The sequence below is a fragment of the Pseudomonas paracarnis genome, from assembly GCF_904063055.1.
GTDB lineage: Bacteria > Pseudomonadota > Gammaproteobacteria > Pseudomonadales > Pseudomonadaceae > Aquipseudomonas > Aquipseudomonas paracarnis.
Genome location: NZ_CAJFCN010000005.1, coordinates 402,706 through 443,918, shown reverse-complemented (window position 1 = coordinate 443,918; position 41,213 = coordinate 402,706). Strand labels below are relative to the sequence as shown.

At 61.3% G+C, this 41,213-nt stretch carries 41 protein-coding genes (1 of these 41 running past the window's edge); 27 read left to right on the top strand and 14 right to left on the bottom strand.

Annotation, left to right across the window (positions count from 1 at the left end; genetic code table 11):
* On the top strand, positions 1-271 hold a 271-nt coding region (locus JMV15_RS28375; protein WP_235991951.1), incomplete at its 5' end, for a hypothetical protein.
* Positions 272-383: 112 nt separating this feature from the next.
* Here JMV15_RS28375 and JMV15_RS14175 read toward each other — a convergent pair.
* Positions 384-1,877 (bottom strand): CoA-acylating methylmalonate-semialdehyde dehydrogenase, encoded by a 1,494-nt coding sequence (locus JMV15_RS14175; protein ID WP_014716778.1) that lies wholly within the window; start codon positions 1,875-1,877, stop codon positions 384-386.
* 39 nt (positions 1,878-1,916) lie between these two features.
* Positions 1,917-3,266, bottom strand: a complete 1,350-nt coding sequence (locus JMV15_RS14170; protein ID WP_201491640.1) for an aspartate aminotransferase family protein — start codon at positions 3,264-3,266, stop codon at positions 1,917-1,919.
* A gap of 126 nt (positions 3,267-3,392) precedes the next feature.
* Here JMV15_RS14170 and JMV15_RS14165 point away from each other — a divergent pair, with 126 nt between their 5' ends.
* From JMV15_RS14165 to JMV15_RS14140, 6 genes are all read left to right on the top strand, one after another.
* Entirely contained in the window at positions 3,393-4,313 is a 921-nt protein-coding gene (locus JMV15_RS14165) for a LysR family transcriptional regulator (protein ID WP_003188270.1), read from the top strand.
* An 88-nt stretch (positions 4,314-4,401) separates the two neighbouring features.
* Complete coding sequence (locus JMV15_RS14160) at positions 4,402-5,796, top strand: uracil-xanthine permease family protein (RefSeq protein WP_038448754.1); 1,395 nt, start codon at positions 4,402-4,404, stop codon at positions 5,794-5,796.
* 87 nt (positions 5,797-5,883) lie between these two features.
* Positions 5,884-6,543 (top strand): TetR/AcrR family transcriptional regulator, encoded by a 660-nt coding sequence (locus tag JMV15_RS14155; protein ID WP_005784489.1) that lies wholly within the window; start codon positions 5,884-5,886, stop codon positions 6,541-6,543.
* A 12-nt stretch (positions 6,544-6,555) separates the two neighbouring features.
* Positions 6,556-7,137, top strand: a complete 582-nt coding sequence (locus tag JMV15_RS14150) for an IMPACT family protein (protein WP_020301939.1) — start codon at positions 6,556-6,558, stop codon at positions 7,135-7,137.
* 56 nt (positions 7,138-7,193) lie between these two features.
* A complete protein-coding gene (locus tag JMV15_RS14145; RefSeq protein WP_003188266.1) occupies positions 7,194-7,880 on the top strand; it encodes an SDR family oxidoreductase in 687 nt (228 codons plus the stop codon).
* A gap of 146 nt (positions 7,881-8,026) precedes the next feature.
* Positions 8,027-9,385 (top strand): 8-oxoguanine deaminase, encoded by a 1,359-nt coding sequence (locus JMV15_RS14140; protein ID WP_020301940.1) that lies wholly within the window; start codon positions 8,027-8,029, stop codon positions 9,383-9,385.
* 135 nt (positions 9,386-9,520) lie between these two features.
* Here JMV15_RS14140 and JMV15_RS14135 read toward each other — a convergent pair whose 3' ends face one another.
* Positions 9,521-10,612 carry a calcium:proton antiporter gene (locus JMV15_RS14135; protein WP_003188263.1) on the bottom strand — a complete coding sequence of 364 codons (1,092 nt, stop codon included), beginning with the start codon at positions 10,610-10,612 and terminating at the stop codon, positions 9,521-9,523.
* Between the two features lie 193 nt (positions 10,613-10,805).
* Here JMV15_RS14135 and JMV15_RS14130 point away from each other — a divergent pair, with 193 nt between their 5' ends.
* The gene (locus JMV15_RS14130) at positions 10,806-11,759 is read left to right on the top strand and encodes an adenosine deaminase (protein WP_038448751.1); all 954 of its coding nucleotides are present in this window, start codon (positions 10,806-10,808) and stop codon (positions 11,757-11,759) included.
* Positions 11,760-11,885: 126 nt separating this feature from the next.
* Here JMV15_RS14130 and JMV15_RS14125 read toward each other — a convergent pair whose 3' ends face one another.
* From JMV15_RS14125 to JMV15_RS14115, 3 genes are all read right to left on the bottom strand, one after another.
* Positions 11,886-13,256, bottom strand: a complete 1,371-nt coding sequence (locus JMV15_RS14125) for an MFS transporter (RefSeq protein ID WP_038448748.1) — start codon at positions 13,254-13,256, stop codon at positions 11,886-11,888.
* Positions 13,257-13,457: 201 nt separating this feature from the next.
* Entirely contained in the window at positions 13,458-14,144 is a 687-nt protein-coding gene (locus JMV15_RS14120) for an ArsR/SmtB family transcription factor (RefSeq protein WP_038448745.1), read from the bottom strand.
* A 135-nt stretch (positions 14,145-14,279) separates the two neighbouring features.
* On the bottom strand, positions 14,280-15,209 hold the full coding sequence (locus JMV15_RS14115; RefSeq protein WP_038448742.1) for a LysR family transcriptional regulator: 930 nt from the start codon (positions 15,207-15,209) through the stop codon (positions 14,280-14,282).
* A 117-nt stretch (positions 15,210-15,326) separates the two neighbouring features.
* Between JMV15_RS14115 and JMV15_RS14110 the strand changes: the two genes are divergently transcribed.
* From JMV15_RS14110 to JMV15_RS14100, 3 genes are all read left to right on the top strand, one after another.
* On the top strand, positions 15,327-15,620 hold the full coding sequence (locus JMV15_RS14110) for a putative quinol monooxygenase (protein ID WP_003188253.1): 294 nt from the start codon (positions 15,327-15,329) through the stop codon (positions 15,618-15,620).
* Between the two features lie 136 nt (positions 15,621-15,756).
* The gene (locus JMV15_RS14105) at positions 15,757-16,770 is read left to right on the top strand and encodes a zinc-binding alcohol dehydrogenase family protein (RefSeq protein ID WP_201491638.1); all 1,014 of its coding nucleotides are present in this window, start codon (positions 15,757-15,759) and stop codon (positions 16,768-16,770) included.
* Positions 16,771-16,916: 146 nt separating this feature from the next.
* Positions 16,917-17,096, top strand: coding sequence for a hypothetical protein (locus JMV15_RS14100; RefSeq protein WP_014716767.1), 180 nt, complete (start codon positions 16,917-16,919; stop codon positions 17,094-17,096).
* 8 nt (positions 17,097-17,104) lie between these two features.
* Here the strand turns inward: JMV15_RS14100 and JMV15_RS14095 are convergent, their stop codons facing one another.
* Both JMV15_RS14095 and JMV15_RS14090 read right to left on the bottom strand, forming a co-directional pair.
* Positions 17,105-18,298: a multidrug effflux MFS transporter gene (locus JMV15_RS14095; protein WP_019817879.1), complete on the bottom strand. Its 1,194-nt coding sequence runs from the start codon at positions 18,296-18,298 to the stop codon at positions 17,105-17,107.
* An 87-nt stretch (positions 18,299-18,385) separates the two neighbouring features.
* Positions 18,386-18,583, bottom strand: a complete 198-nt coding sequence (locus JMV15_RS14090) for a heavy-metal-associated domain-containing protein (RefSeq protein ID WP_014716765.1) — start codon at positions 18,581-18,583, stop codon at positions 18,386-18,388.
* A gap of 147 nt (positions 18,584-18,730) precedes the next feature.
* Between JMV15_RS14090 and JMV15_RS14085 the strand changes: the two genes are divergently transcribed.
* From JMV15_RS14085 to cueR, 3 genes are all read left to right on the top strand, one after another.
* Positions 18,731-19,111, top strand: a complete 381-nt coding sequence (locus JMV15_RS14085) for a hypothetical protein (protein WP_201491630.1) — start codon at positions 18,731-18,733, stop codon at positions 19,109-19,111.
* A 66-nt stretch (positions 19,112-19,177) separates the two neighbouring features.
* Positions 19,178-21,379 carry a heavy metal translocating P-type ATPase gene (locus JMV15_RS14080; RefSeq protein WP_020301946.1) on the top strand — a complete coding sequence of 734 codons (2,202 nt, stop codon included), beginning with the start codon at positions 19,178-19,180 and terminating at the stop codon, positions 21,377-21,379.
* Positions 21,376-21,777: a Cu(I)-responsive transcriptional regulator gene (gene cueR / locus JMV15_RS14075; protein WP_014716762.1), complete on the top strand. Its 402-nt coding sequence runs from the start codon at positions 21,376-21,378 to the stop codon at positions 21,775-21,777. The genes JMV15_RS14080 and cueR overlap by 4 nt, the downstream gene beginning before the upstream one ends.
* Positions 21,778-21,919: 142 nt before the next feature.
* On the opposite strand, the gene JMV15_RS14070 is transcribed toward cueR, so the two are convergent.
* Both JMV15_RS14070 and JMV15_RS14065 read right to left on the bottom strand, forming a co-directional pair.
* Positions 21,920-22,819: a PA4780 family RIO1-like protein kinase gene (locus JMV15_RS14070; RefSeq protein WP_014716761.1), complete on the bottom strand. Its 900-nt coding sequence runs from the start codon at positions 22,817-22,819 to the stop codon at positions 21,920-21,922.
* A 134-nt stretch (positions 22,820-22,953) separates the two neighbouring features.
* Positions 22,954-24,231 carry an acetyl-CoA C-acetyltransferase gene (locus JMV15_RS14065; protein WP_201491628.1) on the bottom strand — a complete coding sequence of 426 codons (1,278 nt, stop codon included), beginning with the start codon at positions 24,229-24,231 and terminating at the stop codon, positions 22,954-22,956.
* A 113-nt stretch (positions 24,232-24,344) separates the two neighbouring features.
* On the opposite strand from JMV15_RS14065, the gene JMV15_RS14060 reads away from it, so the two are divergent.
* The 4 genes from JMV15_RS14060 (at position 24,345) to JMV15_RS14045 (ending at position 30,515) form a co-directional block, all read left to right on the top strand.
* Positions 24,345-25,697: a 3-oxoacyl-ACP reductase gene (locus JMV15_RS14060; RefSeq protein WP_014716759.1), complete on the top strand. Its 1,353-nt coding sequence runs from the start codon at positions 24,345-24,347 to the stop codon at positions 25,695-25,697.
* A 2-nt stretch (positions 25,698-25,699) separates the two neighbouring features.
* A complete protein-coding gene (locus JMV15_RS14055) occupies positions 25,700-26,548 on the top strand; it encodes a MaoC family dehydratase (RefSeq protein ID WP_201491626.1) in 849 nt (282 codons plus the stop codon).
* 301 nt (positions 26,549-26,849) lie between these two features.
* On the top strand, positions 26,850-28,646 hold the full coding sequence (locus JMV15_RS14050) for a collagen-like triple helix repeat-containing protein (RefSeq protein ID WP_201491615.1): 1,797 nt from the start codon (positions 26,850-26,852) through the stop codon (positions 28,644-28,646).
* A gap of 186 nt (positions 28,647-28,832) precedes the next feature.
* Complete coding sequence (locus JMV15_RS14045) at positions 28,833-30,515, top strand: ShlB/FhaC/HecB family hemolysin secretion/activation protein (protein ID WP_201491606.1); 1,683 nt, start codon at positions 28,833-28,835, stop codon at positions 30,513-30,515.
* A gap of 632 nt (positions 30,516-31,147) precedes the next feature.
* On the opposite strand, the gene JMV15_RS14040 is transcribed toward JMV15_RS14045, so the two are convergent.
* Together JMV15_RS14040 and JMV15_RS14035 are read right to left on the bottom strand one after the other, a co-directional pair.
* The gene (locus tag JMV15_RS14040; protein WP_014716755.1) at positions 31,148-31,552 is read right to left on the bottom strand and encodes a response regulator; all 405 of its coding nucleotides are present in this window, start codon (positions 31,550-31,552) and stop codon (positions 31,148-31,150) included.
* Between the two features lie 53 nt (positions 31,553-31,605).
* Positions 31,606-31,803 carry a Flp family type IVb pilin gene (locus JMV15_RS14035; protein WP_019818340.1) on the bottom strand — a complete coding sequence of 66 codons (198 nt, stop codon included), beginning with the start codon at positions 31,801-31,803 and terminating at the stop codon, positions 31,606-31,608.
* A gap of 336 nt (positions 31,804-32,139) precedes the next feature.
* On the opposite strand from JMV15_RS14035, the gene cpaB reads away from it, so the two are divergent.
* From cpaB to JMV15_RS13995, 8 genes are read left to right on the top strand one after another with little or no spacing between them, the layout of a single operon-like run.
* Positions 32,140-33,084 carry a Flp pilus assembly protein CpaB gene (gene cpaB / locus JMV15_RS14030; protein ID WP_019818341.1) on the top strand — a complete coding sequence of 315 codons (945 nt, stop codon included), beginning with the start codon at positions 32,140-32,142 and terminating at the stop codon, positions 33,082-33,084.
* Between the two features lie 19 nt (positions 33,085-33,103).
* Positions 33,104-34,309, top strand: a complete 1,206-nt coding sequence (locus tag JMV15_RS14025) for a type II and III secretion system protein family protein (RefSeq protein WP_014716753.1) — start codon at positions 33,104-33,106, stop codon at positions 34,307-34,309.
* Positions 34,306-35,499, top strand: a complete 1,194-nt coding sequence (locus tag JMV15_RS14020; RefSeq protein ID WP_019818342.1) for an AAA family ATPase — start codon at positions 34,306-34,308, stop codon at positions 35,497-35,499. The genes JMV15_RS14025 and JMV15_RS14020 overlap by 4 nt, the downstream gene beginning before the upstream one ends.
* The gene (locus tag JMV15_RS14015) at positions 35,496-36,767 is read left to right on the top strand and encodes a CpaF family protein (protein WP_014716751.1); all 1,272 of its coding nucleotides are present in this window, start codon (positions 35,496-35,498) and stop codon (positions 36,765-36,767) included. Before JMV15_RS14020 ends, JMV15_RS14015 begins: the two co-directional genes overlap by 4 nt.
* A 9-nt stretch (positions 36,768-36,776) precedes the next feature.
* Positions 36,777-37,658, top strand: coding sequence for a type II secretion system F family protein (locus JMV15_RS14010; RefSeq protein ID WP_014716750.1), 882 nt, complete (start codon positions 36,777-36,779; stop codon positions 37,656-37,658).
* Between the two features lies 1 nt (position 37,659).
* Positions 37,660-38,547 carry a type II secretion system F family protein gene (locus JMV15_RS14005; protein ID WP_019818343.1) on the top strand — a complete coding sequence of 296 codons (888 nt, stop codon included), beginning with the start codon at positions 37,660-37,662 and terminating at the stop codon, positions 38,545-38,547.
* A gap of 10 nt (positions 38,548-38,557) precedes the next feature.
* Entirely contained in the window at positions 38,558-39,283 is a 726-nt protein-coding gene (locus tag JMV15_RS14000) for a tetratricopeptide repeat protein (RefSeq protein WP_019818344.1), read from the top strand.
* Positions 39,284-39,293: 10 nt separating this feature from the next.
* Positions 39,294-39,563, top strand: coding sequence for a DUF3613 domain-containing protein (locus JMV15_RS13995; protein WP_003188221.1), 270 nt, complete (start codon positions 39,294-39,296; stop codon positions 39,561-39,563).
* A 48-nt stretch (positions 39,564-39,611) separates the two neighbouring features.
* Here the strand turns inward: JMV15_RS13995 and JMV15_RS13990 are convergent, their stop codons facing one another.
* Entirely contained in the window at positions 39,612-40,397 is a 786-nt protein-coding gene (locus JMV15_RS13990; protein ID WP_014716747.1) for a response regulator transcription factor, read from the bottom strand.
* Positions 40,398-40,468: 71 nt separating this feature from the next.
* Entirely contained in the window at positions 40,469-40,972 is a 504-nt protein-coding gene (locus JMV15_RS13985; protein WP_014716746.1) for a prepilin peptidase, read from the bottom strand.
* 71 nt (positions 40,973-41,043) lie between these two features.
* Here JMV15_RS13985 and JMV15_RS13980 point away from each other — a divergent pair, with 71 nt between their 5' ends.
* A protein-coding gene (locus tag JMV15_RS13980) for a TadE/TadG family type IV pilus assembly protein (RefSeq protein WP_003188217.1) crosses the window boundary here: on the top strand, positions 41,044-41,213 show its 5' end (the start). It continues 268 nt past the right edge of the window; 170 of the gene's 438 nt are visible here — the first part of the coding sequence; it begins with the start codon at positions 41,044-41,046; the stop codon falls past the right edge of the window.

Below are 41,213 nucleotides of genomic sequence, written 5' to 3'. Positions count from 1 at the left end.
AGGCGCGCATTCTACAGCAGCCTCATTTGCTGTCAAGTGGTTATTTTCAGAAGTTTTCGAAGATTTCTTCAACAACTTCAACCACTTGCGCTTGCGATCTCTCGTAAGCGGGAGGCGAATTCTACAGCGTTACACGCTGCTGTCAACACCTCTTTTTCAACTTCCTTTTGGCTTCGATGAACTGAAGCAACTTGCTGTCGAGAACTGCGCAACTCATTGTTTACCAAGGAGTTTTCCGTTTCGACTGCGCCGGAAGTGGGGCGAATTATAGGCTTCCAGAATCTGCCGTCAACCTTCTTTTTCACATTTCTGTCATATAAGTCAAAAAAGCTCCAACAACGCAAAGGCCGGCCCCAAGGGGCCGGCCTTTTACCTACCGAGCCTTACAGGCTGGGAAAGGCGAATTGCGACGCTTCATGGCTGGCCCGTTGCGGCCAACGCTGGGTGATCGCCTTGCGACGAGTATAGAAACGCACCCCGTCCGGCCCATAGGCATGCAAGTCGCCAAACAGCGAACGCTTCCAGCCACCAAAGCTGTGATACGCAACCGGCACCGGCAGCGGCACGTTAACACCCACCATGCCGACTTCAATCTCATCACAGAACAGACGCGCCGCTTCACCATCACGGGTGAAGATACAAGTACCGTTGCCGTATTCATGATCGTTGATGAGTTGCATCGCCGCTTCCAGGCTATCCACCCGCACTACGCACAACACCGGGCCAAAGATCTCTTCTTTATAGATACGCATCTCAGGGGTGACGCGGTCAAACAAGCTGCCACCGAGGAAAAAACCTTGCTCATGCCCGGCAACACTCAAGCCACGGCCATCAACGACCAGCTCAGCCCCCGCCGACACACCGTCTTCTATATAGCCACTGACTTTATCTCGCGCCTGCCCCGTCACCAACGGGCCCATATCCAGCCCGCAAGAAGTGCCCGCACCAATCTTCAACGCCTTGACCTGTGGCACCAGCTTGGCAATCAATGCATCCGCCACCTGATCGCCCACGCACACAGCCACCGAGATCGCCATGCAACGCTCACCGCAGGAACCATACGCCGCGCCCATCAGGGCACTCACAGCGTTATCCAGGTCTGCATCCGGCATCAGCACCGCGTGGTTTTTCGCCCCGCCCAGCGCCTGCACACGCTTGCCACGTTTGGTCGCTTCGGAATAGATGTACTCGGCAATCGGCGTCGAGCCTACAAAGCTCAAGGCTTTGACTTCAGGCGCTTCGATCAATGCGTCCACCGCGCCCTTGTCGCCATGCACCACGCTGAGCACGCCTTTGGGCAGCCCGGCTTCCTGCAACAGCTGCGCGATCAACAGCGTCGAACTCGGGTCGCGCTCTGAAGGTTTAAGGATGAAACAGTTACCGCAGACAATCGCCAGCGGGTACATCCACAACGGCACCATCGCCGGGAAGTTGAACGGGGTAATACCCGCTACCACGCCCAATGGCTGGAAGTCCGACCACGCATCAATGTTCGGCCCTACGTTGCGGCTGTATTCACCCTTGAGAATCTCCGGCGCCGAGCACGCGTACTCCACGTTCTCGATCCCACGCTTGAGTTCACCCGCGGCGTCTTCCAGGGTTTTGCCATGTTCTTCGCTGATCAACTGCGAAATCCGTGCTTCGTTCTGCTCCAGCAGTTGCTTGAAACGGAACATCACCTGGGCACGCTTGGCCGGCGGCGTATTGCGCCAGGCCGGAAACGCCGCCTTGGCTGAGTCAATCGCCTGTTGAATGGTTTCACGGCTGGCCAACGGCACCTGGTGAATCACCTGGCCGGTAGACGGGTTATAGACGTCGGCACTACGACCGCTGTCGTTGACCAGCTCACCGTTGATCAAATGCTGGATAAGGCTCATGCAGGGCTCCTGAAAAATTGTTCTATATAGAAGGAGAAATCAGTCGATCTTGTTCAGCACTTCGCCGACCGCGTCAAACAGACGGTCCAGGTCCTGCGGCTTGCTGTTGAAGGTTGGCCCGAACTGCAGGGTGTCGCCGCCAAAACGCACATAGAAACCGGCCTTCCACAATGCCATGCCGGCCTCGAATGGACGCACGATGGAATCTCCATCACGCGGGGCAATCTGAATCGCACCGGCCAGGCCGTAGTTGCGAATGTCGATCACGTTCTTGCTGCCCTTCAAACCGTGCAGCGCATTCTCAAAGTGCGGTGCGACTTCGGCTACGCTCTGCACCAGGTTTTCTTTCTGCAACAGGTCCAATGCCGCCAAGCCCGCCGCGCAGGCCACCGGGTGCGCCGAGTAGGTGTAGCCGTGGGGGAATTCCACGGCGTATTCCGGCGTCGCCTGATTCATGAAGGTCTGGTAGATCTCGCTACTGGCAATCACCGCGCCCATCGGGATCGCGCCGTTGGTGACTTGCTTGGCGATGCACATCAGGTCCGGTGTCACGCCAAAGCTGTCGGCACCGAACATCGAGCCGGTGCGGCCAAAGCCTGTGATCACTTCGTCGAACACCAACAGGATATTGTGCTGGTCGCAAATTTCGCGCAGGCGCTTGAGATAACCCTGCGGTGGCACCAATACGCCAGCGGAACCGGCCATCGGCTCGACAAACACGGCTGCGATGTTCGACGCATCATGCAGCTCGATCAGCTTGAGCAACTCATCGGCCAAGGCAATACCACCCTGCTCCGGCATGCCCCGGGAGAAGGCGTTGCTGGCCAGCAAGGTGTGAGGCAGATGGTCGACGTCCATCATCGCCTGGCCAAACAGCTTACGGTTACCGTTCACACCGCCCAGGCTGGTACCAGCAATGTTCACACCGTGGTAACCACGGGCTCGACCAATCATCTTGGTCTTGGTGGCCTGACCTTTGAGGCGCCAGTAGGCCCGCACCATCTTCACTGCCGTATCGGCACATTCAGAGCCCGAATCGGTGAAGAACACATGATTCAGGTTGCCTGGGGTCAGGTCGGTGATCTTTTCCGCCAACTGGAAGGACAACGGATGACCGTATTGGAAGCCTGGGGAGTAGTCCAAGGTGCCCAATTGCTTGGCGACCGCTTCCTGGATTTCCTTGCGCGTATGCCCGGCGCCACAGGTCCACAGGCCCGACAACGAATCATAGACCTTGCGCCCCTTGTCATCGGTCAACCAGCTACCCTCGGCGGCCACGATCAGGCGTGGATCGCGCTGGAAGTTGCGGTTGGCGGTGTAAGGCATCCAGTGCGCATCCAGCTTCAATTGGCTGGCCAGTGACGATGGGGCGTTTTCGGGCATGTTCATCAGCAAAACCTCGCAGGGCAAAAGGCAGCGTCGGGATTGAAAAAGCGTTGTTGCAGCTAAATTGCCACGGGGATAAAGTCGGTGAAATCCAACTCTTCTAACCTTCAGTCAGGCCTTCACTAAACTATGAGCAGCCGTCGTCCCGACCCTTTGGCCCAAGTCAGTGACTTCGATATTCGCTTGCTGCGCATCTTTCGCAGCGTGGTGGAGTGCGGCGGCTTCTCGGCAGCGGAAACCGTCCTTGGCATCGGGCGCTCGGCCATCAGCCAGCAGATGAGCGACCTTGAACAACGGCTCGGGCTGAGGCTCTGCCAACGCGGCCGCGCCGGGTTCTCTCTGACAGAAGAAGGCCGCGAGGTCTATCAGTCTGCCCTGCAACTGCTGAGTGCCCTGGAAAGTTTTCGCACCGAGGTCAACGGCCTGCACCAACATTTGCGCGGAGAGTTGATCATTGGCCTCACCGACAATCTGGTGACCCTGCCCCATATGCGCATCACCCACGCATTGGCGCAGTTGAAGGAACGCGGCCCGGACGTGCAGATCCAGATTCGCATGATCGCCCCCAATGAAGTGGAGCAAGGCGTACTCGACGGTCGCCTGCACGTCGGTGTGGTGCCCCAGGCCAGCGCACTGTCGGGCCTGGAATACCAGCCGCTGTACAGCGAACGCTCCTTGCTCTATTGCGCGGTCGGCCACCCGCTGTTTTACGCCGACAACAAGCAACTCGACGACGAACGCATCGACAGCCAGGATGCCATCGCCCCCACCTTCCGCTTACCCGCGGAAATCCAGGCCCATTACCAGGCGCTCAACTGCACCGCCAGTGCGTCAGACCGTGAAGGCATGGCGTTCCTGATTCTCACCGGGCGTTATATCGGCTATTTGCCCGATCACTACGCCAGCCTATGGGTGCAACAAGGCCGACTGCGTGCGCTGAAACCGGCGACACGTTTTTACGATTTGAGCCTGGCATCGGTCACGCGCAAGGGCCGTCGCCCTCATTTGGTGCTGGAAAGCTTCCTCGAAAGCTTGGCCGCCACCCGCTAACTCGGGCCTTGCACAAAAAGCTGAGCACATGGACAGCTTTTTGCAAGAGCTCAAGGACCTTGAACCGTCCGCCTTGAGTTGACCCGCCATGCCCCCAGAATCCTCCAGCCCCAGCGACCTGATCTACGGCCTCAACGACCGGCCGAAACCACTGCCCGCTTTCCTCGCGGCCCTGCAACATGTATTGGCGGCGTTCGTCGGCATCATCACGCCGCCTCTGATTATTGGCTCCACCCTCGGCCTCACCGCCCACTTGCCCTACCTGATCAGCATGGCGTTGATGGTTTCCGGCGTAGGCACCTTCATCCAGGCACGCAGGCCGTTTGGTATCGGTGCCGGCATGATCTGCCTGCAAGGCACCAGCTTTGCGTTTCTCGGCGCGGTGTTGTCTGCAGGCTTTCTGGTGAAACAACGCGGCGGCAGCCCGGAAGACATTCTGGCGATGATTTTCGGCGTGTGCTTCTTTGGCGCGGCGGTACAGATTGTATTGAGCCGCTTTATCGGCCAGTTGCGCCGCGTGATCACACCGCTGGTGACCGGCATTGTAATTACGCTGATCGGCATCAGCCTGATCAAAGTGGGCATCACCGACCTCGGCGGTGGTTTCAATGCACCGGACTTCGGCGCTCCCGCCAACTTGGCGCTGGGCCTGTTCGTTGTATTGACGATCATCCTGCTCAACCGCTCGAACACGCCCTGGGTACGCTTGTCGGCCATCATCATCGGCCTGGCCCTGGGCAGCCTCGCGGCGTGGTTCAGCGGCAAACTGACTCCCCAGGCGTTGCCTGACCTGCCATTGGTCAGCCTGCCTACACCATTCCGCTTTGGTTTCAACTTCGACTGGAGCGCCTTCCTGCCGATTGCGCTGATTTATCTGATCAGCAGCATCGAAACCGTCGGCGATCTCACCGCCAATTGCATGATTGCCCGCCAGCCCATCAGCGGCCCTTCTTATATAAGCCGGCTCAAGGGCGGCGTGCTCGGCGATGGGGTGAGCTGCATGATCGCCGCCACCTTCAGCGCCTTCCCCAACACCACGTTTGCGCAGAACAATGGCGTGATCCAACTCACCGGCGTGGCCAGCCGTTACGTCGGTTTGTACATCGGCGTGTTGCTGTTCTGTCTGGGCCTGTTTCCATTGATCGGCGCCGTGCTGCAGCAAATCCCCAAGCCGGTGCTGGGCGGCGCCACCCTGGTGATGTTCGGCAGCGTGGCGGCGGCCGGCGTGCGCATCCTTGCCCAGGCACCGCTGGACCGACGCAGCATGCTGATCATCGCCACCTCATTCGGCGTTGGCCTGGGTATCGCCGCGCAACCTAACCTGCTGCACCTGATGCCGACACTGGTGCAGAACCTGTTCGACTCCGCCATCACCAGCGGCGGTATCACCGCCATCCTGCTGTGCCTGTTACTGCCGGAGGCCAAGGCAAGTACCACCGCCGCAAACCACAGCCCGGAACGCGACAGCCTGGAGCCGCTTTGACGGTTTTATTGCATCAGGACTTGTCTGAGGCTTGAGGGTGGGTTATCTGTGCACACGTCGTCTCTATCGATCAGCACGGAAACCTCCATGAGCCTCGAAGTTCCTGCCCACAGCAACCACGCCGGTAAACCCGCCAGCCGCATTCGGCAAAAGAACGAACAAGCGATTCTCCAGGCTGCTGAAGATGAATTCGCGCGTCATGGCTACAAAGGCACCAGCATGAACACCATCGCTGCCAGCGCCGGGCTGCCCAAGGCCAACTTGCATTACTACTTCACCAACAAGCTGGGCCTGTACATCGCAGTGCTGAGCAACATCCTCGAACTCTGGGACAGCACCTTCAACGCGCTGACCGCCGAGGATGACCCTGCCGTGGCGCTCGCTCGTTACATCCGCACCAAGATGGAATTCTCGCGCCGCCAACCCCAAGCCTCGCGGATCTTCGCCATGGAGATCATCAGCGGTGGCGAATGCCTCACTGAATATTTCGGCCAGGACTATCGGGCCTGGTTCAGTGGCCGTGCCGCAGTGTTCCAGGCGTGGATCGACGCCGGCAAAATGGACCCCGTCGACCCTGTGCACCTGATCTTCCTGCTGTGGGGCAGCACCCAGCACTACGCTGACTTCGCCACCCAGATCTGCCGTGTTACCGGTCGCACCAAGCTGACCAAGCAGGACATGGAAGATGCTGGCACCAACCTGATCCATATCATTCTCAAAGGCTGCGGCATCAAGCCAGCCCTATAAACGAAGCGATTTATGTCTTTTACGCTCACCGGCTTTTGCGAGTTTCGTGAAGAAATACGCAAAAGTCGCTTTATCACCTTGGCGGCGCCGATTACCAGCCCGCAGGACGCCCAGGCGTTTTTCGAGCAACACAGCGACCTCAACGCCACGCACAACTGCTGGGCATGGAAGCTGGGCGATCAATACCGCAGCAGCGATGACGGCGAACCCGGAGGCACCGCCGGGCGCCCGATTCTTGCAGCCATCGAGGCCCAGGGCTTTGATCAGGTGGCCGTCTTGGTGATCCGCTGGTACGGCGGCACTCAACTGGGCACGGGTGGATTGGCCCGCGCCTATGGCGGCGGGGCCAATAAATGCCTGCAAAATGCCGAGCGCATCGAGCTGATCAGCCGCGTCCCCCTGCGTTGCGCCTGTGGCTTCTCCGAACTGAACCTGGTGAAGCTGCGTGTCGCTGAACTCGGCGGGCTTGTGGTGGAAGAAACCTTTACCGCCAACGGCGTAGAACTGCAACTCGCCCTGGGGGAGGCGCACATCGACACCCTGCAAACCCAGCTCGCCGACCTGAGCCGTGGGCGCATCCTGCTCGAACGCTGAAACTGCTACTGTTATGCGCTGAACTCCCTGAACCGCGATTTCAAAGGAAGCCTTTCATGTCTACGCCAAAAACCGCACTGATCATCGGCGCCTCGCGCGGGCTGGGCCTTGGCCTGGTCAAGCAACTGCTCCAGGACGGCTGGGACGTGACCGCCACCGTGCGCGATCCGAACAAGGCCGATGCGTTGAAAGCCGTGGGGCCGGTGCAGATCGAGAAGTTGGACATGGACGATCAGCAAGCCGTGATCGCCCTGGCCCAACGCCTGAAAGATCGCACCTTTGACCTGCTGTTCGTCAACGCCGGCGTCAAAGGCCCGGCCAATCAGGAGCCCGGCCACGCGACCCTGGCGGAAGTCGGCCAGTTGTTCTTTACCAACGCCGTGGCGCCGATCAACCTGGCCCAGCGTTTTGTCGGGCAGATCCGCAAAGACACCGGCGTGCTGGCCTTCATGAGTTCAGTACTGGGCAGCGTGACCATTCCCGACGGCTCGGACCTGGCGCTGTACAAAGCCAGCAAGGCCGCCCTCAATTCGATGACCAACAGCTTTATCACGCAACTGGGCGAGCCCAAACCGACGGTGCTGTCGCTGCATCCAGGCTGGGTGAAGACCGACATGGGCGGCGAAAACGCCCACATCGACGTCGAGACCAGCGTGCGCGGCCTGGTGGACCAGGTAAATGCCTACACCGGCAAAGGCGGCCATCACTTCGTCGACTACAAAGGCGACACCATCGCCTGGTAAGTGGCAAAGGGTCGTTATCGACCAATTGCCGTCGATAACGATCCACGCGTAAACTGCCCTCCTCGCCCTCCCCGGCGACCCTGGATCAGCAGACAGGGCAACACTGAGCTGGCAAACCTGAACCCATCATTCAGAGGAGCCGGCCAATGCCTGCGACCCGTATCTGGTTAAAAAACCCCCTCGCGATTTTCACCGCCAATGGCCTCGATGCCCGTGGCGGCCTGGTGCTGCAAGACGGTGTCATCACCGAAGTGCTGGCCCAAGGGCAAGCGCCTGCGCAGCCTTGCGCGCAGGTGTTCGATGCCCGCGAGCATGTGGTGCTGCCTGGGCTGATCAACACCCACCACCACTTCTATCAAACCCTGACCCGTGCCTGGGGCCCGGTGGTCAACCAGCCGCTGTTTCCCTGGCTGAAAACCCTGTACCCGGTATGGGCGCGACTCACCCCGGAAAAACTCGCCCTGGCCAGCAAAGTCGCCCTGGCCGAATTGCTGCTCTCGGGCTGCACCACGGCGGCCGACCACCACTACCTGTTCCCCGATGGTTTGGAAAACGCCATTGATGTGCAGGTAGACAGCGTGCGTGAACTGGGGATGCGCGCCATGCTCACCCGCGGTTCCATGAGCCTGGGCGAAGCCGATGGCGGCCTGCCGCCGCAGCAAACGGTGCAGCAAGGCCAAGTGATTCTCGAAGACAGCCAGCGCCTGATCCGCGAATATCACCAGCGCGGTGACGGTGCGCAGATCCAGATCGCCCTGGCGCCGTGCTCGCCGTTTTCCGTCACCCCCGAAATCATGCAAGCCAGCGCCGAGCTGGCCAACCAGTTGGACGTGCGCCTGCACACCCATTTGGCGGAAACCCTTGATGAGGAAGATTTCTGCCTGCAACGCTTCGGGCTGCGTACCGTGGATTACCTCGACAGCGTCGGCTGGCTTGGCCCGCGCACCTGGCTGGCCCACGGCATTCACTTCAACCCGGACGAAATCGAGCGCCTGGGCGCAGCCGGCACCGGCATCTGCCATTGCCCAAGCTCGAATATGCGCCTGGCCTCCGGCATTTGCCCGACCCTGGACCTGCTCGCCGCCGGCGCCCCCATCGGCCTGGGCGTGGACGGCTCCGCCTCCAACGACGCCTCGAACATGATCCTTGAAGCACGCCAGGCCCTGTACATCCAGCGCCTGCGCTACGGCGCGGAAAAGATCACCCCCGAAGGTGTATTGGGCTGGGCCACCAAGGGCTCGGCGCAGTTGCTGGGGCGCACGGATATTGGCGAGTTGGCAGTAGGCAAACAGGCGGACCTGGCACTGTTCAAGCTTGATGAGCTGCGCTTCTCCGGCAGCCATGACCCCATTTCCGCGCTGCTGTTGTGCGGTGCGGACCGGGCAGACCGGGTGATGATCGCAGGTCAATGGCGGGTGATCGACGGCCAAGTCGAAGGGCTGGATCTGAAAGGCTTGATCGCGGATCACAGCCAGGCAGCGCGCCAGTTGATCGCAGGCACCTAAGCCAGGCACCAATCAAAATGTGGGAGCGGGCTTGCTCGCGAATGCGCTGTGTCAGTCAGTACATCTGTGACTGAACCACCGCATTCGCGAGCAAGCCCGCTCCCACATTGGGTCTGCGGCGCCGTTCAAATCGGGTTATAGCCCCAACAGCGACAGCATGATAAAGGTCGCAAACAACACAAAATGCGTCATCCCTTCTATCGCATTGGTTTCCCCGTCGTTGAGGTTGATCGCGCTGACGATCAGGGTGATAAACACCATCACCGTTTGCACCGGCGTCATCGCCATCTGGAACGGCTGCCCGGTGTAGAGCGCCATGGCTTCCATCACCGGCACCGTCAGGATCACCGTAGACAACGAAGCCCCCAGCGCGATGTTGACCACCGATTGCATGCGGTTGGCCAACGCGGCGCGCAGTGCCGTGAGGATCTCCGGCGCGGCCGAGATAGCCGCCACCACAATCGCGGTAATCACCGGCGGTGCGCCGGTCCCTTCCAGGCCCAGGTCGAGGGTCTTTGACATCACCTCGGCCAGCGCGCCAATCACGATCACCCCAAACACCAGGGTCGCAATGGAAAACGTCAGGCTGACAGACGGCGCGTGCTCGTCTTCCGGCTGTTTCTTACGGCGTTTTTCCGGATAGCTGTAGCTGAAGAAATAACTGTGCGGCCCCACCTGCATGCGCAGGAACAAGGTGTAAAGCACCACCATCGCGCCAATGGTGAAGGCCGAGTAAATTTTCCAGTCCGCTTCGGGGATAAATTCCGGCACCACCATCGACACACCCATGGCAGTAAGAATCATCACACTGTAGGTGCGCGCCGAGTCATCGTTGTAGGACTGTTCGCCATGCTTGATGCCGCCCATCAGCGCGGCCAGGCCGAGGATGCCGTTGATATCGAGCATCACCGCTGAGTAAATGGTATCGCGCACCAGCGTCGGCGATGGCTCGTTGCTCATCATGATCGCCAGGATCACCACCTCCACCAATACCGCGGCGAGGGTCAGGATCATGGTGCCGTAGGGGTCACCGACTTTTTCCGCCAACTGCTCGGCGTGATGAGCCACGCGCATCGATGCCATCACGATAAACGCGATCAGCGCGAAGCCGGCCAGCAGCGCGACCAGTTGGCCGCTGTGGAGCATCCAGTGTTCCAGCGGGTAGGCGGCGATGGCGGCAATCAGCGCCAGCAGCATGAATTTTTCTTGCTTGAGGGATGTGAGCATTCCGGGCCTTTTCATACAGCGAATCAGTCATTGATGGGGTACAGACTGCGCCGAGCCACTAACGTTTCGTTACACCTTAGTTCAGGCCGCCCTTGCGTGAGTGACAGAAATACTCTCCTGCTGGTCAGGTTTTGCCGATTATTTCAGCCATGGCCTGTAGAATGCCGCCATTGCACCTGATGAGAATTTAAAAATGTACGATTGGCTCAACGCCCTGCCCAAGGCTGAATTGCACCTGCACCTGGAAGGCTCGCTGGAGCCTGAGCTGCTGTTCGCCCTGGCCGAGCGCAACAAGATTGCGCTGCCATGGAACGACGTCGAAACCCTGCGCAAGGCCTACGCCTTCAACAACCTGCAAGAGTTTCTCGACCTGTATTACAAGGGCGCCGATGTGCTGCGCACGTCCCAGGATTTCTACGACCTGACCTGGGCCTACCTGCTGCGCTGCAAGGCCCAGAACGTGATTCACACTGAACCGTTCTTCGACCCGCAAACCCACACCGACCGTGGCGTGCCGTTCGAAGTGGTGCTCAACGGCATCGCCGCCGCACTCAAAGACGGCGAGCAGCAACTGGGCATCACCAGCGGTTTGATCCTCAGCTTCCTGCGCCACCTGAGCGAAGACGAAGCGCAGAAAACCCTCGACCAGGCGCTGCCATTCCGTGACGCGTTCGTGGCCGTGGGCCTGGACAGCTCGGAAATGGGCCACCCACCGAGCAAGTTCCAGCGCGTGTTCGACCGTGCCCGTCACGAAGGCTTCCTGACCGTGGCCCACGCCGGTGAAGAAGGCCCGCCCGAGTACATCTGGGAAGCCCTCGACCTGTTGAAAATCCAACGCATCGACCACGGCGTGCGAGCCATTGAAGATGAACGCCTGATGCAGCGCATCATCGACGAGCAGATCCCGTTGACCGTGTGCCCGCTGTCCAACACCAAGCTCTGCGTGTTCGACGACATGGCCCAGCACAACATCCTCGACATGCTCGAACGTGGCGTAAAGGTCACCGTGAACTCGGATGACCCGGCGTACTTCGGCGGTTACGTCACTGAGAACTTCCATGCGCTGCACACCAGCCTGGGCATGACTCAGGACCAGGCCAAACGCCTGGCGCAGAACAGCCTGGATGCGCGGCTCGTGAAGCCATAACTGAATAGACCTGGACTCAACCTGTGGGAGCTGGCTTGCCTGCGATAGCGGTGTATCAGCCAGCCTCTTATTGCCTGACCTAACGCTATCGCGGGCAAGCCCGGCTCCCACATGGCCCCATCAGCTTTAAGCCTGGGTGAGCTCTTCCAGGGTCTTGCCCTTGGTCTCCATCCCAAACAACCACACCACCAGCGCCGCCACCGCAAAGCACAGCGCACCCAAGGCAAATACCCCGCCCTGCCCGGTTATCGGGAATACCAGTCCGGTTACCAACGGCCCCAGCAACGAGCCCACGCGCCCAACCGCCGACGCAAACCCCGAGCCGGTCGCACGTGCCGAGGTGGGATACAACTCCGGCGTGTAGGTGTACAGCACCGCCCACATGCCAAACAGGAAGAACTGCATCAACAACCCCGAGGTGATCAGCAGGCTTACGTTGCCGCCAAACACTGCGCTCTGCCCATACACAAACGCCATCACCCCGCCGCCCAGCAAGGTCACCACGCACACGGGCTTGCGCCCCCAGCGCTCGACCAACCACGCGGCCATCAAAAAGCCTGGGATTCCGCCCAGCGAAATGATCACCGTGTAATACACCGACTGAGTCACAGCAAAACCCGATTGCTGTAACAACGCACTCAACCACGACGTCAGCCCGTAGAACCCAAGCAGGGCGAAGAACCACACACTCCAGATCATCATCGTGCGTTGGCGGTACTGCGCCGACCACAGCTGCTGGAACGCGGAGAAAAACGTCCCCGGCGCACTCTCGATCCGTGGCAGGGCAATCGGCTCCGGCAAGTCGGCGCGGCCCAGGGAATCGCGCACCTTCTGCTCGATGCCAAGCAAGACCTTGTCCGCCGCCTCATGGCGCCCAGCCTGTTCCAGCCAACGCGGCGACTCCGGAATAAAGAAACGGATGGCCAGCACAAACACCGCCGGTATCGCCAACACCAGAAAGATGTCGCGCCAGCCAATCACCGGCAACAAGAAGTAAGACAACACGCCCGCGGCCACAAAACCCAACGGCCAGAAGCCATCCATCAAGGCGATGTAACGGCCGCGTCGCTTGGCGGGGATCAGCTCCGACAGCATCGACTGGGCAATGGGAAACTCCATGCCCATGCCAATGCCCAGCAGGATCCGGAACAACGTCAGCGTCTCCACCGTCTGCGCCATGGAACACAGGTAGCTCGCCAGGCCCCAGAGTACGATGCTCCACTGGAACACCGGCTTGCGCCCGAAGCGATCAGCAAGCATCCCGGACAGCGAAGCGCCCACCACCATGCCGAAAAAACTCGAACTGGCCAGCAACCCGGCCTGGGCCGTGCTCAGGCCAAACTCGGCTTTGATCGAGCCCAGCAGGAAGGTCATCATCGCCAGGTCCATGGAGTCGAAGAAAAACGCCAGGGCGATGATGATGAAAATGACTCGGTGGTAACCGCTGATGGGCAACCGTTCCAGGCGTTCCGCCGCGCTATAACCCTGCCTACCCATGCCGCACCCCTCGTATGAAAAAATCCCCTTGGCGAGTGTGCGGCATCGTTTACGCCGGCTATTGCTGAATGCGACCTGACGACAGCTGAGAGCGACGCCAGCACCTGTAGGAGCGAGCTTGCTCGCGAAGAACGTTAACGATAACGCGGGGCATCTGGATAAAACGCGGCGCCCTCAAGTTTTTCACGAGCACGCTCGCTCCTACAGCTTGGCAACGCGACCTATGTGCTCAAGCCCCCCGTCATTGACCGACAGGGCCCGTGACTCGTTGATCACGCTGATCCAGTTCGCCTGCAAAAACAGCTGCATCAAGCCCGCCCCCAACGCACCGCCCAGATGGGGTTGTTGCTGGCTCCAGTCGAAACAGTCGCAGGCCAGCGGCGATGCCAATGCCTGGGTAAAAATGCCCAGTTCCGCCAACGCTTGCACGCCCTTGGGCGTCACCTCGGTACGCTGCTCATGGCGCTCGATCCATCCGGCCTCAAGCATCCGTTGATACAGCTGCGCCGCCAGTTCACCGCCGAGGTGGCCGTGGCACCAGCGGGCGCGGCGCAGCAACGGCGGCGCTCGCAGCGCCGGTGGCAAAACATCCGGGGTGCTGCGGGCCGCGCTGGCCATGGTGGTGCTGGCCAATGCATCAATGGCGGTGCTGACATCAGCGGCCGCTAGCCTAAACAGGCGCTGGCCTCGCCGTGCCTCGATCCGCAACAGGCCGCTGCCGGTCAGCCGCGTCAAGTGTGCATTGGCTGACGCCGGCGACAAACCGGCCAGCGCTGCCAGCTCGTCTGAAGATTTCGCCGAACCGTCCATCAAGGCCCAGAGCATGGCCGTGCGTTTAGGCTCGGCGAGCAAGCTGGCGATCTGGCTGATGCAAGGTGCTGCTCCCATGTATTCACTCCCTGTTAAACCATTTTTTCTGCTGCGGTTGACGCCCAAGTATAGGTGCGCGGGCAGTAGGTTCCGCGGCGTCTGACAGTGCAGATCAGGACAGGATACGAGTGAAACTTCCGAGCGTGGCGCAGGCTATTGACGGGAAACCATGCGTCCCGGTCGCTGCGCCGTCAATGTCGCACAGCGGGACACGAGCATGTCCCGCAGCAGATTGATGGGTTTACTCAATTGCGCACGGTGGGCGCACAGCAGGTTGAGCGGGGTGCGCTCGCCCTGCAGTTCCGGCAGGATCAAACGCAAGCGCCCTGCCAGCACATCGGTGCTCACATCCAGCCAAGACTTGTAGGCGATGCCCATGCCCGCCACCGCCCAGCGGCGCACCACATCAGCGTCATCGCTGAAGCGATCGCCGCTGACTGTCAGGCTTACGTGGCGCTTGCCATCGTAAAAACCCCAGTGGTCGTGGACGCGGCTGCCGAGCATGTACAGCAGGCAATTGTGCTGGGCCAATTGTTCCAGATGCCGCGGCTCGCCATGCCGGGCGAGGTAACTGGGGGCGGCGCAGAGTACGCGAATATTGTCCGGAGCAATGGGCAGCGCAATCAGGCTGGAGTCTTCGGGTTCGCCGTAACGCAGGGCAATGTCCACGGGCTGACGGAACAAGTCAGCAATGCGATCACCGAGCAACAGGCGCACGTTCAGTTGCGGATGCTCCTGCTGGAACGCATCCAGCCACGGCAACAGTTGGTTGCGGCCAAAATCCGAGGGTGCCGACAATTGCAGCACACCACTGACGTGATCCTGGCCACTGGCCAATAGGCGCCGCCCTTCATCCAGCGCACTCAGTGACGCCCGTGCGTACTCCAGAAAGCCCTCACCTTCGGCCGTCAGCCGAAGGCTGCGGGTAGAGCGCGCCAGCAAGCGCGTGCCCAGCTGCTGTTCGATACGCTTGAGCGCAGCACTGGCCACCGCCGGTGACAGGTCCATGACCCGCGCTGCGGCCGACAGGCTGCCCAAGTCCGCTGCCCGCACAAACAACTGCAAATCATCAAAACGCAGCATGCATTCCCGCTCATTATCAATATTTGGTTGAAACAGCCTGCTGTTTTAGCCGCTTTTATCGGCGTGGGAAATAGCCAATCATCTGCCCATCCCGTTAGCCCGTGCCAGGAGTCGACTATGTCCACCGCTTTTAATGTCATCGCCACGCTGATCGCCAAACCCGGCCAGCACGCCACCCTGGAAACCCTGCTGCGCGGCCTGCTGGAACCGACCCGCCTGGAAGCCGGTTGCGAGCAGTACGACCTGCACCAGGACCTGCAACACCCCGAGACCTTCTACATGCTCGAGCGCTGGAGCGACGACGCTGCGCTGGCCGACCACGACCAGAGCGCGCATATCCAGAGCTTTCGCGCCAAGGCCGCCGATGTGATCGAACACTTCGAACTCAAGCGCCTGAAATTTCTCGCCTGATCCCGCCTTTTTTTAGGAGCGAGCTTGTTCGCGAAAACCCCAAGGACGGCGCGCGAAACCAGAAACACCGCGTCATCGTTAACGATCTTCGCGAGCAAGCTCGCTCCTACCTTGACCGTATTCACTTGGAGTCATCATGAAAGCCATTGCCTACTACGCCTCGCTGCCGATCAACGATCCAGAATCCCTGCAAGACATCGAATTACCAGCCCCCGTTGCCGGCCCCCGTGACCTGTTGGTGGAAGTCAAAGCCATCTCGGTCAACCCGGTGGACACCAAGGTGCGCCAGAACGTCGCCCCGGAAAATGGCGCCGCCAAGGTGCTGGGTTGGGACGTGGCGGGTGTGGTCAAGGCGGTCGGCAGTGACGTGACGTTATTCAAAGTCGGCGACAAGGTGTACTACGCCGGTTCCCTGGTACGCCCAGGCGGCAACAGCGAACTGCACACCGTGGATGAACGCATCGTCGGCCATATGCCCCTAAGCCTGGGGTTTGCCGAAGCGGCCGCATTGCCGCTGACCGCTATCACTGCGTGGGAGCTGTTGTTCGAACGCTTGCAGGTCGCTGAAGGCAAAGACGATCAAGGCCAGAGCCTGCTGATCGTCGGCGCTGCCGGTGGCGTGGGGTCGATCCTGACTCAACTGGCCAACCAGCTCACGGCGCTGAAGGTCATCGGCACTGCCTCTCGCCCCGAAACCCAGGCATGGGCCAAGGCTCTTGGAGCGCACATGGTGATCGACCACAGCCAGCCGCTGAGCGAAGTGTTGAAACAGGCCGGGCACGGGCAAGTCACCCACGTTGCCAGCCTGACCCAGACCGAGCATCACTTGGACCAACTGGTCGAAGCGCTGCAACCCCAAGGCAAGCTGGCGTTGATCGACGATCCCAAGGCCCTGGATGTGAGCAAGCTCAAGCGCAAGAGCCTGTCGCTGCACTGGGAGTTCATGTACACCCGTTCGATGTTCGAGACGCCAGACATGATCGAGCAGCACAACCTGCTCAACCGCGTGGCCGAACTGATCGACGCCGGCACCCTGAAAACCACGGTGGGCGAGCACTTCGGCGTGATCAATGCGGCGAACCTGCGCCGCGCCCACGCCCTGCTGGAAAGCGGCAAGGCCAAGGGCAAGATCGTGCTGGAGGGGTTCTGAAAAAACGGCTGTCAGTGTCGTCCGTTATCCACGTAGGTAATGGACGACACCATTAGTCCGAGAGTTGATCCTTGTCATATTCATGAGCCCGTTCAGGTTTATATTGGCCGCCTTTGCCACGATTCTTTTACGTGAGGAAGTCAGCAATGAAAATCCTGATAAAAGCGTTAGCAAAATCCCCCGGCAGCCAATGGCAAGTTCGTCTCGACGGCGAGGCCATCACCTTTCGCAGTGAAGCCGAGGCCCGCGCCTTCGCCGACACGCTGCAGGCCCGGATCCAGGCTCCCCACCGCTTCCCCCTCAACCAGCAACGTTCCGCTGGCTGAACCGAACGTCAGACCTGCGCCTGTACGGCCCTTGCCCGTTGCAGGCGCTGGGTCGCCATGGCAATGGTCACCGCCAGCACCCCGCAGAGGCAGATGACCATGGCCATCGGCATCGCCGTGCCGTCGTGCAACACACCGACCAACGACGCCGCGCCTGCCGCCACACCAAACTGAATGCAACCGAGCAACGCCGACGCGCTGCCGGCCCGAGTCCCCTGCCCGCTCATGGCACAGGCCGAGGTATTCGGCAAAATGCAGCCCAGGCTGGCGATGCAGATAAACAGCGGCACCAGCAACGGCCATAGCGCCTCGGTGCGCAACGCGGCAATTCCCAACAGCGTCAACGCCGCCGCCACGTACACCCACACGGTGCGCGACAGCAAAAACGCGGGGCCGCGCTTGGCGAGCAATCTTGCGTTCAGTTGCGCCACCAGGATAAAGCCCGCGGCGTTGGAGCCGAACAACCAGCCGTAATGCTCGGCCGGCACGCCATAGAGCTTGATAAATACGAAGGGGGAGCCGGCGATGTAGGCAAACATCCCGGCAATCGAGATGCCGCCGGTCAAGGCATAGCCCAGGTACACCCGGTCTGACAGTAGCGAGCCGTAGCGGCGCAACGAGCCCGACAACGGCTGGCGCGGCTGATCGGCCGGGAAGGTTTCCGGCAACCCGACCGCCACGGCGATGGCCGCCATCACGCTGAATAACGACAACGCCAGGAAAATCGACTGCCAGCCCCACACGCCGACCATCAGGCCACCGGCCAATGGCGCCAGGATCGGGGCCAGGCCGGTCACCAGCATCAGTTGCGAATACACCTTGGCCGAGCCCACGGCATCGCATTTGTCACTGACCACCGCCCGGGAAATCACCATGCCCGCACACCCGCCAAGGGCCTGCACGAAGCGTGCACCAATCAACCATTCCAGGGACGGCGCATACGCACAGGCGAAGGACGCGAGGGTAAACAGGGTGACGCCGCTGAGCAGCGGCACACGCCGGCCAAAGCGGTCGGCCAGCGGCCCGTAGATCAATTGGCCAATAGCCAGGCCCGCGAAATACACCGCCAGGGTCAGCTGGATATGTTTTTCATCAGTGGCGAAGGCCGTGGCCATTGCCGGAAAGCCCGGCAGGTAAAAGTCGATCGCCAACGGCGCGAAGGCGCTCAAGGCGCCCAAAATCAGGATTATGCGAAGGTTCATCAGACACCCAAGTGAGTCGGCAGCTCAACAGTCTAGCCGCGCTTGGGTGCCATGAACATTACGTTAGGTGGCTAACGATCAGAAAAATCACGCCAGCTTGGCGCTGTAGCCTTCTTCGGTTATCAGGCCGATCACGTCATCTGCAGATAAGCGGCTTTCCACACCCACTTCTTTCGCTGCCAAATCCACCTTTACACTCGCCGCCGGATCCTTGCTCTGTACCGCCTGGGTCACCGCTTTAACGCAGTGGCCGCAGGTCATTCCTTCAACGCTGAATATTTGCATGACATGACTCCTTTGATGAGGTTGAGCCCAGTGTCGAGCTTGCCATGATGGCAAGGTCAAGTTCTCAGTATTTCTGCCGGGCTGGTATTCGGCGGCGACGTCGGCCAAGCTTCAACCTTCCTAGCTGTGAACCACGGAGCATTCGCCATGCGCTGGTTGTTTTTTGCCCTTGCCGGCCTGATGAGCTTGCCTGCCGCTGCGCCCCAGGCCCTCGCTGCTGAAGATTATGCGGTGCTGATTATTTCCCGCGAACGCCTGGAAGTGCCGACCCACTGCGAGATCGGCCTGTATATCCAGGACCAACTGGCCGGGCGTCTGTTCCAGGAACAGGCCACCGCCTTCAACCTTCCCCCTGGCGATGTGTCGTTGCGCCTGAAAGTGTTGCCGAGCCAGGCCCCCGGCTGTCTGCCAGGCATGCTCGCGCCACCCGCGCAGAACATCACCTTGAAAGCCGGTGAAGTACGCAAATTACGCATTGCCCAGGGCCCGGACGGCATGTACCTCAAAGCCGCGGCATTGGAATACTGAAGGGGCTTGACCTTCCCCACAGGTTAAGGTTGATCCTAGTGGCAACTTCTTCTGGAGGACTGCCCCATGAATGGATCCACCACCTTTGACCTGCCCATCGGCGGCATGACCTGTGCCAGCTGTGCCGGGCGGGTCGAACGCGCGCTGGGCAAAGTGCCGGGCGTGCAACGTGTCAGCGTCAACCTGGCCAATGAGCGCGCGCACATCGAAGTACAGGGCCAGATGGACCCCAGCGTGCTGATCGCCGCTGTCGACAAAGCCGGCTACACCGCCACCCTGCCCCAAAGCGAAACCGCCACCGACGCCGATCAAGCCCGACGCCTGCGCCGCGAGCGCTGGTCGCTGGTGGCGGGCATTCTGCTGGCGTTGCCCTTGGTGCTGCCGATGCTGGTAGAACCCTTCGGCCTGCACTGGATGCTCCCCGCCTGGATACAGTTTGCCCTGGCCACACCGGTGCAATTCATCCTGGGCGCGCGCTTTTATGTCGCCGCGTGGAAAGCCGTGCGCGCCGGCGCCGGCAATATGGACCTGCTGGTGGCGATCGGCACCAGTGCCGGCTACGGCCTGAGTATCTATGAATGGCTCACCGCCGCCCCAGGCGTGACGCCGCACCTGTACTTCGAAGCCTCGGCGGTGGTAATCGCCTTGGTACTGCTGGGCAAATACCTGGAAAGCCGCGCCAAGCGCCAGACCGCCAGCGCCATCCGCGCCCTTGAAGCCTTGCGGCCGGAACGGGCGATCCGCGTGCAGGACGGCCGCGAAGAAGACGTCGCCATCAGTGCGTTGAAGCACGGTGACCTGGTGCTGGTCAAACCCGGCGAACGCTTCCCGGTGGACGGTGAAGTGGTGGAAGGCCTGAGCCATGCCGATGAAGCGCTGATCAGTGGCGAAAGCCTGCCGGTGCCCAAACAACCCGGCGATGCGGTCACCGGTGGCGCCATCAACGGTGAAGGCCGTTTGCTGGTGCGCACCCTGGCCCTGGGCGCAGAAAGTGTGCTGGCGCGCATCATCCGCCTGGTCGAAGACGCCCAGGCCGCCAAGGCACCGATTCAGAAACTGGTGGATAAAGTCAGCCAGGTGTTCGTGCCGGCCGTGCTGGTATTGGCGCTGATTACCGTGGTGGGCTGGTGGCTGTACGGCGCCTCCCTGGAAACCGCCATCATCAATGCGGTCGCCGTATTGGTGATCGCCTGCCCTTGTGCCTTGGGCCTGGCCACGCCGACCGCGATCATGGCCGGCACCGGCGTCGCCGCGCGCCATGGCATTTTGATCAAGGACGCCGAAGCCCTGGAGCGTGCCCACGCCGTGAGCGCCGTGGTGTTCGACAAAACTGGCACCCTCACCTCAGGCGCGCCCAACATTGCGCATTTGGCGGCCGTGGATGGTGACGAAGCCCTATTGTTGCAACAGGCCGGCGCCTTGCAGCGCGGCAGTGAGCACCCACTGGCCAAGGCCGTGCTGGATGCTTGCCGCGAAAAAGGCTTGGACGTGGCCGATGTGAGCGCCAGCCAATCCCTCACCGGGCGCGGCATTGCCGGTACGCTCGACGGTCGGCCACTGGCGCTGGGCAATCGCCGCTTGCTGGAAGAAACCGGCCTGGACGCAGGCGACTTGGGCCCGCGTGCCAAGGAATGGGAAGCCGAAGGCCGCACCTTGTCCTGGCTGATCGAGCAAGGTGCGCAGCCGCGCGTGCTGGGGCTGTTTGCCTTTGGCGACACGCTCAAGCCCGGCGCGTTGCAAGCCGTGCAACAACTCAAGGCGCAGCACATCAGCAGCCACCTGATCACCGGCGATAACCACGGCAGTGCACGGGTGGTGGCCGAGGCCTTGGGCATCGACGATGTGCATGCCGAAGTACTGCCCGCCTATAAAGCCGCTGCCGTGGCCGAGCTGAAAAAAACCGGCGTGGTGGCCATGGTCGGCGACGGTATCAACGATGCACCAGCCCTGGCCGCTGCCGATATCGGCATCGCCATGGGCGGCGGCACCGACGTGGCCATGCACGCCGCCGGTATCACCTTGATGCGTGGCGACCCGCGCCTGGTGCCGGCCGCCCTGGAGATCAGCCGCAAGACCTACGCGAAAATTCGACAGAATCTGTTCTGGGCCTTTGTGTATAACTTGATCGGCATTCCCCTGGCCGCCTTCGGCCTGCTCAACCCGGTACTGGCTGGCGCCGCCATGGCCTTGTCCAGCGTCAGCGTGGTGAGTAACGCCCTGCTGTTGAAAACCTGGAAACCCAAGGACTTGGAGGATCAACGCCCATGAACATCGGCCAAGCCGCCCGCACCAGCGGGCTAAGCGCGAAGATGATTCGCTACTACGAAGCCATTGGCCTGCTGAAAACCGCCCACCGCACCGACAGCGGCTACCGGGTGTACGGCCACGACGACCTGCACACCCTGACGTTCATCAAGCGCTCGCGGGACCTGGGGTTTTCACTGGAAGAAGTCGGCAAGTTGCTGACCCTGTGGGAGGACCGGCAGCGGGCCAGCGCCGACGTAAAAGCCCTGGCGCGCCAGCACATCGACGAGCTGAACCACAAGATTCGTGAGCTGGGGCAACTACGCGATACCTTGCAGGACCTGATGGAGCACTGCCAAGGCGATCACCGGCCCGATTGCCCGATCCTCAAGGAGTTGGCCGCGGGCAACTGCTGCGCCTGACAGACCGTACGCAATGATCGCTCCCACGCTCCGCGTGGGAACGATCAATGTGGGAGCTGGCTTGCCTGCGATAGCATCACCTCGGTGTCACTGATACACCAAGGTGCCTGCATCGCAGGCAAGCCAGCTCCCACATTGTGAGTTACTGCATCCAAGGCGGCGGCGGTGGCTCGTCCGGCACTTTGCTCGGTGGCGCGTCATCCGCAGCGCGAATCGCCTGGCGACGCTCTTCATCCAGCCGCGCCGCTTCGATTTCACGGATCACACCGCCCACATCCGCCAGTTCTTCCGGTTCGTCGAACTCACCGGTCAATACACTGGCCGGGTGCAAGGTGCCGGCTTCGTACAGCGCCCACATTTCCTTGGCGTACTTGGTTTTCTTCAACTCCGGGGCAAAACGCCCGAAGTAGGAAGCCATGTTGCCGACGTCGCGCTCCAGCATGCTGAAGGCGTGGTTGTTGCCCGCCGCATCCACCGCCTGGGGCAGGTCGATGATTACCGGGCCCGTAGGCGTGAGCAGTACGTTGAACTCGGACAGGTCACCGTGCACCAGGCCGGTGCACAGCATCAGCACGATCTGGGAGATCAGGAAGGCGTGGTATTCGCGCGCCTGGTCCGGCTCCAGCACGACGTCATTCAGACGCGGCGCCGCATCGCCGTATTCGTCGGCCACCAGTTCCATCAACAGCACGCCTTCGAGAAAGTCGAACGGCTGGGGCACACGAACGCCCGCACCGGCCAGGCGAAACAACGCCGCCACTTCCGCGTTCTGCCAGGCATCTTCGGTTTCTTTCTTGCCGAACTTGGAGCCCTTGGCCATGGCTCGTGCCTGGCGGCTGTTACGGACCTTACGGCCTTCCTGGTATTCGGATGCCTGACGAAAACTTCGTTTATTCGCCTCCTTGTAAACCTTGGCGCAACGCAATTCATTGCCGCAGCGCACCACATAAACAGCTGCTTCTTTACCACTCATCAGAGGGCGCAGCACTTCGTCGACCAGACCGTCTTCGATCAGGGGTTCAATGCGTTTAGGAGTCTTCATCAGCTTTTATTGTGGGTCCTGTATTACCAAACACGCGTGTGGAACTCGTTATACGGCAATCGGCTCGCCGGGGGGAGAGGCTACTGACCTCTGACCCCTTGAGAATGCATTCAATGGGCCAATTTTGTCGGCAATCAGCGTTCGATAATCGCCGTCACGCCTTGGCCACCGGCGGCACAGATGGAAATCAGCCCACGGCCCTTGCCCGCCGCATCCAACAATTTAGCCAAGTTGGCGACGATCCGCCCACCGGTGGCGGCAAACGGATGGCCCGCCGCCAGGGAACTGCCCTTGACGTTGAGCCGGCTGCGGTCGATCGACCCCAGCGGTGCGTCCAGGCCCAGGCGGGTCTTGCAATAGTCGGCGTCTTCCCAGGCCTTGAGCGTGCACAGCACTTGGGCGGCGAAGGCCTCGTGGATCTCGTAGTAATCAAAGTCCTGCAAGGTCAGGCCGTTGCGCGCCAGCAAGCGTGGCACCGCATACACCGGCGCCATCAACAGGCCCTCGGCGCCGTGGACGAAATCCACCGCCGCTGCTTCGCCATCGCGCAGGTAAGCCAGGATCGGCAGGCCGCGCTCCTTGGCCCACGCCTCGCTGCCCAGCAGCACCAGAGAGGCACCATCGGTCAGCGGCGTGGAGTTACCGGCGGTGAGCGTGCCCTTTTCGCTGCGCTCGAAGGCCGGCTTGAGGCTGGCGAGTTTTTCCAGGGTCAGGTCGGGGCGCAGGTTGTTGTCGCGGGTGAGGCCGAGAAAGGGCGTGAGCAAATCGTTGTGCCAGCCTTCGGCGTAGGCCGCCGCCATCTTCTGGTGGCTCTCCAGCGCAAGCTGGTCCTGCTCGGCGCGGGGGATCTGCCAGGTCTGGGCCATCAGCTCGCAGTGCTGACCCATGGACAAACCGGTGCGCGGTTCGCCGTTGCGCGGCAGTTCCGGCTTGAGGTGATGAGGACGAAGTTGTAACAGGAGTTTTAATCTATCTCCCAGGGATTTGCTGCGGTTGGCTTGCAGCAGGATCTTGCGCAGCCCTTCATTCACACCAATCGGTGCATCCGAGGTGGTGTCCACCCCGCCGGCAATGCCGCATTCGAGCTGGCCCAGGGCGATTTTATTGGCCACCAGCAGCGCCGCCTCCAGCCCCGTGCCACAGGCTTGCTGAATGTCGTACGCAGGGGTTTGCGGTGACAGGCGCGAGCCGAGCACGCATTCACGCGTCAGGTTGAAATCACGGGAATGCTTGAGCACCGCGCCGGCGGCCACCTCGCCCATGCGCAGGCCGTGCAGGTTGTAGCGCTCGATCAGGCCCTCCAGCGCGGCAGTCAGCATCGCCTGGTTACTCGCCGTGGCATAGGGGCCATTGGAACGGGCGAAAGGAATGCGGTTACCGCCAATGATCGCTACACGGCGCAATTGAGTCATGGAAAGCTCCCTTGTGGTGGTGGGTGGAATCATCAAGCCTAGCCTAGGCTCAATCGAACGACTGCCACCCCAGGGTGGTCAACCTTTGAACCCCAGCCTTCGGAGAGCGTTCCATGTCTGACCGTTATATCGACTTCGCCAACTCAAGCCTGGGCCATCGCCTGGTCGCCGCCATTGGCCTGCCGTCACCGGTACGCCTGGAACGCTGGCAAGCCGGGCGCCTGCGCCCGGTCGAAGGCGCCCTGCTGCTGGGCGGTGGCGCATTGGCAACCCAGGTGCTGGCATTTGCCAACCGACTCACCGACGCCGTCTACAGCTACGGCGCCGAAGCCTCGACAGCGCCCGCGTGGATTCCAGGACACGGCCCCAAGCTCAAGGCGGTGGTGTTCGACGCCAGTGCTTTGCAACACACCGAGCAGCTCAAGCAACTGCGCGAATTCTTCCAACCGCTGCTGAAAAATCTCGACCACAGTGCACACCTGGTAATCCTTGGCCGAGCGCCGGAAAGCCTCAGCGACCCCTTCGCCGCTAGCGCCCAGCACGCCCTGGAAGGCTTCAGCCGCTCCCTGGCCAAGGAGCTGCGCAGCGGTGGCGTGCTGCAGTTGCTGTACGTGGGCGACGGCGCCGAAGATCAGTTGGAAGGCGCGCTGCGGTTTTTCCTCTCGCCCAAAAGCGCTTATATCTCCGGCCAGGTGATTCGCCTGGCGGCCTGCGATACCCCGGTGCAAGATTGGACGCGCCCGCTGGCCGGGCGCAAGGCATTGGTTACCGGCGCCGCTCGAGGCATCGGTGCCTCCATCGCCGAAACCCTGGCCCGCGACGGCGCCGAGGTCATTGTGCTCGATGTGCCCCAGGCCAAGGCCGACCTTGAAGCCCTGGCCGCACGCCTGAATGCGCGCACGGTGGTGCTGGATATCTGCGCTGAAGATGCCGCACGCCAACTGATCGAGCACCTGCCAGACGGGCTCGACATCCTGGTGCACAACGCCGGCATCACCCGCGACAAAACCCTGGCCAACATGACCCCGGAATACTGGGACGCAGTGCTGGCGGTCAACCTCAAGGCTGCGCAAGTGCTGACCAAGGCCCTGCTCGACAACGACACACTGCAAAACAACGCTCGGGTGGTGTTGCTGGCCTCCATCAGTGGCATCGCCGGCAATCGTGGGCAAACCAACTATGCCGCAAGCAAGGCCGGATTGATCGGCCTGGCTCAAGCCTGGGCGCCGCTGTTGAAGGAACGTGGGATCAGCATCAACGCCGTTGCGCCTGGGTTTATCGAAACCCAGATGACCGCGCATATCCCCTTCGCCCTGCGTGAGGCCGGGCGCCGCATGAGTTCCCTGGGTCAAGGTGGCTTGCCCCAGGATGTGGCCGAAGCCGTCGCCTGGCTGAGCCAGCCGGGCTCCGGTGCGGTCAGCGGCCAGACGCTGCGAGTGTGTGGGCAAAGTCTTCTGGGAGCGTAAGCATGCAATGGCAAACGTTGGACAGCACCCCGTCTCTACTGCCGCTGTATTGGCGTGCGGCGCTCAAGCGCAAGATCACCGGCAGCACATTGCCCGAACGCGGGTTGCGCTGCCGGATGAGTGTCAATCCCGGCGCCGTAGCGGCGTACCGCAAGGTGTGTGGCTTTGCTGACAGCCCGATGCTGCCCGCGACTTATCCGCATATCCTCGCGTTCGGCCTGCAACTGCAATTGCTGACGGACAAGACGTTTCCGTTTCCGCTGCTGGGGTTGATCCACCTGCGCAATCGCATCCGCATTCATCGGCCGTTGGGTGGAGTGGGTGACGTGAGTGTCGGCGTTTACGCACGCAATCTCAGCCCCCATCCCAAGGGGGCCACCTTTGACATCGTCACCGTTGTAGAGGATGCCCTTGGACTCTTGTGGGAAGGCGAAAGCCAGATGTTATGTCGGGGCGTGAAGCTGGAAGGCGAAGCCCTGGAGAGCGGATTGCAACCCCCAGACACACTCACCGAATTGACGCGCTGGAAAGCGCCCACTGACATAGGCCGCCGCTACGCCCGCGTGTCCGGCGACTACAACCCCATCCACCTCAGTGCGCCAACCGCCAAGCTGTTCGGTTTTCCCCAGGCCATCGCCCACGGGTTGTGGAACAAGGCCCGCACCCTCGCGGCGCTGGCAGAACACTTGCCGGCCGCCAATATTGAAATCGACGTCGAGTTCATGAAGCCGGTGCGCCTGCCCAGCGAAGTGATAGTGATGAGCAGCGCGGCCGGTTCCAGCGGTGGGTTGGAACTCAAAGGCGCTGGGGATATTCAACATATGCTTGGGAAGTGGCAGCCGATTGCCTGAAAACCCCTGATTAATTGTATATATACACCCTAAGTTATAGCGGACCTTACGAGGTCCGCCTTTATTTACAACACTTTGATTTTGCTCATATAAACATCCTGAAACATCCCTCCATTACACCTTTGGTATTAGTCATTAAGCCGACGATGGCAGGGTGTATATAAATCGTTAATACCAAGTTGAGCATTGCGTGAAAGAGTGCCCTGGCCTGAGATAGCCACACGGACAAACCTATCGTTATCCAAAGAAATAACGAGGGTTTGAAACAACCAAGGTTGTACCAGGTGCAAGGAACTCAATCATGAAAACTCAAGTAGTGTTTTGGAAAGCAAGTACCGCGCTGGCCCTCGTTCTGGCAATGAGCCTGGGCGGCTGCAGCAGCGGTGGTGGCGGGCATAAATCCAGCGTGGCGGCGTCCTCGCCGGATGCGGGTGCAGGTGCCGGGAGCGGTGATGGCGGCACGGGCGGCGGCACGGGTGGGACTGGCGGTGGCACTGGCGGCACTGACGGCGGTACCGGTGGGACTGGCGGTGGCACTGGCGGCACTGACGGCGGTACCGGTGGGACTGGTGGCGGCACTGGCGGCGGTACCGGTGGCACTGACGGCGGCACGGGTGGGACTGGCGGTGGCACCGGCGGCACTGACGGCAGCACGGGTGGGACTGGTGGTGGCACTGGCGGCACTGGTGGCGGCACTGGCGGTGGCACTGGCGGCACTGGCGGCGGTACCGGCGGGACTGGTGGTGGCACCGGCGGCACTGGCGGGACTGGCGGCGGAACAGGTTCGACCACTACCCCACTGATTACCGGCCAGATCGCCGGTACCCTCGGCACCACCGTAGGCAATGTAGGCGCAGCAGTGGGTGATCTCGGAGGCGCCTTGACCCCTGTTCCAATCGTCGGCACTACAGCAGGCGGCCTGGTCACCTCGGTCGGCACTGCGGTCACCACCATCGGTACCGGAGTTACAACAGGTCTGGGTTCCCTGGGGACCAATACCAACTCGCTGGGCATTACGGTTGCAGGTGTCGGCGGCGGCGTCGCTGACTTGGGCGGCGGCCTGTCGACCACCGGCCAATCGTTGTCGACAACCCTCGGGGGCGTCCCCGTCGTTGGCGGCCTCACAGGTGGTGTAGGCACTGCAGTAGGTGGCGTCGTGGATAAAGTCGGCACCACCGTGACCATGCTCGGCGACACCCTCAGCACAGCCAGCACCACCGGCCCGCTGGGTTCGTTGACCAACACCCTGGGCGGCCAAGTGTTGGTGCCTGTAGTGTCGCTGGTGGAAAACACCACCGGCAACCTCGGCACGGCAACCGGCCTGGGCACGCCAGTCAGTGGTGTGCTGGATAAAGTTGGCACCACCGTCGCGAGCCTGGGCACTCAAGTCACTACTGCGGGTGGTGCAAGCAACCCTGTCACGAATGTGGTCGGCGGCGTGCTGACTGGCGTCGGTGGTGCACTCGATACATCGGGCGGGTATGTCGCGCCAACCGGCGGCACCGCAGCTGCCGGCCTACCCGAGCTGATCGGCGGCGTGGTAGCCAACGTAGGCACCGGCCTGAATGCGGGCAACACCAACGGCACCGTCAGTGCAGCCGGTGTAACCGGCGGCGCATTGGGCGGCACCATTGCCTCGGTGGGTACCGTCCTCGGCGGCACGGGTGTCGCCAACACTGGCGCCACCGCACCACTCGCCACCGTATCCACCACTGTCGGCGCCGCCTTGAACCCCGTGACCTCCGGCGTCACCACACTGACGCAAAACGTAGGTACCACTACCGGTATCGGTACTCCGGTGGACGGTTTGGTGACTCAAGTCGGCGGCGCAGTCAGCAGCTTGGGTACCAACCTGACGGCGGCCAACGCCAACCCGATCACCAACGCGGTAGGCACCACCGTCACAGCGGTCGGCGGCACCGTCGCCTCGGTGGGTGGCCTGGTGACGGGCGGCACCACTGGCGGCACCAGCGGTGGTTTGCTCGGTGGCCTGAATATCGGCACCACCGCCACAGCAACCGGCACGGCCACAACCACAGGCGGCACTACGGCCACTGGCGGTCTGGGCGGTTTGTTGAACGGCCTGACCGGCAAATAGAAATGCACCTGGCCGATTAGACGGCCTCCCCTACAGCGCCTACGCTTGGTTGAGACGAGAGACCTTTAATAAGTCTCTCGTCTTTTTTATGGGCGGCGACACGCTTTATCAATCGCCACCCTCCCGAACCGAGTCCCAGAACCCGGCGGGCCCGAAGCGCTGCTGCAGTTGACCATGGAGTGTCCTATGCGCGTGTTGACGCCGTTGTTATTGCTCACCCTCAGTGCCTACGTCCAGGCCGAGACCCTTCCCAGCTTTCTTAACAGCAACGACACTGTCCGCACCCTGCCGGTGCCCAACCTGCCCGCCGACGCCTACCGACCACCCTCGTCGAAAACCCAGGTACCTGAAGCGCCACCGACTGCCGGTCAGCCGCTGTTGATGGACACCAAGGTCACTATTCGAAAGTTGCAGATCGAAGGCGGAACGGTCTACCCGCTCGCCGAGACGGCACAGGTGTATGCGCCGTTGATTGGGCGAGAAACCAACCTCGCCCAACTGATTGAAGCGACCCGTGGGATCACCCGCCGTTACCAGGAGGATGGCTACCTGCTGTCCTACGCGTTCCTGCCGCAACAGAATTTCGAAAACGGCCTGGTCCGCGTGGTACTGGTGGAGGGCTACATCAAGGACTATCAACAAACCGGCGACATCGGTTCGGTGTCGGCCTACGTCGATAAACTCGCGCAGAAGCTCCTGGCTGAGCGCCCGCTGACCCGCAAGACTTTCGAGCGCTACACCACGCTGATGAGCCGCATCCCCGGCCTCAGCGTACAGGCGCAAGTACCGCCACCGGGCACCACTGATGGCGCCACGCACATGCAGATCCAGGCCAGCCGCAAACCTTTCACCACCAGCATGAGCCTGGTGCAAAAAAGCCGTGGCGGCACGCAAGCGTTGCTGAGCGCCACCAGCAATTCCCAGACGTCCATGGGCGAGCAGCTCAGCGTCAGCGGCCTGTTCCCACCCGGCGAGGACAAAGAACACTACTACCGTGTGGACTACAACCAGTTCATCAACGCCGAGGGCACCCAACTGGCGCTCGCCGCCGAACGCTATCGCGCCGACCCCAACAGCAGCGTGCAACTGGATGGCGGTTTCGAACTCAAGCCGCACCAGTCCATCGAGCGCTACTCCATTGGCCTGAGCCATCCGTTCATCGCCTCCCCCACCGAGTCGCTCACCCTGGGCACGCGCCTGTACGCGGTCGACCAGACCACGCGCTATAAACTGGTGGGCTACCCGCTGCGTTTCGACATCGAATCCAACCTGCGCGCCCTGGCCTTCGAAGGCGATTGGCGCAAAGCCGACGCGCAACGCCTGCGCATCATCAGTGGTGGTCTGTACCAGGGCATCGACGGTCTGGGCGCCAAGGCCAGCAGTGACCTGGGCGTGGCCAAACCCGACCTCGACTTCTTCCGCCTGCGCCTTTCCGGCGTGCAAAGCGACAAGTTCTTCGACAACTGGCAAGGCGTGTTGTCGGGTGCGCTGTACTGGAGCGACAACACCCTGCCCGACAGCGAACGCGTGACCTTCGGCGGGCAGAATTTCGGCCGTGGCTACCCGGACGACCAAGGCTCGGGCGACAAGGGCTGGGGGGTGGCGTACGAGGTCAACTACAGCTTCAACCGCACCGGCAACTGGGTGAAGATCCTGCAACCCTACGTCGTAGTCGACCGCGCCAAATCCTGGTTCAACGACCTGCCGGTCAAGGCCAACGACATGTCCTCGGCGGCGGTGGGTTTACGTTTTGGCGACAAGAAGTACTACAACATCGCGCTGGAGGCGGCCAAGCCAATGTCGGATATCGCCCTGGACAGCTTTAATCGCAGGCCGCGATATACGCTGAGTTTCAGTTATCAACTGTGATGAGGGCACCTGTAATCAACGTGGGAGCGGGCTTGCTCGCGAAGGCGGTGTGTCAGTCAATGAATCTTTAACTGAACCACCGCTATCGCAGGCAAGCCAGCTCCCACAAGGGTCTGTGTTGCTCACAGAATCAGTGCCCGACACAGATCCCAGCGACCTGACAGCCGAACCCCCTCTACCTGAGCCCCCGCAATCAAACGGTGGGAGCTGGCTTGCCTGCGATGACGGCCGGACAGTCGGCGACTAAGTGCCTGGCACCCCACGAGCCAAATGTGGGAGCGGGCTTGCTCGCGAAGGCGGTGTGTCAGTCAATGAATATTTAACTGAACCACCGCTATCGCAGGCAAGCCAGCTCCCACAAGGGTCTGTGTTGCTCACAGAATCAGTGCCCGACAGATCCCTTCGGCCTGACAGCCGAAACCTCTCTACCTGAGCCCCCGCGATCAAACGGTGGGAGCTGGCTTGCCTGCGATGAGGGCCGGACAGTCGGCGACTAAGTGCCTGGCACCCCACGAGCCAAATGTGGGAGCGGGCTTGCTCGCGAAGGCAGTGTATCAGTCAATGAATATTTAACTGAGCCACCGCTATCGCAGGCAAGCCAGCTCCCACATTTAATAAGCGGTGCCGGTCCGTTACCGACCAGGTGTAGAGAGGGGAAACAGGCTATTGAGGGTATCGAGCAAGCGAGCCAGGTAGATCGGCTTGCGAAACAGATCCAGCACCTGCAAGCGCAGCATATCGCTGACATCATCCATTTCTGCATGACCCGACATCACGATCACAGGCAAATGCGAGCGTGAGGTGTGTTCGCGCAGGCGCTTGATCAAGGAGATACCGCTTTCCTCGGGCATGCGCAGATCGGTGATGACCAGGGCGATATCGGGGTGAAGTGTCAATTCTTGCAAGGCGAAGGTGACGGAGGTCGCGGTAAAACAGACGAACCCCTCGTTTTCGAGGGATTCGGCCAACTCGATCAGCGCATCCTCCTCGTCATCCACCAATAGGATTTGTTGGCGGGATGACAAAAGGGTGCTCATGGGCGGTACCTGATAAATGAGACCACCAAGAGAACAATCGAAAGCATCGACGGTTAGGCCGCTGGCGTTAATGCAACGACTACCTTATCTAAAACGCCTTTAATTTTTTCGCCAAGCCCAGTGCCAACACCCACTATTACCAACGCAACTATCGCCACAATAATCACATATTCAATGGCCGACGCCCCGTCTCTACGGCGCAGGAATAACTGAGCGTGAATGTAAAATTTCAAGAACAGGTCAAGGATCATATGAGATCTCCTTCATGCGCCACAAAGCGCCGATACAGCTGGCCCGCACAATGATTGCCGTGTGCCACTAGAGCATTGTCAACAAATTTAACACTCACAACTGTAAGAACGAATTAATCATAAAGTATTAGTCGCCGCGCCAGCCCCACAAATCCGTTATTTACAGCCCTCGCTTTAACCGCGCAGATAAATTTTTCATTCAGTAATGGCAATTTGTCCTAGCTGGGCTACCTTCAAATAGCCAAATCGTTAGTTGTTCATCACAGCCCAGTTGCGAATTTAACTCGTTTGGATTAACGGGAATAAAAGCAGTGCAACAGGATAGGGAGCGCCGTCATGAACAGTCGTATCAGCATGGTCCTGGCTGGCTTGCTGCTTATCGGAGCCCTGGTTGCAGGGTATTGGGGCCTGGTGCTGAGCCGTCCGCCGGCACCCGCCGTAGCGCCCTCGCCAGCACCTGTCATTTCCGTTGAAAAAACCGTTGCTGTCGTGGAAGACCAGACCCGCCAGCCGGTCGTGGTGCTGGTGCACGCGGTTGCGCCTTTTGTGCCCCTCACCGCTGCCGATGTCGCCGTGGAAAAACTGCGCACCGTGCCGGCTGGCAGCCTGACCAGCGTTGACCAGGCCATCGGCCGCACGCCCTTGCGGGCCCTGGGTGCCGGCACCTGGCTCAATGATGAGAGCTTCACCGCCGGTGGCCCCCTGGCCCGCATGATTCGTACAAACGAACGCGCACTGGCCGTCGCCGTCGATGAGGTCATCGGTGCCGGTGGCCAGTTGAGCCCCGGCGATTACGTCGATGTCTTGCTGTTCTTGCGCCAGGACAATGCCAATGCCGAGCAGTCGGCGCAGGTGGTCATCCCAGCGATTCGCCTGCTCAGCGTCGGCGACCAGTTGGGCTTGGCCAACGACGGCACCCCGGCCGTACCGCCACCCGGCACCGCCGAAGAACGCGCCCAGGCTGCCCAACGCCGCACTGCCGCGCGCAGTGTGGTGCTGGCGGTGCCCGAACCCTTGCTGAGCCGGCTGATGCTCGCCTCCCAAGCCGGCACGCTGCGCCTGGCCGTGCGCAGTGCCGACGAACAATTGCTCAGCCGCTACTGGGCCGGCGAAAGCGACACCCCGGACAAGGTGCAAAGCGCCAACCGCGATCTCTACCAATTCACCCAATTGGCCCTCAGCGGCCCGCCAAAAAAAATCACCCCCGCGGTGGCCGACACCGGCCAGCGTCGGGGCGTCGAAGTGATTCGCGGCGCGGCGGCGGCACAACCTACCCCCTGATTGAACAAGGATGCCTTGAATGAGCCAACGCTACGCTCAATTGGCCTTGGCCTTGATGCTGCCGTGCCTGCCCCTGGGCATGGCGATGGGCGCATCGGGCAACTGCAACACCCTCGGCCAACTGCCCGCTGTGATCGAGGTGGGCGAAGGCTTGCAGACCGAGCTGCAATCGCCGGTAGCGATTACGCGCCTGGCTATCGGCGATCCGAAAATCGCCGACGTGCGGGTCAACGGCGACCGCCACTTTCTGCTCACCGGTGTCGGCAGCGGTGCCACCAGCCTGATGGTGTGGACCGGCTGCTCGACCACGCCGCGTCAGAGCATGGTGTTCGTTAAAGGCAAGGCCACCTCGGCGCTGACCAGCCAATCGCTGTCGCCCTCCGAAGACCCGACGCTGCCCAGCCAGGTGCAGACCGATATTCGCTTCGTCGAGGTCAGCCGCACCAAGCTCAAGGAAGCCAGCACCAAGATCCTGGGCATGGGCAACAATTTCTTCCTCGGCAGCCCAAGCTTGCTGTCCCCTTCAGAGGGCATCTTCAAATTGCCGGTGAGCGCTGACAGCTTCAACATCGGGTTTGGCGGTGGCCGGGTCAAGGCGCTGATCAACGCCCTGGAAAGCAGTGGCTTCGCCTACACCCTCGCACGCCCGAGCCTGGTAGCCATGAGCGGCCAGAGCGCAACCTTCCTGGCCGGCGGCGAAGTGCCGATTCCGGTGCCCAGTGCCGGCAGCGATACCATCACCATCGAGTACAAGGAGTTCGGCATTCGCCTGACCCTCACGCCCACGGTCATCGACCACAACCGCATCGCCTTGAAGGTCGCCCCGGAAGTCAGCGAGCTGGACTACAACAACGCGATCCGGATTGAGGGCATCCAGGTGCCTGCCCTGACCGTCCGACGCACCGACACCAGTGTGTCACTGGCCGATGGCGAAAGCTTTGTGATCAGCGGCCTGATCAGCAGCACCAACCGCTCCACCATCGCCAAGCTCCCGGGCCTGGGCGATATCCCGATCCTTGGTGCGTTTTTCCGCGACTCCAATATCAACAGCGAAGAAAAAGAACTGCTGATGATTGTCACGCCGCATCTGGTCCAGCCACTGGCTGCCAATGCGCAGTTGCCGTCGCTGCCCGGCGAGAAACTGCGCACCTATGACCCGAATTGGTTCCGGCTGTTCTTCCTGGAAAACGGCAACTTCGACCGTCGCAGTGGACTTTCCCAATGAGCGATAGCCTGAGCCAGACCTTCCTGGCAATCACCCGCAACAGCACCGACCTGGAATGGCTCCAAGGTGCACTGGCGCCCCTTGGCCAAGTGATCAGCGTGGGCGGCGGCAGCCTGGATGAATTGCTGGCACTGGTGGACGTGACCTTCGCCAACCTGGTGTTCGTGGGCCTGGACCGTGAACACCTGGTGGCTCAGAGCGCCTTGATCGAAGGCGCCCTGGAAGCCAAGCCGATGTTGGCGGTGGTGGCCTTGGGCGACGGCATGGACAACCAGTTGGTGCTCAACGCCATGCGTGCCGGTGCGCGGGATTTTGTCGCCTATGGCTCGCGCTCCAGCGAAGTGGCCGGGCTGGTGCGGCGCCTGAGCAAGCGCTTGCCGCCCACCGCGCCGAACGCCCACCTCGGTGGCCTCACCGTGCTCTACGGTGCCCAGGGCAACACCGATGGCGCCTTGCTGGCAAGCCACTTGGCGATGGTGGTGCAAAAAAGCGGCCAGCAGACGCTGATGCTCGACCTCGGCCTGCCCAGGGGCGATAGCCTGGCGCTGCTGGGCCTGGACAGCACCTTCAATTTCGGCGACGCCTTGCGCCACCTGCGCCGCCTGGACGCCACGCTCATCAACAGCGCCTTCACCAGCACCGACGACGGCCTGCGGATCCTTGCCTACGCCGCCAGCGATGAACCCTTGGAAATGACCAGCGCCGCCGAGCTGTACATGTTGCTCAGCGCCTTGCGCCAGCATTTCCAGCACATCGTGGTCAACCTCACCGGGCAAGCGGACAGCGAAGCCCTGCGTACCTTTGTCAGCCACTGCGACAAGTTGCTGTGGTGCACCGACCAGGGCGTGCTCGACTGTCGGCGTAACCTGGCGGTGCTGAACCTGTGGCGCGAAAAAGGCATGAAGCTCGACCATGCCAAGCTGCTCGTCGATCGCTACATCAAAGCCTGTGCCCCCGACACCGAAGCCCTGGAAAAAAGCTTCGGCCTGGAGTGCATCGCCGTGCTGCCCCTGAGCCCGGAAGTGCGCCTGAACGCCAAAAACCAGGGGCAAAGCCTGTTCACCCTGGCCCCCCGCGAAGCCTTGACCCAAGCCCTGCGTCACCTGGGCGAGCGCCTGGCCAAACGTACCGAAGGCTTGGATAAACCCTCGACACGCTGGTTCGAACGCCTGCTGGGGGCGAGTCGATGAACGGCGAAAAACTCTTCGGCGCCCCGGCCCGTGGAAGCGCCGCGCACAACGACCATGATGGCCTGAAACTGGTGCTGCATCGCTACATCATCGATGCCATCGAAGAGTCGGGCCAGAATCTGCTGGAAGGCTCGCGCCAATCCCTGGCGCAATTTGTCATCGACAAAGTGGCCGAATACATCACGCGCATGCACCTGGCGATCTCGCGCTATGAAATGGAGCGCCTAGCCGAGGAAATCGTCGACGAGCTGACTGGCTTCGGCCCGCTGGAAGTGCTGCTGCGCGATGTGTCGATCACCGAGATTCTGGTCAACGGCCCGCACCGGGTGTTTATCGAGCGTGACGGAGTACTCCATCAGAGCGATCTGCGTTTTATCGACGCGCACCATGTAGAACGCGTCATGCAGCGCATTCTCGCGCCCCTTGGAAGGCGCCTGGATGAGTCGTCACCGATGGTCGATGCGCGCTTGCCAGATGGCAGCCGGGTCAATGCGATCATCCCGCCGATTGCCCTGGACGGTCCCTGCCTGTCGATCCGCAAGTTTCGCAAGGACATGCTCAAGAGCAGCGACCTGGTGGCGATGCAGACCATCGACCACCCTATTTTCGAGTTCTTCCAGGAAGCGGTGGGCAAGCGCTGCAATATCCTCATCAGTGGCGGCACAGGCACCGGCAAGACCACGCTACTCAATATCCTCAGCCAATTGATCAACCCCCACGAACGCCTGGTCACCATCGAAGACGTGGCCGAGCTGCAACTGGGCCACCCCCACGTGGTGCGCCTGGAAACCCGCCCGCCCAATGCCGAGGGGCATGGCGAGGTCAAGGCCAGCGACCTGATTCGCAACGCCCTGCGGATGCGCCCGGACCGCATCATCCTTGGCGAGATCCGTGGCGTCGAAGTGCTCGACGTAATGACGGCCATGAACACCGGCCATGACGGTTCCATGAGCACCGTGCACGCCAACAATGCCCAGGACGCGCTATTGCGCCTGGAAACCCTGGTGGGTCTGACCGGCCGTGTGGTGGCGGAGAAAACCCTGCGGCAGATGATCTGCGCCGCACTGGATGTGGTGATCCAGTTGACGCGCCTGCCCGATGGGCGCCGTTGCGTCAGCGAGGTGGTAGAAGTGGTGGGCGTGCGCGACGACGTGTATGTCACCAACACCCTGTTCCGCCTCGACCGCCGTACCGGTTTTGGCTTCCTGCGCGAAGCGCTCAACCCGGCCGGCGACAAGCTGCGGCGTGAATCGGCATTGCCGTTGTAGAGAGGGCTTATGACCGGACTTGTCTTGCTGCTCATTTGCATCCTGCTGATCAGCCTGTCCGTCTGGCTGTTCCAGCGAGGGCTGCGCCAGGCCGGTACCGATCGGGTGCTGGAGCGGCTCTCCGATGGCCAGCCGGTAGCCCAGGAGCCGAACGGCAGCTGGGTTGCGCTGGAGCGCATGTTCCAGCGCGCCGGCCTGGGCAAGCCCACCGACCGCCTGGGGTTGTGGCTGAGTGGCTGGACCGCGGGCATGTTGCTGGGCTATCTGCTGGCCGGCGGGCTAGGCCTGTTGGCCATGCTGATCCTGCCGCCGCTGCTGTTGCGGGTGTATATCGCCTGGCGCTACCAACGGCGAGTGCAGCGCATGGTCGAACAATTACCGCAGCTGCTGGACCACAGCGTGCGCAGCCTCAAGTCTGGGCGCACCCTGGCAGACGCCGTTCTGGGCGCAATCGACAGCACCGAAGCGCCGCTCAAACAGGCGATGAGCCGCATCCAGCGTAACGTGCAAATGGGCGTGAGCCTGCCGGAGTCGGTCAGCGACTTTGCCGAGTTTTACGAACGCGATGAGTTCCGCCTGTTTGCCCTGGGCCTGAAGGTCAACCACCGCTACGGCGGCAACGCCAGCGAGCTGCTGGAAAACCTGATCAAGATGATCCGCGAGCGCGAACAGGGTGCGCGCCAACTCAAGGCCATGACCGGCGAAACGCGCATGACCGCCTATGTGCTGGCGGGCTTGCCCATCGCCATGGTCGGCTACTTTTTGATGGTCAACCCAGGCTACCTGATGAGCATGTGGAACGACGGTACAGGGCGCTACCTGCTGCTGGCCGCGGTGGCGCTCGACATCACGGGCACCTTCGTCATGTGGCGCATGTTGCGGAGTATTTGAGATGGCCATCCTGATCTGCATCCTGCTGTCGCTCGCCGCCGTCGCCTTGATCGTCGGCAACCTGCTGGAGCAGAAGCGCCGTCAACGCCTGGTCAGCCAACGCCTGCAAGGCCAACTGACCCGCGAGGACAAACTCGGCAGCCTGATGCGCCAGTTGGGCGCCAGCGCCGTGGCCCAGCGCTCGGTCAGCCTGGACAACGAAACCCAGACCCTGCTCAACCGCGTCGGCTGGCGCAAAGCCAACCAGCGTTCCATGTTTGCGGCTTTCCAGATCGGTGTGCCCATCGTGCTACTGGGCTTGACCCTGCTCGGCCAGCAACTGCTGTTCCCCCATGCTGGCTCGCCCTGGATTGCCCCGGCAATTGCCCTGGGCATCGGTTACCTGCTGCCCAAACGCATCCTGGCCCTCAGCGCGAAATACCGCCAGGAGCGCATCGCTCGGGAAATTTCCACCTTCATTCCGTTGCTGCGCATCCTGTTCGAATCCGGCATGGCAGTTGAGCAATCGCTGCGGGTGTTGAGCACCGAAGCCCAGCGCTTGCTGCCAGACCTGACCCATGAACTGCGGCTGGTCCTGGCAAGGGTCGACTCGGGTCTGGAGCTGTCCGAAGAGTTGGGCAAGACCGCACGCCTGCTGGCCGTGGATGAGTTCACCGACACCTGCATCATCCTTCAGCAGTTGATCCACCAAGGCGGCGGTGCGATGAAATCCCTGCTGGCCCTCAAGCAGTTGCTCGACGACCGCCGCCTGACCCGCCTGCAGGAATACATTTCGAAGATGTCCGCGAAGATGTCCGTGGTGATGATGGTGTTCCTGTTTCCCGCCTTGCTGATCGTGCTGGGGGGGCCGGCCATGATCGCCATCTCCCGAGCCTTGAATAATTTTTGAGGAGCCTGCCATGAAACCACTGATCGTCGCCTTGAGCCTGCTGATGCTGGGCGGTTGTGCCAGCAATGGCCAGGTTCCGTGGGCCGGGTTGCTGGCGCCGGGCAGTTGCCCCAAGCCCAGCGCCGACCAGGAGCTGTCGCTGAACCTGGCCGATGACATGGCCAACGAAGGCAAGCTGCACGCCAGCCTCGCCAACCTGCAGAACCTGCCCAGCACCCTGCCCCAGGTTCGTCAACGCCAGGCCCGTGCCTATCGCTTGCTGGGCCGTGCTGACGCCGAGCCGTTGTACCGCAGCCTGCTGGGCACCTGCCTGGCCGCCGACGGTGAGCACGGCCTGGGGCAACTGGCATCGGCCAAGGGCGACAACGGCCAGGCCATGGCTCACCTGCAACGTGCGGCACGGCTGGCGCCCACCGACGAAAAAATCCGCAATGACCTGGGCGTGGTGTACCTCGATCAACGGCGCCTGGACGACGCACGCTTTGAATTCATGACCGCCATCGAGCTCAAGCAAAGCGATCAACTGGCGGCAGTGAACCTGGTGACCTTGCTGATCTATCAGGACAATTGGGAGCAGGCCGCGAAAGTGGTCGGCCAACTCGGGTTGAGCCCTGATCAGGTGACCCGGGCCCAGGCACGGGCGCAACACCTCAAGGAGGCTGGCACGGCACCGCAGCGTCCAGTCAAAGATCAGGTAGCGGCGGTCAGCGACACGCTGCCGGCCTCTGTGAAATAGGGAGTCGATGATGAAATTCCACCACCTTGCCGGCCTTGCCTGCCTGGCGCTGCCCCTCCTTGCTTCGGCCATCGAAGCGGGGCCATCTTCACCCCGGCAGGCAGAAACGGAAAACTGGATGGCGCTGCAACTGAGCGGGCGTGCAGCCTCGGCCAACCCGCAAAAAACCACGCCGGCAGAACGCGAACAGGCGCTCAAGCGCTGGCTGGACAGCAACAAGCATCCAATCCCGGAGTTTTTTGATCAGAAAGTAGGCGGGACTGCGCAGGGCAGCAAATAAAATCCCCCCTGTAGGAGCGAGCAAGCTCGCTCCTACAGTAGGGCGGTGCTAGTGCGCCGTTACTCGCTGGCGCATCGCCGAGTTGTTCGGTGACAACGCCAGCGCCAACTGCGTGCGGTTGTGCATATGGGTCAGGCGTAATACCTGGGACACATACAGCTTGACCGTGTTCTCGGTAATCCCCAGCTCACAGGCAATCTGGTAGTTGGTCTGGCCCTTGCCCACCAGGCGGGCCACATCCAACTGGCGCGGTGACAGTTGATTGAAGATCGCCGGGATCTCCAACGGCCCGGCTTCATCGGCCGAAGGGTCCCCGTCATGGTCCTGGGGCGTCGGGTTTCGGCGCACCTTGTCCAAGTCCATATACAAGTCGTTGATGGATTCGGACAGGTACTGCAGCTTCTGGTTGAGCGTGCCCAGCTGCAGGTCTTTCTGCCGCTCCTCCAATGCCACTTCCTGGCGCTTGAGGCCCTCGAGCAATTCATCGAGGTTGATCGGCTTCTGGTAGTAATCAGCGATGCCCGCACGCAGGGCCTTGATCACATCCTGCTTGTCGGCGCGCCCGGTAAGCATGATCGCTTCGAACGCGCGATGTTTGCCGGCGATGCGTTGCAGCGCCTGCACCAGCTCGATGCCGTCCATGTCCGGCATATGCAGGTCACACAGCACTAAACCGATCTGAAGGTCTTCCTTGAAACGCTGGACAGCTTGCTCACTGGACTCGCACGGGACACAACGGTACCCGCTGCTTTCAAGAAATTCACAGAGCTCCTCTACGATTAAGGGTTGATCGTCGACTACGAGCACTTTTACTGCGGACGTAAGCTTGTTCACGCGCTACTCCATGCCTGGCAAGCCAAATGATGACCTATCCTTTCTGACGAAAATTCCTACACAACTCCTGATTAAACGTAGACGTACTTTCCGACTATGTACATAGCATTAATCAACTCGCGCGACTGATGGATCCAAAACCAGCTGCCGGCAAAACCTGTCAAAACGAAGGGCGCAAAAGGCTGTTTTGTTGACGCTTGCCCTCCCCGTTCAACGCGGTTTGAGCTAAGCCCTTGATGCATAAGTGTCCAGGCCACCATGGCGATGCCCGCACCGATCAACGCCCCCAGCAGGTACTCGATATTGGAGGCCAGCCCCAGGGCGGCGAGCAACTTCACATCTCCCGCGCCAAAGCGGCCCAACGCATAACCCGGCAAAGTCAGCACCAACGCCAAGGCCAAGGCCAGCCCCCCCTCGCTGCGAGGCGCGCCCAGCCACGTCGACCCCGCCCACAGCAGGTAGATCAACGCCAGCAGCCCAACGCCCAGGGTCAGCGTATTGGCAATCTGGCGCTGGCGAATATCCTGCACGGCACATACGCCCAACCACAGCACAATCACTAGCGTCTGGATCACGTAAAAAACATCCCTTTTGGCTGAATGATTCTATGCTGATATCAAGTACTCGCCTCAGGGTAGACGCAGTCATGAAATCGAGCCTCCCGAGAAAGCAAAAAGGTGCTGCGGCGATCGAGTTTGCCTTGGTCTTCGTGATTTTCTTTGCGGTGTTCTACGGCATGCTCAGCTACAGCTTGCCATTGCTGTTGATGCAGTCATTTCACCAGGCGGCGGCTGAAGGGGTACGCCGCAGTGTGTC

What these genes read in the sequence shown, in the direction of transcription:
- JMV15_RS14175 (WP_014716778.1), bottom strand. Translation starts at nt 1,877, where the DNA reads ATGAGCCTTATCCAGCATTTGATCAACGGTGAGCTGGTCAACGACAGC.
- JMV15_RS14170 (WP_201491640.1), bottom strand. Translation starts at nt 3,266, where the DNA reads ATGAACATGCCCGAAAACGCCCCATCGTCACTGGCCAGCCAATTGAAG.
- JMV15_RS14165 (WP_003188270.1), top strand. Translation starts at nt 3,393, where the DNA reads ATGAGCAGCCGTCGTCCCGACCCTTTGGCCCAAGTCAGTGACTTCGAT.
- JMV15_RS14160 (WP_038448754.1), top strand. Translation starts at nt 4,402, where the DNA reads ATGCCCCCAGAATCCTCCAGCCCCAGCGACCTGATCTACGGCCTCAAC.
- JMV15_RS14155 (WP_005784489.1), top strand. Translation starts at nt 5,884, where the DNA reads ATGAGCCTCGAAGTTCCTGCCCACAGCAACCACGCCGGTAAACCCGCC.
- JMV15_RS14150 (WP_020301939.1), top strand. Translation starts at nt 6,556, where the DNA reads ATGTCTTTTACGCTCACCGGCTTTTGCGAGTTTCGTGAAGAAATACGC.
- JMV15_RS14145 (WP_003188266.1), top strand. Translation starts at nt 7,194, where the DNA reads ATGTCTACGCCAAAAACCGCACTGATCATCGGCGCCTCGCGCGGGCTG.
- JMV15_RS14140 (WP_020301940.1), top strand. Translation starts at nt 8,027, where the DNA reads ATGCCTGCGACCCGTATCTGGTTAAAAAACCCCCTCGCGATTTTCACC.
- JMV15_RS14135 (WP_003188263.1), bottom strand. Translation starts at nt 10,612, where the DNA reads ATGCTCACATCCCTCAAGCAAGAAAAATTCATGCTGCTGGCGCTGATT.
- JMV15_RS14130 (WP_038448751.1), top strand. Translation starts at nt 10,806, where the DNA reads ATGTACGATTGGCTCAACGCCCTGCCCAAGGCTGAATTGCACCTGCAC.
- JMV15_RS14125 (WP_038448748.1), bottom strand. Translation starts at nt 13,256, where the DNA reads ATGGGTAGGCAGGGTTATAGCGCGGCGGAACGCCTGGAACGGTTGCCC.
- JMV15_RS14120 (WP_038448745.1), bottom strand. Translation starts at nt 14,144, where the DNA reads ATGGGAGCAGCACCTTGCATCAGCCAGATCGCCAGCTTGCTCGCCGAG.
- JMV15_RS14115 (WP_038448742.1), bottom strand. Translation starts at nt 15,209, where the DNA reads ATGCTGCGTTTTGATGATTTGCAGTTGTTTGTGCGGGCAGCGGACTTG.
- JMV15_RS14110 (WP_003188253.1), top strand. Translation starts at nt 15,327, where the DNA reads ATGTCCACCGCTTTTAATGTCATCGCCACGCTGATCGCCAAACCCGGC.
- JMV15_RS14105 (WP_201491638.1), top strand. Translation starts at nt 15,757, where the DNA reads ATGAAAGCCATTGCCTACTACGCCTCGCTGCCGATCAACGATCCAGAA.
- JMV15_RS14100 (WP_014716767.1), top strand. Translation starts at nt 16,917, where the DNA reads ATGAAAATCCTGATAAAAGCGTTAGCAAAATCCCCCGGCAGCCAATGG.
- JMV15_RS14095 (WP_019817879.1), bottom strand. Translation starts at nt 18,298, where the DNA reads ATGAACCTTCGCATAATCCTGATTTTGGGCGCCTTGAGCGCCTTCGCG.
- JMV15_RS14090 (WP_014716765.1), bottom strand. Translation starts at nt 18,583, where the DNA reads ATGCAAATATTCAGCGTTGAAGGAATGACCTGCGGCCACTGCGTTAAA.
- JMV15_RS14085 (WP_201491630.1), top strand. Translation starts at nt 18,731, where the DNA reads ATGCGCTGGTTGTTTTTTGCCCTTGCCGGCCTGATGAGCTTGCCTGCC.
- JMV15_RS14080 (WP_020301946.1), top strand. Translation starts at nt 19,178, where the DNA reads ATGAATGGATCCACCACCTTTGACCTGCCCATCGGCGGCATGACCTGT.
- cueR (WP_014716762.1), top strand. Translation starts at nt 21,376, where the DNA reads ATGAACATCGGCCAAGCCGCCCGCACCAGCGGGCTAAGCGCGAAGATG.
- JMV15_RS14070 (WP_014716761.1), bottom strand. Translation starts at nt 22,819, where the DNA reads ATGAAGACTCCTAAACGCATTGAACCCCTGATCGAAGACGGTCTGGTC.
- JMV15_RS14065 (WP_201491628.1), bottom strand. Translation starts at nt 24,231, where the DNA reads ATGACTCAATTGCGCCGTGTAGCGATCATTGGCGGTAACCGCATTCCT.
- JMV15_RS14060 (WP_014716759.1), top strand. Translation starts at nt 24,345, where the DNA reads ATGTCTGACCGTTATATCGACTTCGCCAACTCAAGCCTGGGCCATCGC.
- JMV15_RS14055 (WP_201491626.1), top strand. Translation starts at nt 25,700, where the DNA reads ATGCAATGGCAAACGTTGGACAGCACCCCGTCTCTACTGCCGCTGTAT.
- JMV15_RS14050 (WP_201491615.1), top strand. Translation starts at nt 26,850, where the DNA reads ATGAAAACTCAAGTAGTGTTTTGGAAAGCAAGTACCGCGCTGGCCCTC.
- JMV15_RS14045 (WP_201491606.1), top strand. Translation starts at nt 28,833, where the DNA reads ATGCGCGTGTTGACGCCGTTGTTATTGCTCACCCTCAGTGCCTACGTC.
- JMV15_RS14040 (WP_014716755.1), bottom strand. Translation starts at nt 31,552, where the DNA reads ATGAGCACCCTTTTGTCATCCCGCCAACAAATCCTATTGGTGGATGAC.
- JMV15_RS14035 (WP_019818340.1), bottom strand. Translation starts at nt 31,803, where the DNA reads ATGATCCTTGACCTGTTCTTGAAATTTTACATTCACGCTCAGTTATTC.
- cpaB (WP_019818341.1), top strand. Translation starts at nt 32,140, where the DNA reads ATGAACAGTCGTATCAGCATGGTCCTGGCTGGCTTGCTGCTTATCGGA.
- JMV15_RS14025 (WP_014716753.1), top strand. Translation starts at nt 33,104, where the DNA reads ATGAGCCAACGCTACGCTCAATTGGCCTTGGCCTTGATGCTGCCGTGC.
- JMV15_RS14020 (WP_019818342.1), top strand. Translation starts at nt 34,306, where the DNA reads ATGAGCGATAGCCTGAGCCAGACCTTCCTGGCAATCACCCGCAACAGC.
- JMV15_RS14015 (WP_014716751.1), top strand. Translation starts at nt 35,496, where the DNA reads ATGAACGGCGAAAAACTCTTCGGCGCCCCGGCCCGTGGAAGCGCCGCG.
- JMV15_RS14010 (WP_014716750.1), top strand. Translation starts at nt 36,777, where the DNA reads ATGACCGGACTTGTCTTGCTGCTCATTTGCATCCTGCTGATCAGCCTG.
- JMV15_RS14005 (WP_019818343.1), top strand. Translation starts at nt 37,660, where the DNA reads ATGGCCATCCTGATCTGCATCCTGCTGTCGCTCGCCGCCGTCGCCTTG.
- JMV15_RS14000 (WP_019818344.1), top strand. Translation starts at nt 38,558, where the DNA reads ATGAAACCACTGATCGTCGCCTTGAGCCTGCTGATGCTGGGCGGTTGT.
- JMV15_RS13995 (WP_003188221.1), top strand. Translation starts at nt 39,294, where the DNA reads ATGAAATTCCACCACCTTGCCGGCCTTGCCTGCCTGGCGCTGCCCCTC.